At 54.2% G+C, this 48,172-nt stretch carries 42 protein-coding genes, 3 tRNA genes and 1 pseudogene; 38 read left to right on the top strand and 8 right to left on the bottom strand.

What is annotated here, in order from left to right; translation table 11 throughout:
- Window positions 1-167: 167 nt before the first annotated feature.
- The 4 genes and pseudogenes from H7F08_RS07545 (at window position 168) to H7F08_RS07525 (ending at window position 4,583) form a co-directional block, all read left to right on the top strand.
- Window positions 168-809: a restriction endonuclease subunit S gene (locus tag H7F08_RS07545; protein ID WP_193640250.1), complete on the top strand. Its 642-nt coding sequence runs from the start codon at window positions 168-170 to the stop codon at window positions 807-809.
- A 438-nt stretch (window positions 810-1,247) separates the two neighbouring features.
- Window positions 1,248-3,545, top strand: a complete 2,298-nt coding sequence (gene hsdR, locus H7F08_RS07535) for an EcoAI/FtnUII family type I restriction enzme subunit R (RefSeq protein ID WP_193640248.1) — start codon at window positions 1,248-1,250, stop codon at window positions 3,543-3,545.
- A gap of 575 nt (window positions 3,546-4,120) precedes the next feature.
- Window positions 4,121-4,342 (top strand): annotated as a pseudogene (locus tag H7F08_RS15885) (BrnT family toxin); the annotation flags it as partial.
- The gene (locus tag H7F08_RS07525; RefSeq protein WP_193640247.1) at window positions 4,326-4,583 is read left to right on the top strand and encodes a CopG family antitoxin; all 258 of its coding nucleotides are present in this window, start codon (window positions 4,326-4,328) and stop codon (window positions 4,581-4,583) included. The pseudogene H7F08_RS15885 and the gene H7F08_RS07525, both read left to right, overlap by 17 nt.
- 290 nt (window positions 4,584-4,873) lie before the next feature.
- Here the strand turns inward: H7F08_RS07525 and H7F08_RS07520 are convergent, their stop codons facing one another.
- Both H7F08_RS07520 and H7F08_RS07515 read right to left on the bottom strand, forming a co-directional pair.
- A complete protein-coding gene (locus tag H7F08_RS07520) occupies window positions 4,874-5,989 on the bottom strand; it encodes a ribonucleotide-diphosphate reductase subunit beta (protein WP_193640246.1) in 1,116 nt (371 codons plus the stop codon).
- A gap of 20 nt (window positions 5,990-6,009) precedes the next feature.
- On the bottom strand, window positions 6,010-8,862 hold the full coding sequence (locus H7F08_RS07515; protein ID WP_193640245.1) for a ribonucleoside-diphosphate reductase subunit alpha: 2,853 nt from the start codon (window positions 8,860-8,862) through the stop codon (window positions 6,010-6,012).
- A gap of 313 nt (window positions 8,863-9,175) precedes the next feature.
- Here H7F08_RS07515 and tldD point away from each other — a divergent pair, with 313 nt between their 5' ends.
- The 33 genes from tldD to H7F08_RS07350 all read left to right on the top strand — a co-directional run bounded on the left by tldD (window position 9,176) and on the right by H7F08_RS07350 (window position 38,991).
- On the top strand, window positions 9,176-10,621 hold the full coding sequence (gene tldD, locus H7F08_RS07510; RefSeq protein ID WP_010641669.1) for a metalloprotease TldD: 1,446 nt from the start codon (window positions 9,176-9,178) through the stop codon (window positions 10,619-10,621).
- Window positions 10,622-10,717: 96 nt separating this feature from the next.
- Window positions 10,718-12,643: an ATP-dependent zinc metalloprotease FtsH gene (gene ftsH, locus H7F08_RS07505; protein ID WP_010641671.1), complete on the top strand. Its 1,926-nt coding sequence runs from the start codon at window positions 10,718-10,720 to the stop codon at window positions 12,641-12,643.
- Window positions 12,644-12,696: 53 nt separating this feature from the next.
- A complete protein-coding gene (folP, locus tag H7F08_RS07500) occupies window positions 12,697-13,509 on the top strand; it encodes a dihydropteroate synthase (RefSeq protein WP_193640244.1) in 813 nt (270 codons plus the stop codon).
- Complete coding sequence (gene glmM / locus H7F08_RS07495; RefSeq protein WP_193640243.1) at window positions 13,506-14,846, top strand: phosphoglucosamine mutase; 1,341 nt, start codon at window positions 13,506-13,508, stop codon at window positions 14,844-14,846. Before folP ends, glmM begins: the two co-directional genes overlap by 4 nt.
- Window positions 14,847-14,943: 97 nt before the next feature.
- The gene (gene tpiA, locus H7F08_RS07490; RefSeq protein ID WP_193640242.1) at window positions 14,944-15,717 is read left to right on the top strand and encodes a triose-phosphate isomerase; all 774 of its coding nucleotides are present in this window, start codon (window positions 14,944-14,946) and stop codon (window positions 15,715-15,717) included.
- Window positions 15,718-15,721: 4 nt separating this feature from the next.
- Window positions 15,722-16,159 (top strand): preprotein translocase subunit SecG, encoded by a 438-nt coding sequence (gene secG, locus H7F08_RS07485; RefSeq protein ID WP_010641686.1) that lies wholly within the window; start codon window positions 15,722-15,724, stop codon window positions 16,157-16,159.
- Window positions 16,160-16,196: 37 nt separating this feature from the next.
- Window positions 16,197-16,281: transfer RNA gene (locus H7F08_RS07480), tRNA-Leu, on the top strand.
- Between the two features lie 134 nt (window positions 16,282-16,415).
- Entirely contained in the window at window positions 16,416-16,772 is a 357-nt protein-coding gene (locus H7F08_RS07475; protein WP_024893593.1) for an NADH-quinone oxidoreductase subunit A, read from the top strand.
- Window positions 16,763-17,239, top strand: a complete 477-nt coding sequence (locus H7F08_RS07470) for a NuoB/complex I 20 kDa subunit family protein (protein WP_010641695.1) — start codon at window positions 16,763-16,765, stop codon at window positions 17,237-17,239. Before H7F08_RS07475 ends, H7F08_RS07470 begins: the two co-directional genes overlap by 10 nt.
- Window positions 17,240-17,242: 3 nt before the next feature.
- A complete protein-coding gene (locus H7F08_RS07465) occupies window positions 17,243-17,851 on the top strand; it encodes an NADH-quinone oxidoreductase subunit C (protein ID WP_193640241.1) in 609 nt (202 codons plus the stop codon).
- Window positions 17,835-19,088 (top strand): NADH-quinone oxidoreductase subunit D, encoded by a 1,254-nt coding sequence (locus tag H7F08_RS07460; RefSeq protein ID WP_024893595.1) that lies wholly within the window; start codon window positions 17,835-17,837, stop codon window positions 19,086-19,088. Before H7F08_RS07465 ends, H7F08_RS07460 begins: the two co-directional genes overlap by 17 nt.
- Window positions 19,089-19,091: 3 nt before the next feature.
- Window positions 19,092-19,583, top strand: a complete 492-nt coding sequence (nuoE, locus tag H7F08_RS07455) for an NADH-quinone oxidoreductase subunit NuoE (protein WP_031572491.1) — start codon at window positions 19,092-19,094, stop codon at window positions 19,581-19,583.
- Window positions 19,573-20,856 (top strand): NADH-quinone oxidoreductase subunit NuoF, encoded by a 1,284-nt coding sequence (nuoF, locus tag H7F08_RS07450; RefSeq protein WP_010641703.1) that lies wholly within the window; start codon window positions 19,573-19,575, stop codon window positions 20,854-20,856. Before nuoE ends, nuoF begins: the two co-directional genes overlap by 11 nt.
- Entirely contained in the window at window positions 20,856-23,204 is a 2,349-nt protein-coding gene (nuoG, locus tag H7F08_RS07445) for an NADH-quinone oxidoreductase subunit NuoG (protein ID WP_193640240.1), read from the top strand. Before nuoF ends, nuoG begins: the two co-directional genes overlap by 1 nt.
- Window positions 23,204-24,229, top strand: a complete 1,026-nt coding sequence (gene nuoH, locus H7F08_RS07440; protein ID WP_024893600.1) for an NADH-quinone oxidoreductase subunit NuoH — start codon at window positions 23,204-23,206, stop codon at window positions 24,227-24,229. The genes nuoG and nuoH overlap by 1 nt, the downstream gene beginning before the upstream one ends.
- Before the next feature lie 10 nt (window positions 24,230-24,239).
- Window positions 24,240-24,731, top strand: a complete 492-nt coding sequence (nuoI, locus tag H7F08_RS07435) for an NADH-quinone oxidoreductase subunit NuoI (RefSeq protein ID WP_010641710.1) — start codon at window positions 24,240-24,242, stop codon at window positions 24,729-24,731.
- A 16-nt stretch (window positions 24,732-24,747) separates the two neighbouring features.
- A complete protein-coding gene (locus tag H7F08_RS07430; RefSeq protein WP_193640239.1) occupies window positions 24,748-25,344 on the top strand; it encodes an NADH-quinone oxidoreductase subunit J in 597 nt (198 codons plus the stop codon).
- 2 nt (window positions 25,345-25,346) lie between these two features.
- Window positions 25,347-25,661, top strand: a complete 315-nt coding sequence (gene nuoK / locus H7F08_RS07425; protein WP_010641712.1) for an NADH-quinone oxidoreductase subunit NuoK — start codon at window positions 25,347-25,349, stop codon at window positions 25,659-25,661.
- 1 nt (window position 25,662) lies between these two features.
- Window positions 25,663-27,645 carry an NADH-quinone oxidoreductase subunit L gene (gene nuoL / locus H7F08_RS07420; protein WP_193640238.1) on the top strand — a complete coding sequence of 661 codons (1,983 nt, stop codon included), beginning with the start codon at window positions 25,663-25,665 and terminating at the stop codon, window positions 27,643-27,645.
- Window positions 27,646-27,651: 6 nt separating this feature from the next.
- Window positions 27,652-29,133: an NADH-quinone oxidoreductase subunit M gene (locus H7F08_RS07415; RefSeq protein WP_031572483.1), complete on the top strand. Its 1,482-nt coding sequence runs from the start codon at window positions 27,652-27,654 to the stop codon at window positions 29,131-29,133.
- A gap of 13 nt (window positions 29,134-29,146) precedes the next feature.
- Complete coding sequence (gene nuoN, locus H7F08_RS07410) at window positions 29,147-30,592, top strand: NADH-quinone oxidoreductase subunit NuoN (protein ID WP_031572480.1); 1,446 nt, start codon at window positions 29,147-29,149, stop codon at window positions 30,590-30,592.
- The gene (locus H7F08_RS07405; protein ID WP_193640237.1) at window positions 30,592-30,906 is read left to right on the top strand and encodes a DUF2818 family protein; all 315 of its coding nucleotides are present in this window, start codon (window positions 30,592-30,594) and stop codon (window positions 30,904-30,906) included. The genes nuoN and H7F08_RS07405 overlap by 1 nt, the downstream gene beginning before the upstream one ends.
- Before the next feature lie 35 nt (window positions 30,907-30,941).
- Window positions 30,942-31,016, top strand: a tRNA-Val gene (locus H7F08_RS07400).
- Between the two features lie 54 nt (window positions 31,017-31,070).
- Window positions 31,071-33,005, top strand: coding sequence for a threonine--tRNA ligase (thrS, locus tag H7F08_RS07395; RefSeq protein WP_193640236.1), 1,935 nt, complete (start codon window positions 31,071-31,073; stop codon window positions 33,003-33,005).
- Window positions 33,006-33,021: 16 nt separating this feature from the next.
- Entirely contained in the window at window positions 33,022-33,540 is a 519-nt protein-coding gene (gene infC / locus H7F08_RS07390) for a translation initiation factor IF-3 (RefSeq protein WP_075323539.1), read from the top strand.
- A gap of 9 nt (window positions 33,541-33,549) precedes the next feature.
- Window positions 33,550-33,747 carry a 50S ribosomal protein L35 gene (gene rpmI / locus H7F08_RS07385; protein ID WP_010641739.1) on the top strand — a complete coding sequence of 66 codons (198 nt, stop codon included), beginning with the start codon at window positions 33,550-33,552 and terminating at the stop codon, window positions 33,745-33,747.
- A gap of 18 nt (window positions 33,748-33,765) precedes the next feature.
- Window positions 33,766-34,125, top strand: coding sequence for a 50S ribosomal protein L20 (rplT, locus tag H7F08_RS07380; protein WP_010641740.1), 360 nt, complete (start codon window positions 33,766-33,768; stop codon window positions 34,123-34,125).
- Between the two features lie 20 nt (window positions 34,126-34,145).
- Window positions 34,146-35,168, top strand: coding sequence for a phenylalanine--tRNA ligase subunit alpha (gene pheS / locus H7F08_RS07375; RefSeq protein ID WP_193640235.1), 1,023 nt, complete (start codon window positions 34,146-34,148; stop codon window positions 35,166-35,168).
- Window positions 35,169-35,180: 12 nt separating this feature from the next.
- Window positions 35,181-37,574 (top strand): phenylalanine--tRNA ligase subunit beta, encoded by a 2,394-nt coding sequence (pheT, locus tag H7F08_RS07370; protein WP_193640234.1) that lies wholly within the window; start codon window positions 35,181-35,183, stop codon window positions 37,572-37,574.
- 42 nt (window positions 37,575-37,616) lie between these two features.
- A complete protein-coding gene (locus tag H7F08_RS07365; RefSeq protein WP_226831449.1) occupies window positions 37,617-37,886 on the top strand; it encodes an integration host factor subunit alpha in 270 nt (89 codons plus the stop codon).
- On the top strand, window positions 37,861-38,313 hold the full coding sequence (locus tag H7F08_RS07360; protein WP_010641744.1) for a MerR family transcriptional regulator: 453 nt from the start codon (window positions 37,861-37,863) through the stop codon (window positions 38,311-38,313). The genes H7F08_RS07365 and H7F08_RS07360 overlap by 26 nt, the downstream gene beginning before the upstream one ends.
- Before the next feature lie 36 nt (window positions 38,314-38,349).
- Window positions 38,350-38,426: transfer RNA gene (locus H7F08_RS07355), tRNA-Pro, on the top strand.
- A gap of 196 nt (window positions 38,427-38,622) precedes the next feature.
- Complete coding sequence (locus tag H7F08_RS07350; RefSeq protein ID WP_226831431.1) at window positions 38,623-38,991, top strand: DUF2442 domain-containing protein; 369 nt, start codon at window positions 38,623-38,625, stop codon at window positions 38,989-38,991.
- A 27-nt stretch (window positions 38,992-39,018) separates the two neighbouring features.
- Here H7F08_RS07350 and H7F08_RS07345 read toward each other — a convergent pair whose 3' ends face one another.
- From H7F08_RS07345 to H7F08_RS15460, 5 genes are all read right to left on the bottom strand, one after another.
- Complete coding sequence (locus H7F08_RS07345; protein WP_010641842.1) at window positions 39,019-39,273, bottom strand: Txe/YoeB family addiction module toxin; 255 nt, start codon at window positions 39,271-39,273, stop codon at window positions 39,019-39,021.
- Window positions 39,270-39,521, bottom strand: coding sequence for a type II toxin-antitoxin system Phd/YefM family antitoxin (locus tag H7F08_RS07340; RefSeq protein ID WP_010641843.1), 252 nt, complete (start codon window positions 39,519-39,521; stop codon window positions 39,270-39,272). Before H7F08_RS07340 ends, H7F08_RS07345 begins: the two co-directional genes overlap by 4 nt.
- A gap of 142 nt (window positions 39,522-39,663) precedes the next feature.
- Window positions 39,664-41,724, bottom strand: coding sequence for a transglycosylase domain-containing protein (locus H7F08_RS07335; RefSeq protein ID WP_193640233.1), 2,061 nt, complete (start codon window positions 41,722-41,724; stop codon window positions 39,664-39,666).
- Between the two features lie 7 nt (window positions 41,725-41,731).
- Window positions 41,732-45,454, bottom strand: a complete 3,723-nt coding sequence (locus H7F08_RS07330) for an alpha-2-macroglobulin family protein (protein WP_226831433.1) — start codon at window positions 45,452-45,454, stop codon at window positions 41,732-41,734.
- Between the two features lie 45 nt (window positions 45,455-45,499).
- The gene (locus H7F08_RS15460) at window positions 45,500-47,221 is read right to left on the bottom strand and encodes a tetratricopeptide repeat protein (RefSeq protein ID WP_226831435.1); all 1,722 of its coding nucleotides are present in this window, start codon (window positions 47,219-47,221) and stop codon (window positions 45,500-45,502) included.
- 251 nt (window positions 47,222-47,472) lie between these two features.
- Here H7F08_RS15460 and H7F08_RS07325 point away from each other — a divergent pair, with 251 nt between their 5' ends.
- Window positions 47,473-47,745, top strand: coding sequence for a hypothetical protein (locus H7F08_RS07325; protein WP_010641848.1), 273 nt, complete (start codon window positions 47,473-47,475; stop codon window positions 47,743-47,745).
- 38 nt (window positions 47,746-47,783) lie between these two features.
- On the opposite strand, the gene H7F08_RS07320 is transcribed toward H7F08_RS07325, so the two are convergent.
- Window positions 47,784-47,939, bottom strand: a complete 156-nt coding sequence (locus H7F08_RS07320; RefSeq protein WP_319803966.1) for a DUF4113 domain-containing protein — start codon at window positions 47,937-47,939, stop codon at window positions 47,784-47,786.
- Between the last annotated feature and the right edge of the window lie 233 nt (window positions 47,940-48,172).

Here is a 48,172-nt window from a genome sequence, read left to right as displayed (position 1 = left end):
GCTTAATCGGGAGGCGACTATACGGGACAACTCGGACCGCTCTTCGCTGGTTAAAGTGACTGTGGGCGCAACTCGCAAGGCTCGACTCCATTCATGCCCTCAACATGGAGCTATTTTATCATCATAAACCTTAAGTTTCACCAAGAATGCAACACTACACTAGAACCATGAGTGACGTGATAGGAAGCTATACCTATTTTACTAATGGCGATGTTCTATTAGCTAAAATTACGCCTTGTTTTGAGAATGGAAAACTGGGTATCGCATCAGATTTAATTAATAATATCGGGTTTGGCTCCAGTGAATACATTGTGTTTCGCGCAAACGAACAGCTTGATGCCGAATGGCTATATTACTACCTGTCACGGCAATCGTTCCGAAACGAAGGTGCTAGCAGAATGGCCGGAGCTGTAGGCCATAAGCGAATCACAAAGGACTTTATTGAAGATTATCCTATTCCGATTCCACCTCTCCCCGAACAGCGCCGCATCGTCGCCATCCTCGACGTAACCTTTGAAGGCATAGCGACAGCAAAAGCGAACGCCGAGAAGAATCTCCAGAATGCCCGCGAGGTCTTTGAGAGCCATCTGAATGCGGTGTTTTCGCAGCGGGGTGAGGGATGGGTAGAGAAAAAATTGAGCGAAATTTGTAACATTAAGCACGGTTTCGCCTTTGATGGATCAGAATTTTCAAATGAAATTTCAGTGGGAGAACCAATTGTTATCACTCCAGGCAATTTCACCGAGAATGGCACTCTAAGCTTCAGCGCGAAGAATACAAAACGATTTATCGGTCAACCGTCAGAATAATTTATCTTCAATATTGGAGATCTGGTCATTGTAATGACCGATTTGTCATCTAAAATGAAGATACTCGGGAAACCTGCTTTTGTTGAAATTGATAACTTGCTGCACAACCAAAGAATTGGCCGGTTTATATTTCTTAACGATACGGTTGACAAGCGTTTTGTTTATTATTTCATGTTAAGCAATTCGTTCGCTAGCAATATAAAGCAGTCAGCGACTGGAACCATGGTAAAACATACTGCGCCGACTAGAATCCTTAGTAATGTTATCCCATTTCCTTTTGAACGACGGGAGCAAAGTCGAATTGTTTCCATGCTTATAAGTCTACGAAACGAAACCCAACACCTCGAATCTCTCTATCAACAAAAACTCACCGCCCTCGACGAACTAAAACAATCCCTCCTTCACCAAGCCTTTAATGGCGACCTATAGGACTCCGCCATGAACGAAGCCGACACCCGCGCCCAACTGGTAGATCCTGCCCTCAAGGCCGCTGGCTGGGGTATGGTGGAAGGCAGCCGGGTACTGCGAGAGTACCGGATTACTCAGGGGCGACTGCAGGGCGCCGGACAACGCGGCAAGCCGGAAATTGCTGACTACGTGCTGGAGTACCGCAACGAGAAGCTCGCCATCGTCGAAGCCAAGCGCCGCGATCTGCCCCATACCGAAGGGGTGACGCAGGCCAAGCAATACGCCCTGAAGATGGCCATACGCTTCACCTATGCCACCAACGGAATATCCATCTATGGCATCGACATGGAAATGGGTTCGGAAGGTGAACTACCCTGTTATCCTTCCCCCGAAGAACTCTGGAATCAAACCCATGTCGTGGAAAATGCGTGGCGGGATCGTTTTGCCGCCATTCCATTTGAAAGTGTCGGCGGATCATTCCAGCCCCGCTACTATCAGGAGACCGCCGTACAGCGCGTCCTGGAAGCCATTGCACAGGGACAGGAGCGCATCCTCCTGACGCTGGCTACTGGCACCGGCAAAACCTTCATCGCTTTTCAGATCGCCTGGAAGCTTTTTCAGGCCCGCTGGAACCTCTCCCGCGAACCCAGCCGCAGGCCACGTATTCTTTTTCTTGCGGACAGGAATATCCTCGCCAATCAGGCTTTCAATGCCTTCAACGCTTTCCCCGAAGATGCCCTGGTGCGGATAGCCCCTGAGGATATCCGCAAGAAAGGCCGCGTCCCCACCAACGGCAGTATCTTTTTCAGCATTTTCCAGACCTTCATGAGTGGCCCCGGTGACACGCCGTACTTTGGGGACTATCCGCCGGACTTCTTCGACTTCATCGTGGTGGATGAATGTCATCGGGGCGGCGCCAAGGACGAAAGCAGCTGGCGCGGCATCCTCGAATACTTTGCGCCTGCGGTACAGTTGGGCCTCACCGCCACTCCCAAGCGCCGGGACAACGTGGACACTTATGCGTACTTTGGCGCGCCAGTCTATATCTACAGCCTCAAGGACGGCATCAATGACGGATTCCTGACCCCTTTCAAGGTCAAGCAATTCGCCACCACCATCGACGAATACATGTACACCCCCGATGATGATCTCCTCGAAGGCGAAATCCAGCACGGCAAGACCTATCTGGAAAAAGACTTCAATCGCAAAATCGTCATTCCCGAGCGCGAACGCTATCGGGTAAAGCTCTTCATGAGCCACATCGACCAGCGCGAGAAGACCTTGGTGTTCTGCGCCAATCAGGAACACGCCGCCCTGGTGCGGGACATCATCAATCAGGAGAAGACCAGCACCGATCCCCTCTACTGTGTCCGCGTCACGGCCAATGACGGCAGCATGGGCGATCAGTATCTGAAAGACTTCCAGGACAACGAAAAGAATATCCCCACCATTCTGACCACCAGCCAAAAGCTGAGCACCGGCGTCGATGCCCGGAACATTCGCAATATTGTTCTGCTTCGCCAAATCAACAGCATGATCGAATTCAAACAGATTATCGGTCGGGGCACCCGGCTGTATGAGGGGAAGGACTTTTTCACCGTCTATGACTTCGTGAAAGCGCATCATCATTTTGGAGATCCGGAATGGGATGGCGAGCCGCTGGAACCGGAACCTACAGGGGGAAGCGGCGAAGTGCGGGAACCCCGGCTACCTTTACCGCCGACGGAGCGGCCCGTCAAAATCCGGGTGAAGCTGCGGGACGGGAAGGAGCGCAGCATTCAAAGCATATCCTCCAACATCTATTTCGGACCCGATGGCAACCCCGTTACGGCAGCGCAGTTTCTGGAAGGGCTCTTTGGCACACTGCCGGAGTTCTTCAAGGATGAGGACGCGCTTCGCCAGATATGGAGCGATCCTGAGACGCGGAAGGGCTTTCTGCAGGGACTGGCCGAGAAAGGCTACAACCGGGAACTACTCATGGAGATGCAGCAAATCATCGACGCGCAGAATAGTGATCTCTATGACGTGCTGGCCTATGTGGCTTTTGCCTTGCAACCGGTTCCCAGATCAGAGCGGGCGGAACACGCCAAGCAGAGTATGGACCAGCAGTTCACCGACAAACAGCGGGCCTTTCTGGACTTTGTGCTGGCGCAATACGTGAAAGTGGGAGATGCGGAATTGGATACCGAAAAATTATCGCCTCTACTCCGGCTGAAGTACAACAACGCTATCGCCGATGCGTTTGCGGAGCTGGGCACCCCGGTACAGGTAAGGGAAGTGTTCAGCGGGTTTCAGCGGTATTTGTATGATGCACGGCAAAGGGAATAAAGATGAGCGTAACAGACAAGAAATGGCGCGCTGCCATAGATGAAGTATTGGCGGAATCATCTATGCCGCTACACTACACTGGGCGCTACTCCAGCGGCTACTGTGAACGCTGTTTACCACGAGACCGGCAGTATTGGGGTTATGCCAGCATCATATCCAGCGGAAAAGCTGATTCCTGCATTGGAAGCAATACTTATTGAGGCCCTGGAACCACGGCAAAATCGAAAGCGGGGGGATGATCTCGCGGCAGTGGAATATAGCCAGAAGACTGACCCAGATATTGATAAGAGAAAGGCTAAAGCCCTTATCGATAGGATATAGTATGGGCACAGGAGGTCAGCAACATAACTTGTGAAGAAAGTGGACTGCTGTTCCCAGATTATGATCATCAGACCACTGGGGTAGTATTATGCGGAGCGAACTTCAGGTTTAGACTGGAAACCGCCCATTGGTGGTCAGATACCTGGGCAAGTGGCTGAGTTGCGTTTGTGTAGACGCACGCCTACACTTCTCTCATGGAGATAGTGGGCTTCGATTGGGATAGCGGCAACTAGCCGAAGTGCGGAAAGCATGGCGTTTCCCGCCAAGTGATAGAGCGATTGTTTCTCGAAGGAAAGGTGATGGTTGCTCCCGACCCGAAGCACTCCCTCCCGACAGAAGGTCGGCATATTGCGGTGGGCCGGGTCGATGGCAGGCCAATGTTCGTGGCGTTTGCCATCAGGGATGATCTCATTCGCCCGATCAGTGCCCGTTACATGCACGAGAAGGAGATTACGAATTATGAAGCAGGTACCTAAGTTCAAGACTGATGCAGAGGCCGAAGCGTTCCTAGAGCAGGACCTGTCCGACCGCGACTTCCGGCAGTTCCAGCCAATGCGCTTCGAAATCGCGCCGAAAGACGCCGCCCTGAACATGCGGTTACCCGAAGCATTGCTGGAAGCCGTGAAGGCCAAAGCCAAAGCCAAAGGTGTGCCCTACACCCGCTACGTGCGCATGCTTCTGGAAGCCGATGTAGCTCGACCACGTCATCAGCAGTAGCCGAGTATTGTACCCACTCTCCAACGTAAGCAATGGACAGCTTCCGACCCACTCCCGCCGGTCGCGTATTGCAGGTAGAACAACCTTATCGAATAGTACGTAAGCATCCACAAATGATGAAACTCTAGATACCAGCTCGGAAGACCAAGCGCTTATATATGATCGAGGCATGACGAAGTATATAAATGCGTCCACAGATTAAAATGGTATAGTTGCTTTATTTGACACGGAATCTCCTTATGTGTCGCGTCAGTCTCACGTTATGTGGCGGCCAACGATCACCCCAAACATCAATCCCAACTCAGCGCCCCCCCAGTCTGATACTCCGTCACCCGAGTTTCAAAAAAGTTCTTTTCCTTTTTGAGGTCCATCATTTCGCTCATCCATGGGAAAGGGTTTTGTACGCCCGGATATTGCTGGGGCAGGCCCAGTTGAACCAGGCGCCGGTTTCCGATGAATTTGACGTAGTCCTTGAATATCGGGGCATTCAGACCCAGAACCCCACGGGGCATGGTGTCGTCGGCATAGGCGCATTCCAGTTCCACGCCACGACGGATCAGATCAATAATTTCCCGCTGGAAGCTTTCTGTCCAAAGCTGTGGGTTTTCGACTTTGATCTGATTGGCTAAATCAATACCAAAATTACAGTGCATGGATTCATCGCGCAGAATGTACTGGTATTGTTCGGCGGCGCCTACCATCTTGTTCTGTCGGCCCATGGCCAGAATCTGGCTGAACCCGACATAGAAAAAAGTCCCTTCCATAATGGCCGCAAAAACAATCAGCGAGCGCAGCAGTTTCTGGTCATTTTCCAGGGTGCCCGTCTTGAAATTGGGGTCGGCCAGGATGTCGATGAAGGGCATCAGAAACTGGTCTTTATCCCGCACCGACGGTACTTCGTGGTACATGTTGAAGATTTCACCTTCATCCAGGCCAATGGATTCGACAATGTACTGGTAGGCGTGGGTGTGAATGGCTTCCTCAAAGGCTTGCCGTAACATGTATTGGCGGCATTCCGGCGCGGTAATATGCCGATAGGTGCCCAGTACGATGTTGTTGGCAGCGAGGCTGTCGGCGGTAACAAAAAAACCAAGATTGCGCTTGACGATGCGGCGTTCATCTTCCGTGAGGCCTTTGGGGTCTTTCCAAAGGGCAATATCACGAGACATCTGGATTTCCTGGGGCATCCAGTGGTTGGCGCAGGCGGCCAGATACTTATCCCAGGCCCACTGATATTTGAAAGGAACCAGTTGATTGACATCCGCACGACCGTTGATGATGCGCTTGTCTTCGGCCCGTACCCGGGCGAAACGCATGCTTTCCTCTTCCGGCACAGACTCCGGCAAATCATTCAGGCTGCTGCTGCGCAGTGCTTCGGGACGCAGGCTGTTTTCAAAATTCAACATAACGGCAATTTCTCCTCTGCTTATTGGCAGGCTTCACAGGTGGGATCATCAATGGCACAGGCCTTGGGCTGGTGGCCGGACACGGCGTTGAGAGTGCCTGTTTGTACAGTAGATTTTTCCGCCGCTGTGGCTCCCAGCGAACGCAGGTAATAGGTGGTTTTAAGCCCGCGCTTCCAGGCCAGACGGTAGGTTTCATCAATTTTCTTGCCGGACGGCTGACCAAAATACAGGTTCAGACTCTGCGCCTGATCCAGCCACTTCTGACGACGGGCAGCGGCCTCGACCAGCCATTCCGGGTCGGTTTCGAAGGCATTGGCATAAAGCGGCTTGAGGGCGGCAGGAATGCGGTCCACGGGCAAGACCGATCCGTCGAAGTATTTGAGGTCATTGACCATGACTTCGTCCCAGAGTCCCTGACGTTTGAGGTCATGCACCAGGTAGCTGTTTACCACCGTAAATTCGCCGGACAGGTTGGATTTGACGTAAAGGTTTTGATAAATGGGCTCAATCCCCTGGCTGACGCCAACAATGTTGGAAATGGTCGCCGTGGGGGCAATAGCCAGACAATTGCTGTTACGGATGCCTTTGCGAACCTTGTCCCGCAGCCCGTTCCAGTCGAGGCGCATGCTGCGGTCTACGTCAACGCCATGTTCGCGGCTGGCAGCCAGCAGTTCGATGCTGTCGATGGGCAACACCCCCTGACTCCAGAGTGAACTCTGGAAGCTCGGGTAACTGCCCCGTTCCTGCGCCAGATCGGCAGAAGCCTCAATGGCGTAGTAGGAAATCACTTCCTGACTGATGTCGGCAAAGGCGACGGCCGCTGGCGAAGCATAGGGTATCCGCATTTCCAGCAGGGCATCCGAAAAGCCCATCAGACCCAGACCCACAGGACGATGGCGCATATTGCTGTTGCGCGCCTTGGCCACGGCGTAGTAGTTCATGTCGATGACATTGTCGAGCATGCGCATGGCGGTGCGGATGGTCCGGCTGAGCTTGTCGGTGTCCAGCAGTTCCAGCAGATCTTCGGGCGTGCTGTCGGTGCGCAGGGCGGATTGATCGGTGCTTGCGGTATTTTTCAGGTGCGCAATCAGGTTCACGGAGCCCAGATTACAAACGGCAATTTCCTTGTCGTTGGTGTTGAGGGTGATTTCCGTGCAGAGATTGGAACTATGTACGACACCCACGTGCTGCTGCGGGCTGCGCAAATTGCAGGGGTCCTTGAAAGTAATCCAGGGGTGACCGGTTTCAAACAGCATGGTCAGCATTTTGCGCCACAGCTGCAGAGCCGGAACTTTTTTGTACAGTTCGATTTCACCCGCATCGGCCATACGCTCGTAATGTTCGTAGCGTTCCCGGAAAGCCGAGCCGGTCAGATCATGCAGATCTGCCGTTTCATTCGGGCTGAACAGCGTCCAGGCAGTACCACTTTCCACCCGCTCCATAAACAGGTCAGGAATCCAGTTGGCGGTGTTCATGTCATGAGTGCGGCGCCGGTCATCGCCGGTGTTTTTGCGCAGTTCCAGAAATTCTTCAATGTCCATGTGCCAGGTTTCGAGGTAGGCGCAGACTGCACCCTTGCGCTTGCCGCCCTGGTTGACGGCAACGGCGGTGTCGTTGACCACCTTGAGGAAGGGCACGACGCCCTGGGATTTACCATTGGTGCCCTTGATGAAAGAACCCAGCGCCCGTACGGGGGTCCAGTCGTTACCCAGACCGCCGCTGAATTTGGAGAGCAGGGCGTTTTCCTTGATGGCCTCGTAAATATCGTCCAGATCGTCGCCCACGGTGGTCAGGAAGCAGCTCGACAATTGCGGCCGCAAGGTTCCTGAGTTGAAAAGGGTGGGGGTCGAACTGACAAAGTCGAAGCTGGACAGTACTTCATAAAAGGCGATGGCCTGTTCTTCACGGTCCACTTCATTGACAGCCAGACCCATGGCCACCCGCATCCAGAAAGACTGAGGCAGTTCAATGTGGCGTTCGCGGACATGCAGGAAATAACGATCATAAAGAATCTGCAGGCCCAGATACTGGAAATTCAGATCGCGCTCGGGTTTGATGGCCGCCGTAATACGGTCCAGATCATATTGACCAAGACGTGGATCAATCAGTTCGTGGGCAATGCCGGTCTGCAGGTAATCCCGGAAGTATTCGGGATAGCGTGCGGCCATTTCAGTCTGGGTGGCGGCTTCACCCAACACTTCCCAGCGTACCCGGTCCAGCAACAGGCGCGCAGAAACATAAGCATAGGCGGGGTCGCGCTCGATCATGACCCGGCTGGCCAAGATGGGAGCCTGAAACAGTTCATCTTCACTGATGCCATCGTACAGATTTTTACTGGTGTTGCTCATCAGGGTATCAACGGAAACAGCTTCGCCAAGGCCGCTGCAAGCTTCCTCAATGACGGCTCGCAAACGCTTCAGATCAAGAGCCCGCTGCGTACCATCCGGATATTTCACCTGAATTTGCGGTATGTCCGTCTGCGGGGCTGAAATGCTCTGTTGACGGCGTTCGCGGGCGCGCTCTTCACGGTAAAGCACGTAGGCACGCGCGACCTCGTGTTCGCCCGCCCGCATCAAGGCCAGCTCTACCTGATCCTGAATATCTTCTATATGAAAGGTGCCACCACCCGGCTGGCGTCTTTGCAGCGCCTCAATGACCTGCCCGGTCAGACGCGTGACGAGGTCGCGCACCCGGGCGCTGGCGGCACCGCTGCCACCTTCCACGGCCAGAAAGGCTTTGGTCATGGCAATATGAATTTTGCTGGCGTCAAAGGTAACCATCGCATTGTTGCGACGGATGACCTTGTAATGACTGGCTTCTGATGGATCGTATGCAGGATTGCTGACAACAGTTTGAGCGGCGGGATTGGGCATGTTGAGACTCCGAAGCTGGGCGTAAAGGGCCTGGAAAAAGCGGTTATGTCACGCAATGGGCACCCGGAAAACAAATTGCCTGCCAGACACCTCACACACCAAATATAGTCTTGCTGGTGCTGTTGTCAACTACATATTGTGGATGAAAGGGTGGATAAATGGCTTGCAAGTTGTGGATAAGGTAGCCAGTGCAATCATTTTGCGAAGGTTTTGTGGGAATTACCGACCATGTCTAAAGAAATTAAAATTTGGACTTGTTCTAATTGGTCTCTTGGGCGCATACTGACGGCATAGACTCTCAAGGAAGGATGATATGACTGCTTCAACCCTCGATATAGCGCGTGCCACCTTGTTTACTCCCGGCGGTATCAGTGAAGGGGAGCTGGAAAAAGTGTTTGGCCGACTGTCTCATCGGGCGCTGGACGATGCCGACCTGTACTTTCAGTACAGTCGCAGCGAAGGCTTCAGTCTCGAAGAAGGGGTGGTGAAAAACGGGAGTCATTCCATTGAACAGGGGGTAGGGGTGCGCGCCATTCAGGGTGAGCGGCAGGGCTTGGCCTACTCCGATGAAATTGGCGTCGAGGCGCTGCTGACGGCGGCCGATGCAGCGCGCGCCATTGTCCATCAGCCGGGTGAAAATCGGGGCCTGGTCTGGCAGCGGCGCAATGGGCTGTCCTTGTATCAGCCAACCGATCCGTTGGCCTCTATCCCCAACGAAGAAAAAATCGCCCTGCTGGAGCGAGTGGAGCAGGTGGCGCGGTCGGTAGACCCCCGCATTGTTCAGGTGATGGCCAGTCTGAGCGCCAAATTTGAGGCGGTGCTGGTGGCGCGACTGGATGGCACCATGGCGGCAGACGTCCGTCCTTTGGTGCGTCTCCATGTTTCGGCCATTGCCGAGCAGGGCGGACGGCGCGAGCAGGGGAGCGCCGGTGGTGGTGGTCGTTATGATTACCAGACCTTCCTGAAGGGCCAGATGGCCGATGATTTTGCCCGCGAAGCCGCGCGTCAGGCACTGATTAATCTGGAAGCTGAAGCGGCCCCGGCAGGGAGTATGGATGTGGTGCTGGGGCCGGGCTGGCCGGGTATTTTACTGCATGAAGCCATCGGCCATGGCCTGGAAGGTGATTTCAATCGTAAGGGTACCAGTGCATTTAGTGGTCGGGTCGGTGAGCGGGTTGCGGCTCCTGGGGTGACCGTGGTGGACGACGGTACCCTCGAAAATCGCCGGGGCAGCCTGAATGTCGATGACGAAGGCACGGAAACCCAGTGTACCACCCTCATCGAAGACGGAATCCTCAAGGGCTATTTGCAGGACACACTCAACGCCCGCCTGACCGGCACCCGTTCTACCGGCAATGGTCGGCGTGAGTCCTATGCGCACCTTCCCATGCCACGGATGACCAATACCTACATGCGTGCGGGGGATCGGGATCCTCAGGAAATTATTGCCAGTGTCCGGCGTGGTCTTTATGCAGTGAACTTTGGCGGGGGGCAGGTGGATATTACCAACGGTAAGTTCGTGTTTTCTGCTTCTGAAGCCTATCTCATTGAAAATGGTAAAATAACCCGGCCGATAAAAGGGGCGACGCTGATTGGTAATGGTCCGGATGTGCTGACCAGGGTTGAAATGATCGGTAATGACCTCCAATTAGATACGGGTGTGGGTACTTGTGGCAAAGATGGTCAGAGTGTGCCGGTGGGCGTCGGTCAGCCTACTCTCAAAATACGCGATCTGACGGTGGGAGGAACACAGGGTTGAAAAAAATCTTATTGTCAGTGGCTTTTCAGAGGGCTAACATCAAAGCATCTGTCAGCCTTGAATCTGGATCAAATTCTCCCTTGCGGGGGGTAACTTATGAATAATGTCTTAAAAAACGTTTTGTTATGGGTGGCCATAGGCGTCATCCTGATGCTGGTGTTTCAGAACCTCAATACGAGTAGTTCGACACCCGCTCAGGCTATGGACTTTTCGACGTTTGTGAATAGCATCAAGCAAGGGCAAGTAGCCGATGTAAATATTGATGCCAATCATGTAACGGGTAGTCTCAGTTCCGGGCAAAAGTTCAGCGTTTACACGCCGACCAATGATACCCAGCTGGTGCCCCAGTTGCTTGCCGCAGGCGTGAAAATCAATGTGAAACCCCCGGCAGGACAATCCATTTTGCTGTCTATCCTGATTTCCTGGTTCCCCATGTTGCTGCTGATTGGCGTCTGGATTTTCTTCATGCGCCAGATGGGTGGCGGTGGCGCGGGTGGTCGTGGTGCCATGACATTCGGGCGCAGCAAGGCCCGGATGCTGACTGAAGAAAACAACAAGGTCACCTTCGCTGATGTGGCGGGCGTTGAAGAGGCCAAGGAAGAGCTGGCGGAAATTGTCGACTTCCTGCGCGATCCCCAAAAATTCCAGCGTCTCGGTGGTCGTATTCCCAAGGGCGTGCTGTTGATGGGTTCACCGGGTGCCGGTAAAACCTTGTTGGCACGCGCCATTGCCGGTGAAGCCCGGGTACCGTTCTTCTCCATTTCCGGCTCTGATTTTGTGGAAATGTTCGTGGGCGTCGGCGCCTCGCGGGTTCGCGACATGTTCGAGCAGGCGAAAAAACATGCACCCTGCATCATTTTCATTGACGAAATTGATGCGGTCGGACGCCAGCGTGGCGCTGGTCTTGGCGGTGGTAATGATGAGCGCGAACAGACCCTCAACCAGTTGCTGGTAGAGATGGATGGTTTTGAAGGTACGGAAGGAATTATTGTGGTGGCTGCCACCAACCGTCCGGATGTGCTGGATCCTGCTCTGTTGCGTCCTGGCCGTTTTGATCGTCAGGTCACTGTGCCTCTGCCCGATATTCGTGGTCGTGAACAGATTCTGCAGGTTCACATGCGCAAAGTGCCTATTACGCCCGACGTGGATCCCAAAGTCATTGCGCGGGGTACGCCTGGTTTTTCCGGGGCTGATCTGGCCAATCTGGTCAACGAAGCAGCCTTGATGGCGGCGCGCAAGAGTAAGCGTCTGGTCGATATGCATGACTTTGAAAACGCCAAAGACAAGGTCATGATGGGTGCCGAACGCAAATCGGTAGTGATGAGTGACAAGCAGCGGGAAACTACAGCATATCATGAATCGGGCCATGCGGTGGTTGCCAAGTTGTTGCCCGGCACGGATCCGGTGCATAAGGTGACCATCATTCCTCGTGGCCGTGCCTTGGGTGTCACCATGCAGTTGCCCACCGAGGATCGCTTCAACTACGAGCGTGAGGAAATTCTCTGTAACATTTCCATCCTCATGGGTGGGCGTATTGCCGAAGAGGTCTTTCTGAATCAAATGACCACGGGTGCGGGTAATGATATTGAACGCGCCACGGATCTGGCCCGGAAAATGGTGACCCAGTGGGGTATGTCCAGTATTGGCCCCATGGTGATTGGTGAGAAGGAAGAAGAAGTGTTCATCGGTCGGGAAATGACTAAGCATAGTAACATTTCCGAACAGACAGCCATGACCGTGGACGGAGAAATCCGGGGCATCATTCGTGAACGTTATGATGTGGCGCGCAAGTTGATCGAAGGAAATCGTGACAAGGTCGAAGCTATGGCTAAGGCTTTGTTGAAGTACGAAACCCTGGATTCCAATCAGGTGAGTGACATCATGGCCGGGCGTGATCCACGTCCGCCGGTAGATGGCGCGGGTAGTTATCCGACCATGCCCACGGATGGTAATGCTGCCAGTTCGGATAAGACCGGTGGTCAGACCCTGCCGGGCCTCAATCCCGGAGAACATCCCGTTTGACCGTAACGCTGAATTGCAATGGGCGCCCGCTGTATTTGGGGCGCCCTTGTGTTATGGGGATTTTGAATGTCACCCCCGACTCTTTCTCCGATGGCGGAACTTATATCCGCCCGGAGTTGGCGGTTATGCGGGCACGCCAAATCTGGGAGAGTGGCGGCGACATTATTGATATTGGTGCGGAATCAACCCGTCCGGGTGCCCCCGCTGTTTCCGAGTCCGAAGAAATGGATCGCCTGCTGCCCGTTGTGGAAGCGGTGCTGGCAGCGGTGCCTTTGCCGGTGTCCATAGATACTTACAAAGCCAAGGTCATGCGCGAAGCCTGGTCCCTGGGGGCGGGCTTGATGAATGATGTCACGGCACTGCAAGGCGACCCGCAATCGCTGGCCATGGCTGCAGAGTTGGACATTCCGGTTTGCCTGATGCATATGCGGGGTACGCCACGGAATATGCAGACCAACACCCGCTATGACGATGTGCTTGGCGAGGTAATCGGTTTTTTCAGGGAACGTATGGCTGCATGCGCAACCGCAGGAATCCGCCGTGAACAGTTATTGCTGGACCCCGGATTGGGTTTTGCCAAAGATCTGCAGGGAAACTGCCGACTTTTGCGGGAGTTGGACGCAATTCAAAGCCTGGGATTGCCGATTGTGGTCGGGGCTTCCCGAAAAAGCATGATCGGCGAGTTGTCCGGTGTCGCCCTTGCCGCTCAGCGGCTGGCCGGTAGCATTGCCGCCGCACTCTGGGCTGTGGCCCATGGTGCGCGGGTGCTGCGTGTCCACGATGTGGCAGAAACGGTGCAGGCCATCAAAGTCTGGACAGGTATTCAGGAACAAGGGGCTGAAAAGCCGTTAAGGGAAGTACCATGAGCAGAAAATGGTTTGGCACCGATGGTGTCAGAGGGCGGGTCGGAGATTCTGTCATTCACCCGGAATGGGTACTGAAGTTGGGATGGGCGGCGGGACATGTGCTGACCGCCGGCGCCACAGAGCGTCCCCGGGTAGTCATTGGCAAGGACACACGGCTTTCCGGTTATTTACTGGAATCCGCACTGGAATCCGGTCTGGCCAGTGCTGGTGTGGATGTGTTGCTGGTCGGTCCACTGCCAACACCAGCCATTGCCTATTTGACGCGTACCCTGCGTGCGGACGCCGGAATTGTCATCAGCGCTTCGCATAACCCCTATCAGGACAATGGGATCAAGTTTTTCTCGGGCGATGGCTATAAATTGCCCGATGCCCAGGAAGAAGCTATTGAGGCCTGGATGGATCGGCCAATGCTGGTTTGTGATTCCGAACAGCTTGGTAAGGCGCGCCGTGTAGAGGATGCAGCAGGTCGGTATGTAGAGTTTTGCAAAACCACTTTTCCCGCCAACCTGGACTTGCGTGGCCTGCATCTGGTTGTGGATTGTGCTCACGGCGCCAATTACAGGGTGGGCCCCATGGTGTTCCGGGAGTTGGGCGCACAATTGACTTTGCTGGGTGTGGAGCCCAATGGCATCAATATCAATGCCGGAGTTGGTTCGACCTGTCCGGAAAGCCTGCAGGAGCAGGTGCGCAGCACTCAGGCTGACTTGGGTATTGCTTTTGATGGTGATGGTGATCGACTGATTTTGGTGGATGGGCAGGGCGCGCTGCTGGATGGCGACGAACTCATCTGGCTTTTGGCCCGCGACATGCAGCAGCAGGGTATTTTGTCTGGCGTGGTCGGTACGGTCATGAGTAATCTGGCCCTTGAGCAGGGCCTTGCTGATTTGGGAGTGCCCTTTGTGCGTAGCGCCGTCGGCGATCGCTATGTTCTTGAAGCCATGCAGCAGCACGCCTTCCCTCTGGGTGGCGAATCATCGGGGCATATTATTACGCCGGCCAATACCACGGGGGATGCAATTCTGGCTGCCTTGCGTGTGCTGGCCATTATGCGTAAATCCGGCAAAAGCCTGAAGGCATTACGGGAAGGCTATCAGCCCTATCCGCAGGTCCTGATTGGCGTACGTCTGGCAGATGCACGACGTTTGCTGGATCATCCCGCAGCCCAAGAACGGGTTGCGGCCGCAGAACAAGAACTGGCGGATCAAGGGCGGCTACTGGTGCGGCCATCAGGTACAGAGCCATTGTTGCGGGTCATGGTCGAGGCCGTGTCAGTAGACCTGGCTGCGCGGGTTGCCGAGAAGCTTGCCAAAGAACTCAGTGATCTGGCGCCCGGATAAAATCAGAAAATGCAAAATTGACCGCTTCGAGTGGAGTCTTTACACTCGGTCGCACATTAGACGATCATGACATATAGCTGAACAAGGAAGATTTGATTTGCGTCCCATCATGGTTGCAGGAAACTGGAAGATGAATGGCCTCAGCGCCGATGCCGTGCATCTTACCCAAGCAATTCTCAGCGCCGATCTGGAGCAGATGCGTCCTGAAGTGGTGCTGTTCCCGCCGTATACCCTTTTGCATGCAGTGACTCAGGAAGCAAAGGGAACTGCTTTGCGCTGGGGGGGGCAGAACTTGTTCTGGGAAGCCAGTGGGGCGTATACCGGAGAAATTTCGGGTGCCATGCTCCGCGACATGGGTTGTCGCTATGTTTTGGTAGGACATTCGGAAAGACGGCAGATTTTTGCGGAAACGGACGAACTGGTGGCCCGTAAGGTCAAAGCGGCGCTGTCATCGGGCCTGATACCCGTAGTCTGTGTGGGTGAGAGCGAAACTGAGCGTGCCCAGGGCGCTACCGAACAGGTTCTGCAGCGTCAGGTGGAGGCGATATTGCCTTTGTTGAATCTGGAGTCCAACCAGCCTAACCTCATCATTGCCTACGAACCCATCTGGGCCATTGGCACCGGACAAAGTGCCAGTCCGGAACAGGCCCAGGCCGTACATGCTTTTATTCGTAAGCTGGTGGCAGGGCATTCCAGTCAGTTGGCCAAGCGCCTGATTCTGTTGTACGGAGGCAGCGTCAAAGGCAACAATGCAGCAGCGCTGTTTGATCAGGAAGACATCGATGGCGCTCTGGTGGGCGGAGCATCCCTGAGCGCGGGAGAATTTATCCAAATTTGTCGTGCTGCCGAATTGGCAGGACGAGGAGGTTGATTTGATGTACACCTTGTTATTGGTGTTTCAGGTGATTATTTGTGTCGTCCTGGTAGGGCTGGTTCTGATTCAGAAAGGTCAGGGGGCGGATATGGGCGCAGCATTTGGCGGCGGTGGATCGCAAACCGTATTTGGCGCCCAGGGAGCGGGAAACTTCCTCAGCCATACTACGGCAGTTATTGGTGCCATATTTTTTCTGAACAGTCTTGGTCTGGCGTATCTTTCTGATCATGCTGCAAGCAGTGCGGTTTCCGGGATTACTTTGCCAAGCAAGGCACCAGTTACCAGCACGCTACCGGAGAAACCTGCTACCGCGAAACCCACGGTCGTTCATCCTGCGGCAGCGGCCACGGGTTCTGCGGCAGCAGCCGTAAGCACATCTGCAGCAAGCAGTGTGCCGGCAGCGCCAGTTTCTACAGCAAAAACACCTGTGAAGCCTTGACGTAGCAAGCGGGTCATGAGAAAGTTTTAAGACTTCGGCCGAAGTGGTGAAATTGGTAGACACACCGTCTTGAGGGGGCGGCGGCGCAAGCTGTACCGGTTCGAATCCGGTCTTCGGCACCAAATTGCAGCCTATAGGGCTGTTTTTTTGTCTCTGGAGTATACCAGAGCATTGATTTATATATAAGAAAATTAATTTATAGCGGATTTTGAAGGTGGTATTTTCAGGTCCATATTTGGGTGGAGGAGTGTTGGGGATGTTGAACCACTATTTACCCGTGCTCATCTTTATTGTGGTGGCACTGGTGGTCGGTGTGGTCCCATTGCTGATGGGAGCCTCGCTGGGACCGCACAAACCGGATAGCGAAAAGCTCTCGCCCTATGAATGTGGCTTTGAGGCTTTTGAAGACGCACGCGTCAAATTTGATGTGCGCTATTATCTGGTGGCCATTCTGTTCATTCTCTTCGATCTGGAAATTGCCTTCCTGTTCCCCTGGGCCGTGGTCTTTGATCAGATCGGCATGATGGGTTTTCTGGCCATGATGATTTTTCTCGCCATTCTCGTGGTGGGTTTCATTTATGAGTGGAAAAAAGGAGCCTTGGAATGGGAATAGAAGGCATCCTCGAAAAAGGTTTTGTGACTACCAGCATCGATACCGTAGTCAACTGGAGTCGGACCGGCTCCTTGTGGCCCATGACATTTGGGCTGGCATGCTGTGCCGTCGAGATGATGCATGCCGGAGCAGCCCGTTATGATCTGGATCGTTTTGGTATCGTGTTTCGTCCCAGTCCGCGTCAGTCGGACGTGATGATTGTGGCAGGGACTCTGGTCAATAAAATGGCCCCGGCCTTACGTAAGGTCTATGACCAGATGCCGGAACCGCGTTGGGTAGTTTCCATGGGTTCCTGTGCCAATGGTGGTGGCTATTATCACTACTCGTACAGCATAGTGCGTGGTTGTGATCGCATCGTGCCGGTGGATATTTATGTTCCCGGTTGTCCGCCCACTGCCGAGGCGCTACTTTACGGTCTGATCCAATTGCAGAAAAAAATTCGTCGAACCAATACGATAGCCAGGTAAGCCATGACTGACGCACTCGAAAATCTGCGCCAGATACTGAGCGCAAAGCTGGGAGATAATCTGCACACTGCCCGTATTGATCGTGAAGAATTGACGGTGGAAATAACGCTGGAAGGATTCCACGCAGCTTGTCTCTGGTTGCGCGACGATCCGGCCTGCCGCTTCAACATGCTGATAGACGTATGCGGCGTCGATTACTCCGAATATGGCGACGGCATCTGGAAAGGGCCGCGTTTTGCGGTGGTGTACCATTTACTTTCCCTGCCACACCGGCAGCGCATCCGTTTGCGGATATTTGCAGAGACCGAATTGCCGATTGTCCCCTCCGTAGTGGATGTCTGGGCGGCCGCTAACTGGTTTGAGCGGGAGACTTTTGATCTTTACGGGATTTTGTTTGATGGTCATCCCGACCTGCGCCGTATTCTTACCGATTATGGTTTTGTGGGTTATCCATTCCGTAAGGATTTTCCGCTGGTGGGAACCGTAGAAATGCGTTACGACGCCGATCAGGGGCGCGTCATTTACGAACCCACGCGCACCGAAGAACGGGTAGTTGTCCCGCGCATCATCCGGGCCGAGGAGGAGGGGCGCTACAATGCCAGAAATCAATAATTTTACGATGAACTTCGGGCCGCAGCATCCTTCGGCACACGGAGTATTGCGTCTGGTGCTGGAGCTGGACGGGGAAGTCATCGAGCGTGCTGATCCGCATATTGGTTTGCTCCATCGTGCTACGGAAAAGCTGGCCGAAAATAAAACCTATTTGCAGAATTTGCCCTATATGGACCGTCTCGACTACGTGTCGATGATGTGTAACGAGCATGCGTACTGCCTGGCCGTGGAAAAGCTGCTGGGTCTGGAAGTGCCAAGGCGTGCCCAGTATATTCGTACGCTTTTCGACGAAATTACCCGGGTTCTCAACCATCTGCTCTGGCTGGGTGCCTATGCGCTGGATGTGGGTGCCATGAGTGTCTTCCTGTACTGCTTTCGCGAGCGAGAAGACCTTATGGACGTGTATGAGGCGGTTTCCGGTGCGCGGATGCACGCAGCTTATTATCGGCCTGGTGGGGTGTATCGTGATCTCCCGGCACAGATGCCCCAATATGTGGCCTCGCCTTACCGGGATGCCAGGCGCCTGGATGAACTCAATGCCAATCGTCAGGGAACGGTGCTCGATTTCATTGAAGATTTTACCCGGCGTTTTCCCGGTTATGTCGACGAATATGAAACATTACTGACCGATAACCGCATCTGGAAACAAAGAACAGTGGGGATTGGTGTGGTAGGTTCCGAGCGGGCGGTGCAGCTGGGCTTTACCGGTCCCATGTTGCGGGCTTCCGGGGTAGCCTGGGATTTACGGCGGACCCAGCCTTACGCGGCCTATGCGGATCTGGATTTTGAGATTCCCGTCGGTAGTACCGGGGATTGTTATGACCGCTATCTGGTACGGGTGGCGGAAATGCGGCAAAGCAACCACATAATTGCCCAGTGCGTGAATTGGCTGCGACAGAATCCGGGGCCGGTCATTACGGATGATTTCAAGGTGGCAGCACCCCCGCGTGAAGAAATGAAGGGCAGCATGGAAGCCCTCATCCATCACTTCAAACTGTTTTCGGAAGGCATGTCCGTTCCGGCAGGAGAAGTGTACACAGCCGTTGAGGCTCCCAAGGGCGAATTCGGTATCTACATGATTTCTGATGGTGCCAACAAACCCTACCGGATGAAAATTCGTGCCCCCGGTTTTTCTCATCTGGCAGCGATGGATGAAATGGCCAAGGGACACATGATTGCAGATGTGGTGGCGATACTGTCCACCATGGATATTGTTTTCGGCGAGATTGACAGGTAGAGCATGTTATCGGAAAAGTCCCTGAAAGCTATTGCCTTTGAGCGCAGCAAGTATCCGCAGGAAGAGTCGCGTTCTGCGTTGTTGGCGGCACTGCGTATTGCCCAGGAAGAACAGGGTTATCTGCGTGATGAACTTATTGAATATGTTGCAGAAATTCTGGGTTTGCCAGCCATTCAGGCTTTTGAGGTGGCGACTTTTTACACCATGTATGACCTCAAGCCCGTGGGTCGCCACAAGCTCTGCGTCTGTGGCAGCGTGTCCTGCTTTCTGAACGGATCAGACAGAATCATTGCTCATCTGAGTAAAACCTTGGGAATCGGTCTGGGTGAAACGTCGGCTGATGGCTTGTTCACCCTGCAGGAAGTGGAATGCCTGGGTGCCTGTAAAGATGCGCCGATGATGCAGCTGGGAGATCGCTACTACGAAAACCTGACTCCAGAAAGTCTGGATGCCCTGATTGCCCAATTGCGGGGAGGATCTGAAGATGTACGTTAATGGCGTTACGCTGCAGAATCGTGGTATTCCCGACTCCCATCGTCTGTCCGTGTATGCCGGAACCGGTGGTTATGAAGCTTTGCGCAAGGTCCTCCAGGAACCGATGGCGCCCGAGCAGATTATTGCCGAAATGAAAAAATCCGCTCTGCGTGGACGCGGTGGTGCCGGCTTTCCGACCGGACTGAAGTGGAGTTTCATGCCCAAAGGGGTCAGTGGCACGAAATACCTGCTCTGCAATGCCGATGAGGGCGAGCCCGGTACCTGCAAGGATCGGGATATTATGCGCTATGAACCGCATCGCCTGATTGAGGGGATGATTATCGGTGCCTATGCCATGGGTGCCACGGCGGGCTACATTTTTATTCGTGGCGAGTTCATTGAACCCATCCATATTGTCGAGGATGCGCTGGCTGAAGCCTATGCAGCGGGGTATCTCGGCCAGAATATTCTGGGTACCGGTTTTTCCTTCGATTTGTATGTATATCGGGGTGCCGGGGCCTACATTTGTGGGGAAGAAACCGCGCTCATGGAAGCCCTGGAAGGCAAAAAGGGTCAGCCGCGCTTCAAGCCACCTTTTCCCGCCAGCTACGGACTTTATGGGCGCCCCACCACCATCAACAACGTCGAAACGTTCGCCTCGGTGCCGGACATTATCACCAGGGGCGGCGAGTGGTTTTTGAATCTGGGTAAACCCAATAATGGGGGCACCAAGATTTTCTCCGTCACTGGTCAGGTCCAGAAACCCGGAAATTACGAAGTCCCCATGGGGCTTCCGTTCCGGGAATTGCTGGAGATGGCCGGGGGCTTGCGTCCTGGTCGCCGGCTGAAAGCGGTGATTCCCGGTGGAACCAGCACGGCGATGGTGGCTGGGGAGGTGATGATGGATGTCACCATGGATTACGACTCCATTTCCAAGGCGGGTTCGGCTTTGGGTGCGGGTTCCGTGATTGTCATGGATGACAGTGTGTGCATGGTCCGCACGGTGGAGCGCATTGCCCGTTTTTATATGCATGAGTCTTGTGGTCAATGTACACCCTGCCGCGAAGGCATGGGTTGGTTGTGGCGGGTCATGCATCGCCTCGAAAACGGTCAGGGTCGCGAAGAAGACCTGCAACTGCTTCTGGATGTGGGTTCACGCATTGAGGGGCGGACCATCTGCGCCCTGGCAGATGGTGGGGTTGCGCCGGTGGTGAGCTCCATCAAGTTATTTCGTGAGGAATATGAATACCATATTGAACACAAAAGCTGCATGATCAGTATGGGAGAACACTGATGCTGCATATTGAAATAGACGGACAGCAAGTCGAAGTGGCAGCCGGGACCACGATCATGGAGGCCGCTGAGTCTCTAGGGATTTATATCCCGTTTTTCTGCTATCACCCCAAACTTTCTGTTGCCGCCAATTGCCGGATGTGTCTGGTGGATGTGGAAAAAGCGCCAAAACCCTTGCCCGCCTGTGCCACCCCGGTGTCTGACGGAATGAAAATAGCCACGGCTTCGCGCAAGGCAAAAATGGCCCAGCAGGGTGTTCTGGAATTTTTGCTGATCAACCATCCCCTGGATTGTCCGATTTGTGATCAGGGCGGCGAATGTCCATTGCAGGACATCACCATGGGCTTTGCCAATCCCCACAGTCATTACAATGAGGAGAAGCGGGTTGTCGAAGACAAGGATATCGGTCCGCTGATCACTACGGAAATGACCCGCTGCATTCAGTGTACCCGCTGTGTGCGTTTCGGGCAGGAAATCGGTGGCATCAAGGAGCTTGGGGCTACCGGACGCGGTGAACACATGGCCATTGGCACTTATGTAGCCAAGGCTGTGAAATCGGAATTATCCGGAAACATGATTGATTTATGTCCGGTGGGCGCGCTGACCAGCAAACCCTTCCGCTACAAGGCCCGCTCCTGGGAACTGAAGCACACCCCCGGCATTTGTCCGCATTGTTCCACGGGCTGCAATACCGATGTCCAAAGTCTGGGCAAGGAAGTGCTGCGGGTTTTGCCGCGCAATAATGAAGCTGTCAATGAACAGTGGATTTGTGACAAGGGGCGCTATGCCTACACCGGATTGAATGCGCCTGATCGGGTGACCAAGCCTTTGTTGCGCGATTCACAGGGTAAGTGGACGGAAGTCTCCTGGGCCGAAGCCCTGGAAGCGACGCTCGCCGGACTGGAAAAAGTGCTGGCCCGTCACGGTGCAGACAAGCTGGCCGGACTGATTTCCGGACAGTCCAGCAACGAAGAACTGTTTTTGTTCCAGGCCTTGTTGCGCGGACTGGGTAGCCCGCATGTGGATCATCGTCTGCATCAGCAGGATTTCCGTGCGGATGCGGCCATGCCTCTTTATCCGGCGCTGAATATGAGTCTGGAAGAACTGGAAAGGGAACCACTGATTGTGCTCTGTCATGGCTTCACCCGACACCAGCAGCCGCTGACCAACCATCGCCTGCATAAGGCGGTACTGAACGGCGGCAAGGTAGTGAGCATTGACAGCATGCGTCAGGATTTCAACTTTCCGGTCACTCAGATCGTTGCCGGGGCGGGTGAAGATCTGGCCTTGTACCAGCAACTGGCGGGGCATTTTGCCCATGTTCATGAAGAAAAACAGAGCGATGGTCTGGTAGATTTGGCCCGGGAAATGGCGGCAGCAGATAATCCGCTCATTTTGATTGGCAGTGCCCTGCTGCATCATCCCCAGGCTGCTGATCTGCTGGCGCAGGTGGAAAGCATTGCCGAGCTGGCGGGTGGGCGGATTGGCTGGCTGGCAGATGAAAGCAACAGTGCCGGAGCCTGGTTGAGTGGCTGTGTACCCCAGCGCGCTCCTGGCGGTCACCTGCTGGCAGAGTCCGGTTTACCTGCAGGTGCCTGCTGGAATACCGACATGCAGGGCTTTATTCTTTTCGGCGTAGAGCCGGGTGTGGATAGTCTTGCAGGAGCACAAGCCGTCCAGCGCCTGCGCGATGCCGAGTTTGTTTTAAGCATCAGTCATTTTGGGAATGAAGCCCGGCAGTATGCGGATGTTATACTACCCATGGCCGCGTTTGCCGAGGGTTCAGGTTCTTATGTGAATAATGAAGGACGCTGCCAGTCCTTCCGCGCGGCAGTGAAATTACCCGGTGAAGCCCGGCCCGGCTGGAAAATATTGCGGGTATTGGGTGATGGTCTGAAACTGCCGGACTTTCAGTACAATGAACTGAGCGAAGTGAGCGCCGCCTGGCATCATGCCGTAGGCGACTATGGTATGGATATTCCGCCTTTCCACGCCTTCCCAGCACTGGAAGCAGTGCAACCCATACCAGCAGGCGCGTTGTTGCGCCTTGGCGACTGGCCCATATATCAGGGGGATCCTCTGGTACGCCGGGCCAAGCCGCTGAGTACCCCCCTGGTTGCCAGAATGCATCCCGATCAGGCCCGTCAGTCGGGAATTCAGGGTGAGGCCGTGGAAGTCAGTTCCGCATCAGGAAAAGTCACTCTGGCCCTGGATCTGGATACGCATATTCCTCTGGGTTGCATCTGGATTCCTCTGGGCTACCCGGAAACTTCAGGACTTGCTGCGCCTTATCTGCCCTGTTCCGTAGCGATGGCAGCATTACTGCCGGAAACCCAGAGGGCATCATAATGCATGATTTTTATCAAACCGGCTGGTGGGCAGTCATCTGGTCGATTATCAAAATTGTCATTGTGGTGGTGCCGTTATTGCTGGGTGTGGCTTACCTGACCCTGGCAGAACGCAAGGTCATTGGTTACATGCAGGTCCGTTTGGGACCCAACCGGGTGGGTTTCAGAGGTTCGCTGCAGCCTATTGCCGATGCGCTGAAGCTGATGTTCAAGGAAGTCATCATTCCCACCAGTGCCAACCGCTTTCTGTTTCTGGCAGCGCCGGTGCTGGCGTTTGTCCCTGCACTACTGGTCTGGGCGGCAGTACCCTTCGGGCCGGATGTGGCTATCTCCAACATGAACGCCGGTTTGCTGTACGTGCTGGCGATTGCCGGGTTGGGCGTGTACGGCATTATCGTGGCGGGCTGGGCTTCCAACTCCAAGTATGCGTTTCTGGGTGCCATGCGTGCCGCCGCACAGCTGGTTGCTTACGAAATCGCCATGGGTTTTGCGCTGGTCGGAGTGTTGATGTTGGCCCAGACCCTGAATCTGAGCAAAATTGTCGAGGCCCAGGCCGGTGGCGGGTTCTGGTCCTGGTACTGGTTGCCCCTTTTCCCGTTTTTTCTGGTGTATTTTATTTCCGGTGTGGCGGAAACCAACCGCGCACCTTTTGACGTAGCGGAAGGCGAGTCGGAAATTGTCGCCGGTTTCCATGTGGAATATTCTGGAATGGCTTTCGCCCTGTTTTTCCTGGCGGAATATGCCAACATGATTTTTGTGTCATTGTTGACGACGGTCCTGTTTCTGGGCGGTTGGTATGCACCCATCAACACCCCGTTATTGACCTGGATACCCGGCCTGGTCTGGTTGCTGCTCAAAACCGCTTTTCTGCTGTATGTGTTTTTGTGGATTCGGGCAACATTCCCACGCTATCGCTATGACCAGATCATGCGCCTGGGCTGGAAAGTGTTCATTCCGGTAACCATTGCCTGGATTGTGGTGGTGGGTATTGCCCTGGAAACACCCATGCGTGCCATTCTGCGCTGAGGAGAACAATATGCAAATTCGCCCGAAGCAGTGGTTCAAGACTTTTTTCCTGACGGAAATGCTGCGCGGTATGCAGCTGACCGGTCGGTATTTTTTTGCCCGCAAAATCACCGTGCAGTATCCCGAAGAACAAACGCCCCAGTCTCCGCGTTTTCGGGGGCTGCATGCCCTGCGCCGTTATGAGAACGGTGAAGAACGCTGTATCGCCTGTAAATTATGTGAAGCCGTCTGTCCGGCATTGGCTATCACCATTGAAAGTGAACAACGTAATGATGGAACCCGGCGCACCACCCGTTATGACATTGATCTGAGCAAGTGCATTTTTTGTGGTCTTTGTGAAGAATCCTGTCCGGTGGATTCCATTGTCGAAAGTCGGGTGTTGTCCTATCACGGCGAAATTCGTGGGGATCTGATTTATACCAAGGATATGCTCCTCGCCAATGGTGATCGCCTGGAAGCAGAATTGGCAGCGGATCGCGAAGCAGACCGCGCATATCGTTGACAGGAAAATAATTATTATGATCATAACCACCATCCTTTTTTACCTTTTTTCGGCGATATTGCTGGGTTCTGCGACAGCGGTCATCACGGCAAGAAATCCGGTCTATGCGTCTTTGTTTCTGGTGCTGGCGTTTTTCAATGCCGCCGCCCTGTTCATTTTGCTGGGCGCAGAATTTTTGGGTCTGATCCTGATTCTGGTTTATGTGGGCGCGGTCATGGTGCTTTTCCTGTTTGTGGTGATGATGCTGGATATTAATTTGACCCGTCTCAAGGAAGGGTTTTTGAGTTACCTGCCGCTGGGGCTGGCCATTGCCATTCTGGGCGTGCTGGAACTGGCCGTGGTTTTCTGGACTTCGCCGTTGGGCCATATTCCTGCTCCCGGCCCTATTCCTGCCAATGCAGATAATACCCGCGCCCTGGGCGTATTGCTTTACACTCATTATTTATATCCCTTTGAAATTGCGGCGGTGATTTTGCTGGTTGCGATTATTGCGGCTATTGCCCTGACCTTGCGGCGCCGCCAGGGCACTAAAACCCAGAGTGTTGATGCGCAAATGGCAGTGCGTGCCAAAGACCGCATCAGCCTGGTGAATTTGCGGGGGCCGGAACAATGATGATGGGTGGACAACCAACGCTCGCCGCTTATCTGATACTCGGGGCTATCCTTTTTTCCATCGGTGTGGTGGGGATTTTCCTGAACCGCAAAAACGTGATTATTTTGCTGATGGCCATTGAATTACTGCTGCTGGCAGTGAATATCAATCTGGTGGCATTTTCCCGCTATCTGGGGAATCTCGAAGGGCAGGTTTTTGTGTTTTTCATCCTGACGGTAGCTGCTGCTGAAGCGGCCATTGGTCTGGCCATTCTGGTGGTTTACTTCCGGAACCGCCGGAGTATCAACGTAGAAGATATTGACGAGTTGAGAGGCTGATATGTGGGTTTTTGACTGGTTGAATACCTTTCCACCTCTCCTTGTGTACCTGATTATTCCGTTGGCACCGCTGGCTGGTTCTCTGGTGGCTGGTTTTGGCGGCTGGAAGCTGCAGGAACAAGCGCACTGGGCGCCCTTAGCGGGGGTCGCGGTCTCTTTTTATCTGGCCCTGGCGGTACTGTTTCAGACCCTGCATGGTGTCGATTTTTACGGCAATATCTATATATGGGCTGTGCTCGGCCATCTGCAAGTCCCCATCGGATTTGATGTGGACAGCCTGACCGCGCTGATGCTGGTGGTGGTTACCTTTGTGTCGCTTTGTGTGCATTTATATACCATAGGCTACATGCATGGTGACCCTGGTTATGCCCGCTTTTTCAGTTATATTTCCCTGTTCACTTTCAGCATGATCATGCTGGTGATGAGCAACAATTTTCTGCAGTTGTTTTTTGGCTGGGAAGCGGTGGGTCTGGTTTCCTATCTGCTCATCGGTTTCTGGTTCCAGCGCGAAAGCGCCAATGTCGCCGCCCTGAAGGCATTTATTGTCAATCGGGTCGGCGATTTCGGTTTTCTGATTGGTATTGCGGCTATTTATCATTACTGCGGCAGTCTTGATTACCGCACGGTATTTGCCATGGTGCCCCATCTGGTCGGCCAGACCGTAGAAATTTTTCCCGGACATCCCTGGAATGTACTGACCTGGATTGCCTTGCTGCTGTTTATTGGTGCCATGGGCAAATCAGCCCAGGTACCGCTGCATGTCTGGCTCCCGGAATCCATGGAAGGTCCAACTCCCATTTCGGCGCTGATTCACGCCGCGACCATGGTCACTGCCGGGATTTTCATGGTGGCCCGGATGTCGCCCATTTATGAACAGTCGGCCACGGCGTTGACCGTCATTTTGTTGATTGGCTCTATTACCGCCTTGTTCATGGGGCTGATCGGCCTGGTGCAAAATGACATCAAGCGCATTATTGCCTACTCGACCCTTTCCCAGTTGGGATACATGACGGCTGCACTGGGGGCTTCGGCCTTTTCAGCGGCTATTTTTCACCTCATGACCCATGCTTTTTTCAAAGCGTTGCTGTTCCTGGCGGCGGGCTCGGTGATTCATGCCATGGCCAATGAGCAGGACATCCGTAAAATGGGCGGCTTGCGCAAGGCCATGCCCATCACTTACATCACCTTTCTGATAGGCGGCCTCGCGCTGTCAGGTATCCCGCCCTTTGCCGGGTTTTTCAGCAAGGATCTGATTATCGAAGCCGTGGGCCTCTCCACCCTGCCGGGAGCTGGCTGGGCCGAGTTCATGCTGGTTGCGGGGGCCTTCGTCACAGCTCTTTATACTTTCCGTATGTTTTTCATGGTGTTCCACGGTACACCCCGCATGGACCCCTACACCCGGGACCATCTGCATGAGTCACCCTGGGTGATTACGGTGCCACTCATTGCCTTGGCTATTCCTGCGGTATATGCCGGTTGGGCGTACATCGGTCCGGTAGGCTTGGGGCATTTTCTCGATTCTTCGCTGGTTATTGCTCCGCAGTTCAACACCATCGGTGAAATTGCCGCGCATTGGCAGGGCGCTGCTGTGTTTCTTTTGCATGGTCTGGAAGCCTGGCCCTTTTGGTTGGCCGTGGCGGGTATTGTCTGTGCTGCCTACTTTTATGCCTGGAATACGGGTTTACCCGAATGGCTCAGCCGCATCCTCAGTCCGGCAGTGTGGCTGCTGGAAAGCAAATACGGTTTTGATGCTTTTAATAATACGGTTCTGGTACGCGGAGTGATTCAGTTTGGACGGTTGTTCTGGCATGTTGGTGACGAAAAACTGATTGACGGCCTGATGGTCAATGGCACCGCTTTCGGCATCGGCAAGTTGGCGTTGTCCTGGCGTAAAGTGCAAACGGGATACATTTATCATTATGCTTTCGCCATGATTATCGGGTTGATTTTATTCATGACATATTTTGTGATCTGGAAGGGGTAAGCACTGATGAACGCTTCGCTCCTCAGCTATTCTATCTGGATACCCATCGTCGGCGGCCTGCTGGTTTTAGCCGTTGGAGATCACCGTGCGGCGCTGGCGCGTTGGTTGGCCCTGATCGTGTCCTTGCTGGCCTTTGCCGTTACCATCCCCCTCTATACGGGTTTTGATACGCACACTGCGGCCATGCAATTCAGTGAGCGGGTTGCGTGGATTCCTTCCCTGAATATTTATTATCACCTCGGTGTGGATGGTATATCCCTGTGGTTTATATTGCTGACCAGCTTTTTGACCGTACTGGTGGTCATCAGCTCCTGGCGTAATGTCCAGACCCGGGTTGCCCAATTCATGGCGGCTTTCCTGATTATGGAAGGCATGATGATCGGCGTGTTCTGCGCCCTTGATGCCATTCTCTTTTATGTATTCTGGGAAGCCATGCTGATTCCGATGTTCCTGATTATCGGCGTTTGGGGTGGACCACGACGGGTGTATGCCACCATCAAGTTTTTTCTATATACCTTCCTGGGTTCCGTGTTGATGCTGGTGGCTTTGTTGTACCTGTATTTTCACAGCGGCAACAGTTTCGACTTGCTGGTTTATCAGCATACCCCCCTGGGAATGACAGCGCAGATTCTCATATTTATTGCTTTTTTTGTGGCGTTTGCGGTAAAAATTCCGATGTGGCCAGTGCATACCTGGTTACCGGATGCCCACGTGGAGGCGCCTACCGCCGGATCGGTGGTACTGGCAGCTATCATGCTGAAGATGGGGGCTTACGGTTTTCTGCGCCTGAGTCTGCCCATTGTTCCGGATGCCAGCCACAAACTCGCCTGGCTGATGATTCTGCTTTCCCTGATCGCCATTATTTATGTGGCGCTGGTGGCTATTGTTCAGGAAGACATGAAAAAACTGGTGGCGTACTCCTCCATTGCCCACATGGGCTTTGTGACGCTGGGCTTTTTTGTGTTTGATAGTGTGGCCATTGAAGGCAGTATTATTCAGATGCTCTCTCACGGCTTTATCAGTGCCGCCATGTTCCTCTGCATCGGCGTGCTCTATGACCGTATGCATACCCGGAATATCAAAGCCTATGGAGGGGTCGCCAACGTCATGCCGATATTTGCGGCGTTGATGATGTTATTCGCCATGGGCAATGTGGGGTTGCCGGGGACTTCCGGTTTTGTGGGTGAGTTCATGGTGGTACTCGGCACGTATCAGGTGAATCCGTGGTACGCGATTCTTGCCGCTACCGGTCTGGTTACCGGAGCCAGCTACACTTTGTGGCTGTTCAAACGCGCTATTTTTGGTGGAATTGTGCACCCCGAGGTGGCAGCCCTGAAAGATCTCGATGCCCGCGAAATGCTGGTGCTTGGGACTCTGGCGGCGTTCACCCTGCTCTTGGGCGTATGGCCCGCACCTTTCCTTGATATCGTACATACCTCGGTACAGCATCTGGTGGCGCAGATAGCTGTTTCGAAAATTCCGGCGTAGAAGGACACTGCCTATGAATGCTTTTCTGCTGCATTGGACTTTTGCGATACCGGAAATCTGGGTGTTGATCATGGCCTGCGTGGTGTTGCTGGCGGATTTGTACCTGGGCGAACGACTGCGGGACGTGGCTCCGGTGCTGACCGTACTGACGCTGCTGGGTGCAGCAGTGCTGACCTTTTTTGAATTGGGACAAAGTGGTACGACTTTCGCCGGTTTGCTGGTGCTGGATCCGTTTACCAATGTGGCCGAATTGTTCAGCTATCTGGCCGTATTGATGGTGGTGCTCTATTCGCGACGCTATCTGATGGATCGTGGCATATACCGGGGCGAAATCTATGTGTTGCTGCTTTTTGCCCTCCTGGGTGTCATGGTGATGGTCTCGGGCGCTAATCTGTTGAGCATCTATCTGGGGCTGGAGCTTTTGGCGCTGAGTCAATATGCGCTGGTTGCCTTCAATCGCGACAGTCTGGTCGCAACCGAAGCCGGGCTGAAATATTTTGTTCTGGGCGCCCTGGCTTCGGGTTTGCTGCTTTACGGTATGTCGCTGCTCTACGGACTGACAGGAACCCTGGAGGTTCGCCATATTGCTGCAGCACTGGTGAATGTTACCAGCAGTAATCTGATTCTGGTATTTGCCCTGGTCTTTATCGTGGCGGGTATTGCTTTCAAGCTCGGCGCAGCCCCCTTTCACATGTGGTTGCCGGATGTCTATCAGGGCGCACCCACGGTGGTAACGACCTTTCTGGCTTCGGCACCTAAAATCGGCGCCTTTGCCCTGATTATTCGCCTGTTGGTAGATGGTGGGTACGGCATGCTGGAATCCTGGCAGCAGATATTTATTGCCCTGACATTGGTGTCTCTGCTGGTAGGCAACCTGATTGCCATTGCCCAACAGAATCTGAAACGGATGCTGGCCTACTCAACCGTAGGGCATGTGGGTTTTCTTTCCCTGGGCATAGTTGCGGGGACAGAAGCTGGCTTTGCCAGCGCATTTTTCTACACCATTGTTTATGTGCTGATGTCTCTGGCCGGTTTCGGGATGATTCTGCTCCTCACCCGGGCGGGTTTTGAGGCGGATCGCATTGATGATTTCAAGGGATTATCGCAGCGCAAACCCTGGTATGCTTTTTTGATGCTCATCATCATGTTTTCCATGGCGGGTGTTCCACCGACGGTGGGCTTTTATGCCAAGCTGGCGGTGTTCCAGGCCGTCATTGCAGCGGGATATGTGTGGTTGGCGGTAATCGGCGTATTGCTGGCAGTAATTGGCGCTTTCTATTATTTGCGGGTCGTTAAAGTCATGTATTTTGATGCCCCTGAACCGGAAGGCGGGCCGATCGTGCGCGATGATCTTGCCAGTGCTACCCTCAGTATCAACAGTCTGGCCTTGCTGGTTCTGGGGATTGTCCCCGGACCGCTGATGGCCTTCTGTTTTTATGCCATGCAGGGAGTGATTTGATGGATATGCATAATTGGGCACTGCTTTATATATTGCTGGCTTTTGTGGCAGCCAATTTGCCCTGGCTGAGCAATCGCCTGTTTTTTATACGCCCGGTTGCGGGAGGCAAGGCTCTGCAGTGGTATCTGCTGGAGTGGTTGGTGATGTACTTCATTGTGGGGCTGATCGGCATGGCTGTTGAAAACAGTCTGGATGGTAGCCTGCATGCCCAGGGGTGGGAATTTTATGTGATTGCCCTGTGCATGTTTGCCGTTTTTGCCATACCGGGTTTCATCTGGCGCTTTAACGTGCTGCCCATGTTGCGTAGATCTTGACCGGAGCCTGCGTAATGGGTACATTTGCGGGCTGCAGGCGCGTAGCTCAGGGGGAGAGCGCTACCTTGACACGGTAGAGGTCGGCGGTTCGAAACCGCCCGTGCCTACCAAATCCCGCACCAGAGGGAGGAATCTCTCTGGTGCTTTTTCTTTGGAGGGGACATATGCCAGACATTCAGTTGCCAGACGGTAGTCATCGACAGTTCCCTGAACCCCTCACCGGGCTGGAACTGGCGCGCACTATCGGCAGCGGACTCGCCAAGGCAGCAGTAGCCATGCGCGTCGATGGTACCCTCAAGGATCTCTCCACGGTGCTGGATGAGAATGTGGCAGTAGCCATTATCACCAAGGACAGTCCCGAAGGTCTGGAAGTAATTCGCCACTCGACCGCGCATTTGCTGGCGCAGGCGGTACAGTCGCTGTTTCCGGATGTTCAGGTGACTATCGGCCCGGTAATTGAAAACGGCTTTTATTATGATTTTGCCAGTGCACGCAGCTTTACGGTGGAAGATCTTGCCACCATTGAAAAGCGGATGCGCGAACTGGTGAAACAGAATCTTGCCGTCCAGCGCGAAGTATTGTCTCGTGATGCCGCCATTGATCTTTTCGAGAGCATGGGTGAAGACTATAAGGTCCAGATTATCCGTGATATTCCGGCCAGTGAAGCATTGAGTTTGTACCGCCAGGGTGATTTCGTAGATCTCTGCCGGGGTCCTCATGTGCCCTTTACCGGATCACTGGGTGCTTTCAAGTTGCAGCGGGTGGCCGGAGCCTACTGGCGTGGAGACTCCCGCAACCCCATGTTGCAGCGTATTTATGGAACGGCCTGGGCGAGCCAGAAAGATCTGGACGCCTATTTGCAGCAGCTGGCTGAAGCTGAAAAGCGCGATCATCGCCGTATTGGCACCGAACTGGATTTGTTCTCCATTCAGGAAGATGCCGGGGGTGGATTGGTTTTCTGGCATCCTATGGGTGCCCGGATCCGGCGGGTCATTGAGGACTTCTGGCGCAGTGCCCACGTGGATGGGGGCTATGAATTACTGTTTACTCCGCATATTGCCCATGAACAGTTGTGGCACATTTCTGGACACAAGGATTTCTACGCGGAATCCATGTTTGATCCCATGCAGGACGAGGGCCAGCCGTATCAGCTTAAGCCCATGAACTGTCCTTTTCATATTCTGATTTATAAAGACAAGTTGCGTTCCTATCGGGATTTGCCCCTGCGTTGGGCGGAACTGGGGACGGTATACCGTCATGAAATGTCTGGAGCACTACATGGTTTGATGCGGGTGCGCGGCTTTACCCAGGATGACGCCCATGTGTTCTGCCGCCCTGATCAGATTGCGGTGGAAATTGGCGAAGTGCTGACGCTGGTTCAGAAAATTCTCGGTACCTTTGGTTTTGACCGCTACGAAATCAACCTTTCCACCCGGCCAGAGCACTCCGTGGGTAGTGATGCCATCTGGGAAACAGCTACCGAGGCTTTGCGGACCGCTTTGGATCGTGCGGGCCTGGAATATCAGGTGGATGAAGGGGGCGGAGCTTTTTACGGCCCGAAAATCGATCTGAAAATTCAGGATGCCATTGGCCGTAAATGGCAGTGCAGCACCATCCAGCTCGATTTCAACTTGCCCGAACGTTTCGGGATGGAGTATGTGGCCGAAGATGGTTCGCGGCAGGTGCCCATTATGGTGCATCGCGCCATATTTGGTTCTGTGGAGCGCTTTTTTGGCGTGCTCATCGAACATTACGAAGGAAAATTCCCATTGTGGCTGTCACCCGTGCAGGTTGCGGTACTTCCGATCAGTGAGCATTTTGTCGAATATGCGGAATCTGTCACGGCAGTATTGAGCAAAATCGGCCTCCGTGTCGAAACGGACTTGAGAAACGAGAAGATAGGTTATAAGATACGCGCCCACACCCTGCGCCGGGTGCCCTATATGCTGGTCGTCGGAGAACGCGAGCAGGAAGCGGGAACCGTGGCGATCAGGGATCGGAACGGTCAGGACTTGGGTTCCCATAGCATTGCTGCGCTGGGCACCGCTCTGCAGAAAATGCATCAGGAGCGGCAGAATACCCTGGAGTGGCAAGGCTAGCGAGGAGGATAAGGCGATCGCGACGGAGAAAGAGGTCAATATCAACCGGGAAATTACCGCAGCGCGGGTCCGGCTGATAGGGGTGGAAGGTGAACAAATGGGTGTGGTTTCCTTTATGGAAGCCTTGTCGGCCGCTGAAGAAGCCGACCTGGATCTGGTGGAAATTGCCCCACAGGCCGAACCACCGGTTTGCAGGATCATGGATTACGGCAAGTTTCGCTTTCAGGAAAGCAAACGTCAGCATGAAGCGAAGCGTCGGCAAAAGCAGACCCAGGTAAAGGAAATCAAATTCCGTCCGCGTACGGATGATGCCGATTACCAGATCAAGCTCCGTAATATCATGCGTTTTATTGATGATGGAGACCGGGCCAAAATCACCCTGCGCTTTCGTGGTCGTGAGATGTCTCACCCGGAACTGGGCATGGAACTGCTCAACCGGGTAGAAAAGGATTTAGCAGAAGTCGGGGTGGTTGAACAACGGCCACGCATGGAAGGACGGCAAATGGTGATGATTGTCGCCCCAAGGAAAAAATAGGAGAGCATCGTGCCAAAAATGAAGAGCAATCGCGGAGCGGCCAAGCGTTTCAAGCGCACCGGATCCGGCAAGTTTAAGCATCGTCAGGCGTTTTTGAACCACATCCTGACCAAAAAAACGACCAAGCGGAAGCGTCATCTGCGCCACACCTTGGTGACTTCGGGAAGCGATCAGGCTGCCTTGCGGCGCATGCTTCCCTACGCTTGATGACAGAGGAATCGTACTATGCCTAGAGTAAAACGTGGCGTAACCGCCCACGCCCGTCATAAAAAAGTCCTGGCGCGCGCCAAGGGCTTCCGTGGTCAACGCAAAAGCAACTTCCGCATCGCCCATCAGGCGGTGATGAAGGCCCTGACTTATGAATACCGCGATCGTCGTACCAAGAAGCGGGACTTCCGCAGCCTCTGGATTGTGCGCATCAATGCCGCAGCACGTTCAGAAGGTTTGAGCTACAGCCGTTTCATGAATGGTTTGCTGCGTGCGGGTATTCAGCTGGACCGCAAGGTCCTTGCGGATATTGCGGTGCGCGACAAGCCGGCGTTTACCCGTCTGGTTGAGGTGGCTAAGGGCCAGCTGGCCGCTTAATTGTGACGGAGGCTGTGGATATGTCGCTATCTTCCATAGCTTCCCTTGCAGAGGCCGCGCGTGATATTGCGGCCGCTGCGGATCTTGCCGCGCTGGAACAAATCCGTCTGCACTGGTTGGGGAAAAAGGGTCTGTTGACCCAGGCCATGCAGCAACTCGGACAATTATCTCCAGAAGCGCGTCGTGAAGCCGGACAATTACTGAATGTGCGCAAGGAGGAAGTGCAGAATCTGCTGCAATCCCGCCGGACCGTACTGGAAGCTGCACGGATTCAAGCCCGCCTGGAGGCTGAGCGGATAGATGTTACTCTACCCGGAAGGCGCGTTGCGTTGGGGAGTAGTCATCCCATCCGTCAGACCCTCGAATGGATAGAGCAATATTTTTCCGGTTTGGGTTTTGAAATTAGTGATGGTCCCGAAATAGAAGACGATTATCATAATTTTGAAGCGCTGAATATTCCCGAAGATCATCCAGCGCGGGCCATGCACGATACATTCTACTTTGACCAGAATCGGGTGTTGCGTACGCATACCTCTCCGGTACAAATCCGCTTTCTCGAAAACCATCAGCCGCCTTTGCGGATGATTGCAACGGGACGCGTATATCGGCGGGATTCTGATATTACCCATACCCCCATGTTCCATCAGGTCGAAGGCCTACTTTTGGATGAAGAAACCAGTTTTGCTGATTTGCGTGGCCTGCTGGAAGATTTTCTTCAGAATTTTTTTGCCAAACCGGATTTGCCGGTGCGCTTTCGTCCTTCCTATTTCCCCTTTACGGAGCCTTCTGCAGAAGTGGATGTAGGCTGTGTCATCTGCGGTGGTTCAGGTTGTCGGGTTTGCAAGCAAACCGGCTGGCTGGAAGTGCTGGGCTGCGGCATGGTGCATCCGGCAGTACTGACTGGTGCCGGAGTAGATGGCGAAATATTCGGCGGCTTTGCTTTTGGCATGGGCATCGAAAGACTGACCATGCTGCGTTATGGGGTCAATGATTTGCGTCTCTTTTTTGAGAACGATCTGCGCTTCCTCAAGCAGTTTTCCTGAGGAGCGAAGGTTATGCGTATCAGTATTCAGTGGCTTCGTGATTGGTTGGATTTTTCCTGGAATACGGAAGAAATCGCCCGTCGCCTGACCATGGGCGGTATTGAAGTAGAAGCGATGGAGCCCGCTGCTCCGCCTTTCCATTCTGTGGTCGTTGCGGCAGTACAAAGCGTGGCAGCGCATCCGGAAGCCGACAAGCTGCGAATCGCTCAGGTAGATGCTGGTGACGGCACCCTGCGGACGATTGTCTGTGGCGCTGCAAATCTGGCTGAAGGGCAGCGGGTACCCCTGGCTTTGCCGGGGGCGGAGTTGCCGGGTAATAAAAAAATAGCCATTTCGGAACTGCGCGGGGCGCGTTCGGAGGGCATGCTTTGTGCGGCTGGTGAGCTGGGTCTGGAGGATGGCAGTAGTGGATTGTTGATTCTGGATGCAGAGGCTCCCGTAGGTGCGGATCTGTGGACCTACCTGCATTTGGATGATGAAATTCTGACTTTGGGTATTACCCCTAATCGCGGTGATGCCTTGTCCATCAAGGGCGTGGCGCGCGATCTGTATGCCCTTGGGGCGCAGCAACTGCATGACCCCCGGGCTGTCACACAAGACCACGAATGGTCTCAGCAGGACTCCACCCAAGAACCCGTGCAGGGTGATTACTCTGTCTCAATAGAGGCTGAAGCCCGAACAGCTTGTCCCAATTATACCGCATTGTGGATTGACGGTGTACCGAGTCGCTTGCCGGATTTTTTGCGCGAGCGTTTGCGCCGGGCCGGCCAGCGCAGCATCCACCCGATGGTGGATTTGCTGAACCTCTGGATGTTTGATACCGGTCAGCCTTTGCACGCTTTTGATGCTGATACGATTCAGGGTGGACTGTGTGTACGCTGGGCCAGGACCGGAGAAGTCCTTGATGCGCTGGATGGCCGCGATCTGAACCTGGAGCCGGATATGCTGGTCATTGCCGACGCGCAGGGACCAGTGGCACTCGCGGGTATTATTGGCGGACGCCGTAGCAGTGTGACCGCGCAAACTCGTTCCATTATTCTGGAAGCGGCGTTTTTTCAACCCAAGGCCATTCAGGGCCGCGCACGTCGACTGGGTTTGCAAACCGATGCCGCCATGCGCTATGAGCGGGGTGTGGATTTTAATCTGGCTCCGCAGGTAGCCAGAGGCGTGCTCGCGCAAATGATGGAACTGGCCACCGTGCAGTTGCGAGCCTCCCATTCATTTACCCTGAAGGGCCAGTTGCCAGCTTCCGCCGAAATTTCATTGCGGCAGAAACGTCTTGAGCGGGTGATGGGAATGCCCTACGCGGCGGCCGTTGTTGAGCAGTTGCTGACGCGTTTGGGTCTGCAGATCCGTCCGGTGCAGGATGGTTGGCAGGCTACTGCCCCCAGCCACCGTTTTGATCTGCGGATTGAGGCAGATCTGATTGAAGAGGTGGGAAGAATTTACGGTTATGACCATCTGCCAGCCCATCGCCCTCGTGGCCTCTTGCAGGCGGTGCCCGATAATCAATCATCATCTCAGCAGTTGCGTCATATTTTGCAGGCCCGCGATTATCACGAAGTCATTACCTACAGTTTTATCAGCCAGGAAGCTCAGGATGATTTCCAGCCGAATGCGGATGCACCCGCCTTGCTGAACCCCTTGTCAGCAGACCTGGCGGTGATGCGTGCCAGCCTCTGGCCGGGTTTGCTGCAGACCTTGCAATTTAATGCGAAGCGTCAGCAGGATCGTATTCGTCTTTTTGAAATGGGGCGGATATTTTCGGCAGATCGGCAGAGCATGATCCTGGCAGGTTGTATCTGGGGCGCCGCAGATCGGGAAAACTGGGCGCAAACGGCCCGGGATGTGGATTTTTTTGATCTTAAAGGGGATGTAGCCGCCATTCTGGCGTTATGGCCACAAACCCATTTTGAGTTCCAGACTTTGTCCACTGAGCATGCGCTGCATCCCGGACAGGCCGCAGAAATTCTGGTTGAAGGCTGCAGAATCGGGATGCTCGGGGCTCTGCATCCGACCCTTGCAGCGCGCTATGACCTGGACAAATCGGCCTTTTTCTTCTATCTAGACATAGAGATGCTGGAACATCTGCAGAAAGGGCGACATTTTACGGCGTTGTCACCCTATCCTGCCTTGCGCCGGGATATGGCGTTGGTCATACCCGATAACATTGAGGCAGGAGCTGTTCTGGCCGCAATGCAGCAAGCTGCCAGTGCGGTGGTGCAGGAAATTCGTATTTTTGATCGCTATCAGGGGGAATCCCTGCCAGCAGGGACCTACAGTTTGGCATTTGCGCTCATTTTGCAGGATCGCGAGCGTACGTTGACTGAGGCTGATGTACAAATGGAATTGGAGCGAATGCTCACAGCAGTGAAGCAAATCGGCTCCATAGAACTCAGGGCATAGGGAGACAAGAAAGTGGCCGTCACGAAAGCAGAAATTGTTGATATGTTGTTTGAAACCATGGGCTTGAACAAGCGTGAAGCCAAAGGCGTTGTGGAAGCCATGTTTGATCATATTCGCGAAAACCTGGCCCAGGGCGAAGAAGTGAAACTCTCCGGCTTTGGTAATTTCACCCTGCGCGATAAAAACCCCCGCCCAGGACGTAATCCCAAAACCGGCGTGGAAATTACCATCACCGCACGGCGGGTGGTGACTTTCCATCCGAGCCAGAAGCTCAAAGCCTACGTCAATGGTAGCGAACCAGATAACGGCTAAGGGTAAAGCTGGCAAAGAGCTCGTCGCGCTACCAGAAATTCCTGAAAAACGGTATTTCTCCATTAGCGAGGCGTCTCTGCTTTGTGGGGTAAAGGCCCATGTACTGCGCTATTGGGAGCAGGAATTCCCGCTACTCAGTCCGCTGAAAAGAAAAGGTAATCGCCGTTATTACCAGCGCCACGACTTACTATTGGCGCGACAGATTCGTGAGCTTCTATATGGAGAAGGTTACACCATCCACGGCGCTCGTGAACGACTTCAGGGGCTGCGCAACGAATCCAGTCACGGACATCCGGTCTCAGCAGCACAACTGGAATTCGAAATGGAGGATAATGCCTCCGGCCTGAACAGGGGCACGGGCAACCGTCTGACCTACCTGCGGACTGAGTTATCCGAATTGATAAAAATATGTGCCGGCAAGCATTGACCCGACGCCAGCGAAGCATTAGAGTAGCGGCTCTTGCGGGGCGTAGCGCAGCCTGGTAGCGCACCTGAATGGGGTTCAGGTGGTCGGAGGTTCAAATCCTCTCGCCCCGACCAATTTTACTATATGAATCATAATGATATATTTTTTATGGGCCATAAGTAATATCTGTGGGTAAACTTTGGGTTTATAATGGGGAAACCAGTAGGGATAACCCGACGGTATTCGTTACAATCCAAGGTTCCTGGTGTTTATCCAGGTAGTGTTTTGTCATCTTTTCGGTTGAGTGGCCCAGCAGTCTCCCGCATCGTATTGGACTGGCGCAAATCGGCCCCTATCCGGATTACAGGAAACGCTTGGGAATTTCTGAGGAAGAAATACAGGGCACAGGGCAAGCGTCATCCGGCTCAGGGGATCATCAGGTCTCTGAAGACTTCACTCGGTGGAAGCAATCAAAGCCTTCGGAAGGCACCACAAAAGCAAGGTATTTTTGTTTCCTGTGTCGAGTTCCCATGGTTTAAACAAGCCACGGTTGAGCAAATCACCACGATTGAGCGGCAGTCCTCTGCTCATCTTTATTGGCCCTTGCTTGATGTTGACCTTGCAGTTGAATCTATCCGCAGTCCAGCTTTGCTCCCATTAGTTGCCAAGCCCAACCCATCATTCCAGCGAACGCGCTAAAGCGCTCCATTGAATTCAGATAACCTCTCAGTAATGGAAACGCAATTGAGCTATTTGAAGTTGGTCGCCTTCAACGCGATACACCATGCGGTGTTCGTCCGTGATCCGGCGTGACCAAAATCCGGAGAAGGCGTGTTTCAGTGGTTCGGGTTTTCCGATGCCGCCGAACGGTTCACGCTGAGTCTCGCGAATCAGTTTATTGATCCGCTCTATCATCTTTCTATCCTGCTTCTGCCAAAACAGGTAGTCTTCCCAAGTCTCATCTGCGAAGACCAGCTTCACATGGACAGTTTCAGTTCAACGCCCTTACCAGCGTTCAATTGCGCTGCCGCCGCAAGAAGACGCTTCGCGTTCGCGGGCGTGCGCAAGAGGTAAGCGGTTTCTTCCAGCGCTTTATAATCTGCAAGCGAGAGCATCACAACCGATTGCTCTCCGTTGCGGGTAATAATCAACGCTTCGTGGTCGTCGCAGACTCGATCCATCGCGCTCGCCAAGTTCGCTCGAACTTTCGTGTAAGTAATAGCATCCACTGTCGGACTCCTGATTTGTACATGTTACTGTACATTCTTGCCAACCCGGATGTCCATCCCCCCGTCAACCGGACGCTGGTTACGCTGAGCGTTAAAAGCTTCCTTAAATTACTTTCTTGATGGAATACTCACCCACATCCGTTCAGTGGACGTTATTACCCCATTCCACATTTGCCGCGCTTATGGGTGGCACTGCGCGTAAGGCGCGTTTGACCAGTTGGCCACTGGCATCGAGAACGCTGAGCTGATAAAAACCGGCCACCGCTGGTGTCCAGTCCACGCTGCGTAACGCCGGGTTGGAGGCAAGTGGGCGACCGTCCAGCAGAAAATGAAAGGGCCGATTTCCGCCAATGATGCGAATGCTGACCGGTTCGCCAACTGTCAGCTGGCTTCCCGGTGCGGGAGAGGCAATTTCTAAAAGCGTACCCATGGGCTGGCGTTGCAAGGTCAGGGAACGGGTCGTCGGATGGATATCAATCGGCTGCCCCGGCAGAATGCTGAAAACCTTGGCGAGGATGGGGATGGCGGCGAGCGCTGTGTCACCGGGCAGGGCGGCGCCATTGGGTTGGCCAATCCAGACTGCTGCGGCGTAGCGGTGATTATATCCAACGGCCCAGTCGTCGCGATTTCCGGCGCTGGTACCGGTTTTCCAGGCAATGCCACCAGGACCACCAAAAGGGAAGGGACGATTGAGGATGGCGGTGACATCTTCCGCTGCATAAGGAGATAACAGACGGCGTGCGCGGCGATGTTGACCGGCAATCAGGTGCAAGCGTTCGACGACACCATTGTTAGCCAGTCCGGTGTATAGTGCCAGTAAGCGGCGCATGGAAATCCCGGCACCACCCAGGGCCAGAGGCAGGGCGGGATCCGCGCCATAGGGGAGCAACAACGGCGTACCGGCAGCCCGCAGATGTGCCGCAAAGCGCAGGGGGCCGTAGGCTTCGATAAGATCTACGGCCGGCACATTCAGGGAGCGTCGTAATGCGGTAGTTGCGGTGACGACCCCCATATAGCGGTCATTATAATCATTAGGTTCATAAGCGCCGAAATTGCTGGGAAAATCAGCTACATTGGTGCTTGGGCGGATGATTCCGGCTGCAAAGCCGAGGCCATATAAAAAAGGCTTGAGGGCGGAGCCCGGAGACCGAATAGCGCGGGTCATATCGACAAAACCATCGCGCTGGACATTACCCCAATCACCACTGTAAATCGCACGGATGCCTTTTGTCTTGAGGCTGACAACCACTATAGCGATGCTCTCCGAGGGGGCCATCTGCTGCAGGGCATGTTGGGCGATGTCGGCCACCGCGCGATCCATGGGCGCATCAATTGTGCTATGCGTCCCGCTGGGTAGTGTCGAGGCTACCTGGGGAGAAAGCAGAGGCATGGGATAGAGCCGTTGCGGCAGCGCTGTTGCCAGAGCGCGCTCCAATGCTGCCTTCGAAATAATGCCCCGGCGTTGGGCTTCGCGCAGAATCTGATTACGGGTGGCAAGAGCCGCGCGAGGGTGGGTCAATGGATTCAGCCGATTGGGATTGCGCACCATCATGACCAGAAAAGCCGCTTGTGCCGGACCCAAGGTGCGTGGAGACTGATTGAACCAGGCATGCGCAGCCGCCTCGATACCCTGAATGTTGCCACCCTCAGGAGCCAGTGACAGCCACATGCCCAGCACCGCAGACTTGGAATAATGTTCATACAGCGAAATGGCCTGCAGGGCCTCCACTATTTTGACGGGCAGGGTGCGCGGTGTCGGATGGAGCATGCGGGTGACCTGCATGGTGAGGGTGGAAGCGCCGGAAACTACGTGCCCCGCCATGATCATCTGTCCAGCAGCACGGATGATGGCCAAGGGATCAATACCGGGGTCCCAGGCGAAATTCTGGTCCTCAATGGCGATCAGCATCTGGATCAGGACCGGACTGACCCGCTTTGCGGGCGTGGCAAAAGCCCATTGCTGTTGGTGATTGAGAAACATACTCAATACGTGGCCGTGGCGGTCGTAAATGATGCGCCCCTCCTGCTTCAGCGTCTGGGTATCGGGCGGCATAAACCAGGCAATGACGGCCACCAGAATGATGCTGAGCAGCAGCCAGTGTCCGACGCGACGCCACCAGGCGTAGCGGCCGCGAGGCCAGAGGCAGCGTCGGCCCCCGCGCAGGATGCTCGAAAATATTTTGTCCGTCTTGCGCCCACTCATGCGGTGTTCATGAGGCAGGCGCTGCTGTCACGCTGACCTTGCGCCCAGCGCTGCGGGCGAAGATGGAAGGGTGAAACATGTCGCTTAGCGTAACGCCGGGCAGAAGATAATGCCCAGGAGTGACGGCGCGCAACAAAATGGCCGTCTTGAAATCGGGTATCCCGTCGCCGTCGAAAGCCTGACTGTCTTTGGGGGCCATTTTGAAGGCGGCTTCGTAGCGGTCATCGGTAGCCGCAGTGGCTTCCGGAGTGCTGAGGTTTTTGAGCCAGGGCAGCCCATGCACCTTGCCCGCCGAGAGGTCGCCTGCCAGTTCCCAGCCCGGTGGCAGACCCATGTTGAGCAGTGCACGATGGGGTAAATTATCGCTGATGCTCCCTTTCAGAACGACGACGAAGACGGTGTTCTGCGGCAGGGAGTCAGGCTGCAGGGGCTTGCCCGAGAGTGAATAAAAAGCCTGGCTGACAGTCATCCCCTGGTCGGCGGCCGGAGGGGGGCTGCTGGTGATGCCGGTCGTGCTGAGGGCTACTGTCAGGGCTTTGCTGCCAAGATTACGGATGTTGATTGCCTGTCTCAGAGGCAGAACAACGGGTCCAGTCTGCTGGATGGTTCGCTGACCCCATTGCACATGCACTGGTTGATTGTTGCCGCCTAGTACGCCATCGGCGTAAAGCGCCCAGGCGAGTTCCTGGGTCGTCAGACTATCGGGTTCCAGCCCCGCGCCGGGCAGATTCTGCCGTAATTTGACCATGGCATCGGGCATCAGTCCGGTCTGGGCAATGATGGTCGGTACTGCCCAGGCATCCCGTAAAGGTGAACCGAAGGCCGCATCCCAGTCTGAGCGTCCCCACCACCAGTCGCCGCCAATGGGCCCCTGACTTTTGATGGCTTTTTGCAAGGCCTGCTCGGCCAAATGGCGTTCGCCAATGGTGTTCAATGCCGAGCCCAGTTGTGCAAGGGCCAAGGGCATGGTGAGTTGATCCATGTGTCTTGCCAGCATACGGATGGCTCCTGCTGGCGCTTTCCCAGCCAGACTCAGGTCGTAGACTGCATAAATGCGATCAAATACCGGGTGGCTTTCCTCTTCCACCTCATTACTCAGCCAGTGCAGGGCCTGGTCGATGGTGGGTTGCGGCACCGTTGCCCCGGCTTTTTGAGCGCGCAGGAGAAATTCTGTGGCAAAAGCCGTGAGCCAGGGCTGGGCGTCACCATTATTGGACCAGAGCCCGAAAGCGCCATCATAACGCTGATCATTGAGGACCTGATTCACGTAATCCTGAAGCTTGGCGGCTTGTTCCGGGGTGATGAGCGGAGGTTTCAGAATGGTCAGCGGTAAACCCTGGCTGGCGGCATTGAGCAGTGAGTGACAACGCCAACCCTGATACAGCGCCTGCACGTAGGCTTTGGGGTTGAAGGGCAGGGTGTTGCCCAATGTTACTGCAGTGGTGCTGGAGCCGGGAATGAAGCCTTGCAGATCCGGATTGAGGAGATGCTGGCTTCCGGCTGCCAGGGTCAGCCTATGATTTTTGGAAACCGGGGGCTGGGTAGAATGCACAACCATATCCCAATGGCGGATGAGTTGGTATCCACCTGGTCCGGTAATACGTAGGGTCAGATGAGAGGTCCCTTCTCCCGTGCCGGTCAGGGTAACCGGCAAGAGATGCATGGCCTGCACTTTCAAAAAGGTTTTGTGCTGACCATTATTCCCGACCTGAATGGGTCCGGTAGCGGTGACTACACTTTGATAGTTGCCTGCGGGCAGCTTCAGGTTCTGCAGCATGAGCGTGGCCTCGGCGCCATCACCGGGGGACAAAAAGCGGGGCAGCAGCAAATTGGCGATGAGCCGGTTGCGGACGATGATGTCGGCATCGCAGGCACCCACCGCATCTCCCTGCCAAGTCACGGCCATGAGATGTAATGCGCCATTGAACTCCGGAACATCAATGGGAAGTTCCGCAAGCCCGGCACTGTTGGCCTGCACCGGACCGGCAAATAGTGCCACCACCTTCTGGGGAATGGGACGCACGGCCGGGCCGAAGTTGGCTCCGGCCCCATTTTGCAGGAGTGCCTCATAGCCGGTAGGTCGCGCCAGTAACGCAGCGTAGTTGTCTGCTACGCTGATATCCAGTCGCCGTTTCCCGAAAAAATGATGCAGCGGATTCGGGTTGGGAAACTGGGTAAGGTTGAGAATCCCCTGATCGACGGCCGCCAGCGTCACGTAGGCACCGGGTCGGGTTTTAACAGGAATCCGGATGATTTGACGGGGGCTATAAACAGGCTGCACATCAAAATGAACAGGGATGGCGCGCTCGCCAGGCTTGAGGCCCAGCCAGGTCAGGCCGATGGCGCGTTCTGGTGCCTCGCTGGCGCTGGCCGGCCGAAACACATCGACCAGCGCATAAGCACCTGCACCCCAGCTTTTTTCCACCGGAATATGCAGGGTGATGCCGCCCTTGGGTAAATTGAAATTTTTCAGAGACAGGATTTTGTCGTTGGCGAGCACCAGCACGGCCGGGCCGCCAAAGGGAGCATCAATATGGATATCTGCCGTGCTGCCTGCCGTATATTCTGCCGTGTTACTGCGTACTGAAACCCGTTGAGGTACACCCGGATTGGCACTGGTCTGCCAGCCGGAGTAAAAAATCGCGGAACTGGCTGCCAGCCCACCGCGCGCCTCAATGACCCGCAGTCGGTAACGACCATAATCCAGCAACGGCAATTGCAGGGTATAGGCATGACCGGCGGGTAAGCTGATATTTTTCTTCAGTACAGGATGGTCAACGTAGCTATATCCCCAACTGGCTACGCCGTGTTGCATGGAAATGTTCCATTGCGAAGACTGTCGGACTACTTCGATTTGTACGGGCATGGCGCTGGGCTTGCCGTCTGGTGCCAAAGCCACAATATGAAACTCCGGTATTTTCCCTGCGGCTACCGTGTCATTTTTAAAGGTATTTTCGATGCCAATAAGGGGATGGTCGGGGGTTACCGGCAAAACGATTTCGCTGCTTACCGGCCGGCCGGAAGGCTCATTGATGGATACCGCGACATGGGCTTTCAGAAAACGCGTGCTATCAGGTAGTTGCTTTAAGTTGATGGATACTTGTGTCTGGCCTTCAGCATCGGTGTCCGGCAGTGTCGGCTCCTGGACCGGGGCGGTAAATATTTCGCCATGTAGTCCGAACTGATAGTTCTGCCATTGCGGATAGGGCGTAGGACCACTGCTCAGGCTGATCCGCGCCGTTCCCGACAAATGCCCACCCGGAGCGCCATAAAGATAACGTGCCTCTACCGGCCACTGCAGGGCTTGTCCGGCTGGAATGGGCTTGGCTGTGCCCAGTTTGACAGCCAGAGTTGGCGGTACAAAGGCAGATACGGTAAAGCTTTCCTGCGCCAGGGCAGGTTCCTTGAGACCTGTCGCCAGACTCACACTCCAGTTGCCATCCTGAGCGGCCAGGGGCAGCTTGACGGGTACGGCAATGGCATCGTCGTCAGACAATTTTGGAACCGTATCCAGAAATACCTGCCCACCGGGCCGCCGCACAATGAGATGCAGAGGCAAATTCAGTGGTTGACCTGCGGCGCTGCGATAAATGGCCGCCACATGGACCGTCTCGCCGGGACGATAAATGCCCCGGTCCAGCCACAGGAATGGACTGACCGGTTTCAGTGCCGGGCGTCCGGAAATGCCGCGCCCGGACAAATTCAGCGGCGAGTTTTCGAGATTGAACAAGGTAAATTCATTATCCGGCCCATAAATGTGCAGGGCAGCCGGGCTTTACCCACCACTGCCCTGGAGAATGGGTTTGGGGAAAAAGGCAATGCCATCGGCGTTGGTCTGGACGGTCTGGAGGATATCATTGTCCTGGGCAATGAGTTTTACGCTGACGCCACTCCAGGGGCTGGCATCCGTATAATGGCGGATCTGCACATATAATCCATTGCGGCCCTGCCAGACGGTAGGTGCCAGATTGGTGCGTAATACCAGTTGTACGCCGTTCAGGCCGCCGTTAGGGTTGGGCGTACCATCTCCCGGGCTGATCTCAATGGCATAGAGCCCGGGTTTCTGCAGGATTTTGGGCAGTGGCAATATACTGTGCATCAAGCGGTTGGCGCTGAAATGCGGAATATCCGCGCTGCCTTGCCAAATCGTCAGGCTGTTCTGGTTGTTCAGGGTGGATTCGCTCTCGTCCTGGTTCAGCAGTGGGTGGTTGGCCACAAAAGCCAGCAGGGCACGTTCTGGTACCCGATTGATTTTCAGTTTAACTCTGGAAATATTGATACTGGAAAAGCCTACGGCGGGGGGCAGTGATGCCGGGATAATGAAGCGCCCGGTATCGGTGATGATGCTGGGAGATCGGTTGGGCAGGGTCAAGGTGACCGTTTGTGCCTTGGCCAGAACAGCGCCGGCAATGGCGGGCAGACCCGCACGGATATGCATCTGGGTACTGCTGCCAGCGGGCAGGCCGCTGATGCAGATGCCGCCATTTTCGCGAACCACGGCGACATGCGCCTGGGCAGGCGAAAAAGTCACCCAGTTGCTGGCATGAAAATCCGGAGCTTCGGACAGTGGGGCTGTAAACTGGACGCAAGTACGGGTGGGGAACTGGTTGGTATCGGGTGTGATTTTCTGAACCTTGAAACCGTAGTGCATTACGGTTTTTTTCAGATCGACAGCCACTTGGGCATTGCCGGGATAAGCGCGATACATGGCCTCGAGCAGATGAATTTCACCGAGATGATCGTCCTCTGCAGCCAGTGCTTTCTGCAGAATCTGCAAAGTCGGAAGCAGGAGGGTGACATCCGGTTTCTGGCTGTAGATATTACGATCATAAGCCAGATAGGCAGCATATTTAGTCTCTTTTGCAGAGCTCCGATCCCGCTTTTGCAAGGCATCGGCCATATGCCACCAGATTTGTGGATCGGTATTGTCTCCGAGGGCAATGCGTTTTTGGTAGTCGGTGACGGCTGAAGACCAGTCTCCTGCCGAGTAGGCCTGATCTGCCTTGCTGAGCGCGTCGCTGCGCTCTTGTTGTTTCCAGCTTTCATATTGCTTTTGCAGGGTTGCAGCCTGAGCCGTATTTCCGGATTGCAGGGCATTAAGAATGGCTTTTTCCTTATCCTGACATTTTTTGCGGAAACTCTGGCCCGGCGCCGAAGACTCCAGCGTGCTGGCATAGTTTTCGGCGTCATTTCCCAGCCCGGGCAGAGTCCGGGATAAGTTGACGACCGGGATGGTAGTAGTGCTTGGCGTGGAGATGGTGGAGGCGGCAGAAAGCGTATTATTAGCGTTGGTTACTTCAGAGTGATTTGGAGCTTGGGGTGGGGATGTTTTGCCGGCATGATCTGCGGATTGGGATGATTGGCTGTTATGGGTCTTGGCCGAATGGGTTGTTGCGTCTTGTCGGGTACTGAAAGCCCAGGCCGCAAAAGCGATGAGTACCAGCAGTAATGTGATGACTATCCATAGGAGCCGGGAACTGATTTTATGCTGAGTCATATATTCTCTCTATGGAATCTGCCGGATAGATTGTCAAAATGTGTAAGAATTTGCCAGAAAAAATCAACCGCTCCCGATAATTGTGAATAATAATTTAAACGTGTTCAGGGGACAACGTGGAAATGAGTGGCAATTTCAGCAAAACTAATACGTGATATACTGTTTGCAGTAGATTTTCGTTTCGGCCTATTTGATTGCTGCGATGTCGTTGTTTTATTTATTACTGTTCCCGTTAAATAATAGGAGTGTTCATGTTTGCCCTTAAAGTTTTATTCGCCGATGAAAATGCCGCCAGGGAAGCCATTTCCAGTATTCGCGAGGCCGGGATGGAAAAGCATGCGGATCATCCTGATTACTATGCAGCGCTGCAAAAACTGCTGCAGCAGCCTTTACGGTGCAGCCCCGCTGTTTTTGCCGAGAAGGATGTCATCTCCTGTGAATTTTATGGTTTTGACGAGAAAGAATCGGCGATGGTGGAAGCGGCTTTTCTGGATGTAGGGGCGCTGGAAGTGGTTGTCGAATAGTCGGGTAACGGCTGGCGGGTTCCCGATTCATTGGGCAATCAACCCGCCCGTACCACGGGAATGTCTGACCACGCGTTCAGATAACGGGGGGAGCGGTTTCCGGCACGCATGGCCCAAGCTCTTTCGGCCCGCAGCCCGGCTACCCCGAATCCTGGAGCCGCTTTACCATAACGCTTTTGTAGCAGCGTTAGCACATCAGCCAAGGCTTTTTTCTGTGCATCGTCGGGTGTAATTGCATCCTAAAGTTTCACCGTTTTTCCGCGAGGAAAATCGGCATGGTTAACAAAAATGTCGGTCATTAAATATTATTATTTATCTATGAATTATACTTATTTTGGCGCTATTTTGTTACCCTATTTTTCTTGTTTTATTTATTGTGAATCAGCCAGATAACGATGAATAGAACCGCCTTCCGTGATATAATGAG

The sequence above is a fragment of the Acidithiobacillus sp. HP-11 genome (assembly GCF_015100075.1).
GTDB classification, from domain to species: domain Bacteria; phylum Pseudomonadota; class Gammaproteobacteria; order Acidithiobacillales; family Acidithiobacillaceae; genus Acidithiobacillus; species Acidithiobacillus thiooxidans.
This window is presented reverse-complemented; position numbering and strand designations above follow the sequence as displayed.

Excerpts from the sequence above, each read along its gene's own strand:
- H7F08_RS07545 (WP_193640250.1), top strand. The coding sequence starts at position 168 with ATGAGTGACGTGATAGGAAGCTATACCTATTTTACTAATGGCGATGTT.
- hsdR (WP_193640248.1), top strand. The coding sequence starts at position 1,248 with ATGAACGAAGCCGACACCCGCGCCCAACTGGTAGATCCTGCCCTCAAG.
- H7F08_RS07525 (WP_193640247.1), top strand. The coding sequence starts at position 4,326 with ATGAAGCAGGTACCTAAGTTCAAGACTGATGCAGAGGCCGAAGCGTTC.
- H7F08_RS07520 (WP_193640246.1), bottom strand. The coding sequence starts at position 5,989 with ATGTTGAATTTTGAAAACAGCCTGCGTCCCGAAGCACTGCGCAGCAGC.
- H7F08_RS07515 (WP_193640245.1), bottom strand. The coding sequence starts at position 8,862 with ATGCCCAATCCCGCCGCTCAAACTGTTGTCAGCAATCCTGCATACGAT.
- tldD (WP_010641669.1), top strand. The coding sequence starts at position 9,176 with ATGACTGCTTCAACCCTCGATATAGCGCGTGCCACCTTGTTTACTCCC.
- ftsH (WP_010641671.1), top strand. The coding sequence starts at position 10,718 with ATGAATAATGTCTTAAAAAACGTTTTGTTATGGGTGGCCATAGGCGTC.
- folP (WP_193640244.1), top strand. The coding sequence starts at position 12,697 with ATGGGGATTTTGAATGTCACCCCCGACTCTTTCTCCGATGGCGGAACT.
- glmM (WP_193640243.1), top strand. The coding sequence starts at position 13,506 with ATGAGCAGAAAATGGTTTGGCACCGATGGTGTCAGAGGGCGGGTCGGA.
- secG (WP_010641686.1), top strand. The coding sequence starts at position 15,722 with ATGTACACCTTGTTATTGGTGTTTCAGGTGATTATTTGTGTCGTCCTG.
- H7F08_RS07475 (WP_024893593.1), top strand. The coding sequence starts at position 16,416 with ATGTTGAACCACTATTTACCCGTGCTCATCTTTATTGTGGTGGCACTG.
- H7F08_RS07470 (WP_010641695.1), top strand. The coding sequence starts at position 16,763 with ATGGGAATAGAAGGCATCCTCGAAAAAGGTTTTGTGACTACCAGCATC.
- H7F08_RS07465 (WP_193640241.1), top strand. The coding sequence starts at position 17,243 with ATGACTGACGCACTCGAAAATCTGCGCCAGATACTGAGCGCAAAGCTG.
- H7F08_RS07460 (WP_024893595.1), top strand. The coding sequence starts at position 17,835 with ATGCCAGAAATCAATAATTTTACGATGAACTTCGGGCCGCAGCATCCT.
- nuoE (WP_031572491.1), top strand. The coding sequence starts at position 19,092 with ATGTTATCGGAAAAGTCCCTGAAAGCTATTGCCTTTGAGCGCAGCAAG.
- nuoF (WP_010641703.1), top strand. The coding sequence starts at position 19,573 with ATGTACGTTAATGGCGTTACGCTGCAGAATCGTGGTATTCCCGACTCC.
- nuoG (WP_193640240.1), top strand. The coding sequence starts at position 20,856 with ATGCTGCATATTGAAATAGACGGACAGCAAGTCGAAGTGGCAGCCGGG.
- nuoH (WP_024893600.1), top strand. The coding sequence starts at position 23,204 with ATGCATGATTTTTATCAAACCGGCTGGTGGGCAGTCATCTGGTCGATT.
- nuoI (WP_010641710.1), top strand. The coding sequence starts at position 24,240 with ATGCAAATTCGCCCGAAGCAGTGGTTCAAGACTTTTTTCCTGACGGAA.
- H7F08_RS07430 (WP_193640239.1), top strand. The coding sequence starts at position 24,748 with ATGATCATAACCACCATCCTTTTTTACCTTTTTTCGGCGATATTGCTG.
- nuoK (WP_010641712.1), top strand. The coding sequence starts at position 25,347 with ATGGGTGGACAACCAACGCTCGCCGCTTATCTGATACTCGGGGCTATC.
- nuoL (WP_193640238.1), top strand. The coding sequence starts at position 25,663 with ATGTGGGTTTTTGACTGGTTGAATACCTTTCCACCTCTCCTTGTGTAC.
- H7F08_RS07415 (WP_031572483.1), top strand. The coding sequence starts at position 27,652 with ATGAACGCTTCGCTCCTCAGCTATTCTATCTGGATACCCATCGTCGGC.
- nuoN (WP_031572480.1), top strand. The coding sequence starts at position 29,147 with ATGAATGCTTTTCTGCTGCATTGGACTTTTGCGATACCGGAAATCTGG.
- H7F08_RS07405 (WP_193640237.1), top strand. The coding sequence starts at position 30,592 with ATGGATATGCATAATTGGGCACTGCTTTATATATTGCTGGCTTTTGTG.
- thrS (WP_193640236.1), top strand. The coding sequence starts at position 31,071 with ATGCCAGACATTCAGTTGCCAGACGGTAGTCATCGACAGTTCCCTGAA.
- rplT (WP_010641740.1), top strand. The coding sequence starts at position 33,766 with ATGCCTAGAGTAAAACGTGGCGTAACCGCCCACGCCCGTCATAAAAAA.
- pheS (WP_193640235.1), top strand. The coding sequence starts at position 34,146 with ATGTCGCTATCTTCCATAGCTTCCCTTGCAGAGGCCGCGCGTGATATT.
- pheT (WP_193640234.1), top strand. The coding sequence starts at position 35,181 with ATGCGTATCAGTATTCAGTGGCTTCGTGATTGGTTGGATTTTTCCTGG.
- H7F08_RS07365 (WP_226831449.1), top strand. The coding sequence starts at position 37,617 with ATGTTGTTTGAAACCATGGGCTTGAACAAGCGTGAAGCCAAAGGCGTT.
- H7F08_RS07360 (WP_010641744.1), top strand. The coding sequence starts at position 37,861 with ATGGTAGCGAACCAGATAACGGCTAAGGGTAAAGCTGGCAAAGAGCTC.
- H7F08_RS07335 (WP_193640233.1), bottom strand. The coding sequence starts at position 41,724 with ATGAGTGGGCGCAAGACGGACAAAATATTTTCGAGCATCCTGCGCGGG.
- H7F08_RS15460 (WP_226831435.1), bottom strand. The coding sequence starts at position 47,221 with ATGACTCAGCATAAAATCAGTTCCCGGCTCCTATGGATAGTCATCACA.
- H7F08_RS07325 (WP_010641848.1), top strand. The coding sequence starts at position 47,473 with ATGTTTGCCCTTAAAGTTTTATTCGCCGATGAAAATGCCGCCAGGGAA.